This window comes from Serratia sp. LTN-2 (assembly GCF_059740205.1).
Map to the genome: position 1 here is coordinate 6323 of NZ_JCAXDO010000017.1, position 56569 is coordinate 62891.

The window sequence follows — 56569 nt, forward strand, 5'->3', positions numbered from 1 at the left end:
CAGCATGCTGAAGGCCCTGAGTCCGGGGCAGTAAACCCCTTCTGCATAAAGGCATCCTGTACTGTTCCGGATTGTCGTTTTACCTCAACGAAAAAATACGATCAGCAAAAATTTTTGATGGACAATTTTTCCGAAAGTGCCGGAATGTCCAGGCTGGATAGCATTTTTTGTGCGTCCCCGGGGGGCGTCAGTGGAAGGTTTATCATTGAGGAACGCGAGCTGGACAGAATTACTTAGATGTCCAATCTTGCTTTAATTCCCACTCGCTTCCGGCAGGGATTAGAACTGTTGGCGTTTTTTGGTGTTTGAGTTGAATGAGGTAAGCTCTTGCTTTTATTTCTTGTCTAAGGGATGAGCACACACGCGCACTAAGAAAAATACCACCTCTCTTATCTATATATTCTGTTGAGCCATAATAATCACATCCGTCATTACCTTTGAAAGCCACATTCTGACCAAGACGGTTTATAATGTCATTAATGCTTATCAAACGTAACTCAGTATTTGCGTAGTTAAATGAATCCGCACCCATCGCGGGAAAAGATAAAATAATAATCAAACATAAAACCTTTGTGATTTTCCTCACGATATTCCTTATAGACTTATGAACTATGTAGTGCGGCGACATAGCAAGTCCTCAATATGGCCTTTCCCCGATTATACCAGTCCAGATCCTGCACAGCCATCAGAACTGGACAGAATACCTTAATGTCCAACGTCGAAGGGATATCGTTATCTCTTTGCATACTTACCGCACAAGGCACTAAGTTTATCTTGTAGGTCTGACTGGGGTTCAGACGAAGCTTCTTGAGCTACAGTGGTCACAGCAGATTCTTGTGCAACAGGAGGCACATACGTTTTCATTGCAGCCTCAAGAGCCTTAAAATCACAACACATATTAACAATGCCCGTTGCAACCCCTTTTGATACTATCTTGTACAATTTCGAGGCTTTTTTCTGTAGTTCATCTTGGCTTTTACGTAGGAATTGCTGCTGCATATTTAAAAGATTTTGATACCTAGCGTCTAGGGTCGATAGATCTAATAGTTCAACCTCGGAACTTAAGATCGGAACCATGTTGTTTACCTGAACCATACCAAGCTTGTTTTCCTCATTTCCTAATTCATGCATTTTGAAAATAAGTGGGGAGCTATTTGGGATTTTATCTTGTTTTTCCTTGTAGGACGTTAACGGAGCTAGGAACTCCACACCATTAACCTCAAGGACAACACCAATATATGGCCTCGTGCCTTTATTTTTATAAACATGCTGGTCACATGCGACCAAATGATTGATGTATGAATCAGCAATAACATAAAATTTCACTGCATAACCCCTTTATAGCAAAAAGCCCCGCATGAGCGAGGCTTTTTAATTTTTTTAACTTCGCACTTAACGGTAGCGACTCTCCGATTGTTTTAACTTCGCACTTAACGGTAGCGACTCTCCGATTTTTTTAACTTCACACTTAACGGTAGTGACTCACCTTTTGTACACATTATAAGTTTCCTACCAGGTAAGTCAACTAGCTTTAGAAGTCTGGAATTGGATATCGCCGTCAAAATCAGGCTGTGGCGGCGCAGTAGCGCGTGCAATTGTCGATGCCGGGGGCAGAGGCGGTGGCGATCCTTAAAGGTCGGCGCTGAATGGCCGATAGGTGAAACAGGCAGGCCGGTCAAATGACCGGCCTATTTTTTCCCTGGTGTTTTCTGGCGTACTGCATGGTTGGTGTCTCAGATGTTTAGTAACTCTAAACAAATTTGATGTTAAGTGATGCTAAACATGTCGTCAATCCTTTATCTGACGACAGCCTATGGTTCCTCAACGACTGAAAGCCGCGCGCCGGCGAGCCGGACTCACCCAGGAAAAACTCGGTGTGCTGGCCGGTATCGATGAGTCCACCGCCCGCTCGCGGATCTCCCAGTACGAGAACGGTACTTACACGCCGGCGTTCACGACGATGTGCGCCCTGGCACGCGTGCTCAACGTGCCGGAGTGCTATTTCTATGTGCTGGACGAGGGGTTTGCGGAGAAAGTTTTGGGATTATATGAGTCTGAGATTGCATCATCACATGATGACAGGATTGTATAATCCTATAATTAAATAATTATAGGATTACATGATTATTCATTATCTTTCAGCCAATTAACAATCAACTCTACAGTGATCTCGGTCATTTCCTTATCTTGTTTCAGACAAGCTAGCTTAAATCTCTTATGCAGGTCTTCGTCGATATTCATCTGCAGTTTCTTCGTCAGCCCCTTAGGGGCCTGAATAGCCTGCAGAGCCGGGTTCAGCTGTTTATGTTGTCCCAGTTTCATCTTCATTGGATCAGCTCCAGGATTTCTTTGGTCATTACATCAATTTCTCCTTTCGCCTGGCTGTCTGTCGTGTCATAGACGGTGCCGCCATCCAGCATGGTTCTGATGTATGCCTGCCGCTGGCCTGTCCCGGTTTTCAATGCTGGGATGCCAGTATCGGCAATGGATTCTTTGAGGACTTCCAGCATTTTTGCAGACGACACTTTTTTGGTTATCAGGAACCTGGCTGTTATAGGTTGTAGATTTTGCCTCGCCTCTATAACTGCAATAATTGCGCTGCATGCTGCGAAATCTAGCGGGGAAGGTGTTACCGGGATTAAAACGAGATCGCTAACCATAACTGCAGCCGATGAGATTGCCGAGATTGCCGCGGCGCCATCGATGATGATGAAGTCATAACCTGTGAGCTGTTTCCGAACGGTGTAAACCTCCTTCTCAGAAGACGCTTCCGCCAGGTCAAACTTGCATTTATCTTCCTCATACCAGTTGCCAATACTTGCCTGTGGATCTGTATCGACAACAACTACGCGGAATCCTTGTCTCGCCAGGCAGGTTGCAACGTTGATAGACGTCGTTGTCTTCCCGACCCCCCCTTTACCATTCAAAAATGAAATAACGTTAGTTTTCATACATAACCTCACTGTAGAGCAATCCTGTAATCCTGTAATCCTGTAATCCTTGGCGGATCTCCGATTAGAATCACATAGTTATTTGATTATGTAAATATGTAATCACATGATTTTGTAATCCTGTAATCCTGTAATCCTGTAATCCCGTAATCCTATGATTATTAAATCCTGCCCTCCTGCCCTCCTGCCCTCCTGCCCTCCGCCTCTTCGTCATCTTGTAATCTTGTGATTCTGTAATCCTATGATTTTATGATTCTGTAATCTTTTAAGGCTATGGCCAAGAAACTCTGTGTTGCCGTTGTTTCCATTGCTGCGTCACCCATTAACTCGCCGCGCCTAACATAGCCTCGCCTTAGTCTGCGGCAAGTATTCGCTACCGCCGGCTGCTTTACCCGTTCGCACTCCCTCCACGTTGTTCCAGTCGCTTGCGCATGCGGCTTCAGCAGCCGTACCTGCCTCATCCCTTGCCGGCGTGGCTAGTTCTTGCGCTATGGCGAGAAATGGGTTCTCGCCTCCATAGGGAGACAACACCGTGAACAACCAACTTTCCTTCGATGCTTTGCTGACTACTGAAGCGCCAGTGAAAAATGAATCAAGAACCACGCCCAGTGAAGCCAGGAAACTATTTATCAAAACATTCTCGTGCGTTGCTACTTACCACCGACGCCTCGATGTTTTCCGCGACTTTATTCGGCTGGCTGCTAATGAACTTGACCTGGCACGCGTGCGATCGGAGGAGGGGAGGGAAGAGGCAATGCAGATTTGTAAACGGTATGAGGCTGCTGATTTAGAAAAGATGCAGCATTTGTTCTGTTTCTTGGTCGATGCGTTGGAAGCCGGAATGCATGACCTTTTGGGCGGTGTATTCATGGAACTGGAATTCGGCGCCGCATCAATGGGGCAGTTTTTCACGCCGCTTGAACTTTCGCGCTTGATGGCAAGGCTGACAATCGGAGAACACATTAACGAGCTGAAGCAGCGACCGTTTATTACGTTGGATGAGCCAGCCAGCGGATCGGGAGGAATGGTGATTGCTGCGGCTGAGCACTTGTTAACGCAAGGCTATAATCCTCAGCAGCAGTTGTATATTCGTTGTACGGATATCGATCCGATGGCCGCAGATATGTGTTTTGTACAGCTCGCATTATTGGGGTTACCTGCAACTGTTTATACCGGCAATACCTTATCCATGAGTATGACAAAGGTCCGTCATACGCCGATTTATTACATCAATGGATGGGGTGAGAAACTTCGTCTGGTTGATATCGCAATGAGATTCCGAAAGGTGCTGCAGGCGGTTTAGTTTTAGGGAAGGGGGGCAATCCCCCTTTTTGGCTTTTGGTTTCCGGCGACATTGGGTCGCCAAAAACCAACGTTCAGTCGCTTGCAGCCGGCGAAGCCGGCGCCGCTCTCACTGCCCGGCCGCTTATGCGGCCGTTCGCTAATGCAGCCAGGCTAAAGGCCTGGCTCTTTCTGGTGTATCCCTCAGCTCCGGCATCCGCGCAGAGAGACTGTCCCCGTGACAGACGCTGAGCCGGGGCGCCGCCGGCACAAGGGTACGCGTTGCCGGCGTCCTCACCCGTTCGCACTCCCTTCCTCCCTGCGGTCGTCAGGTCGCTTGCGCTGCGGCCTGCGGCGCCGCCCTTGTACCGTCAGCTGATACCCCGTCTCGGTCTTATTGTCACGGCGCCAGGCTCCCCGCGCCGGCGAAAGCCAAAAGGGGAATACACCAGAAAGAAGTCGAAACGGGAGGGTTTATGACGAAGTTACTGAAAGAGTTTTTGGCCGAGCTGGCCATCAGCCAGAAGGCTAACACGCTGCAGGACGAGCGTACCGAGGACAATTTGGCCCGCATTTCATTGGCTGCAGAGGTTGTTTTGGCTTTCTTAGAGAGAAGTCCGGGTGACGAACGCGACGTAGCGACGATTTTTGTAGATTTAATGGCCGATTTATTCCACTTGGGACACCGCCTGCACATGGCTGGCTTTTATGCCGATTTTCCATTATGGCGGCAGTCTGTATTACTCACCGCCATGGGCCATTTTGACGCTGAAACTACCGAGTTTTCAGAGGAGGTGACAAATCATCCTCATGCGGCCTTCGCACTGCTGTCGTTCCTAAACAGCCGCAAGCAACCTGATCAACACATCAGCGTATCGGCACGCTTACTTGCGAGTGAACTGGTCATGATGAATACCCGCCTTGAATCGTTACCGAAAGCTAATGCACTGGCCGCCGTCATCGCCGAAATCTACAAGTAATCATTCGGGCGGTGAGCATGCCGCCCTATTTAATTAGGGTATCAATATGAATAATAAGATTTATTTTAAGGGTGAAAAAACAATTGAGGTGATCACTCATGCGCGTCAACACGGATGTGATGTGCTGTTGATCAAGGATGAGGGGGTGTATTTGATGGCGGCATCGCATGCCAAAGGAAAGCGATTACTGGCCTATGCGGAAGGGTTGGATCCGACGACCCGTGACAGTAGCGATGTGTTTGATGACGCCTGCCGATTATGTGGCGGCGAAGACTTTATGGAGTGTATCCCGTCGGACGACCCGACCTTTGACCATATGCTGGAGAAACAAGGCCATCTTGAGTTTCTCATTACACAAACCGAGTTCTGTATGACGTCTGTGGGTTAAAAGCAATGCCCGGCTCACATTAATGATTGTGACGCGGTGAGGCAAAACCCCTCTTGATACTCAATATGGGTATCAAGAGGGCCAGCTGGAGCATTCTTCAAAAATAAAGCTACTCAGTTTGATACGTATCAAAATGAGTTGATGCGATAGATTCTCATATTGAGTGTATTAAGTTGCTCATTATGAGTAACTATAGCTTGATACGATCTCTGGTTTACTTATAATGGTACTCAAATTGAGTAACTAAAGGGTTGTGAAATGCATATTTGCTGTGATGATGGTTCTACCAATGTGAAGCTGGCCTGGTATGTGGCGGGGGATTTGCATACGACCCTATCGCCTAATTCTTTCCGTCCAGGATGGAAAGTCGACGGCATCGGCAGCCGTCGCACGTACAACTATTCCGTTGAGGGTTTGAAGTACACCTTTGACGATGTTAGCCAGCAGGCGATCAGCACGACCAATATTGAGTATCAGTACGGTGATACCAATCTGCTCGCGGTTCACCATGCCTTGCTAAACAGTGGCATTGAGCCACAATCGGTTAAGCTGACCGTCACATTGCCAATCAGCGAGTTCTATACCGATGACTGTCAGAAAAACACAGTCAATATTCAGCGAAAAATCGACAACCTGCTTCGACCTGTGACGTTGAATAAGGGAGAAGCTTTTACGGTGACAGCAGTTGAAGTGATGCCTGAATCCCTCCCGGCGGTGTTTTCTCTCTTGGTCCAGGAGAATGTTGGGGCGCTGGAAACGTCGCTGGTTATCGATTTGGGTGGAACAACGCTTGATGCCGGGGTGATCGTCGGCCAATTCGACGATGTGACGGCGATCCACGGCAATCCTACCCTGGGTGTTTCTATAGTGACGCAGGCAGCTCTAACTGCGCTGCGTATGGCGGACAGCGATACGAGCGCCTATGTGGCGGATACGGTGATCCAACGTCGTCACGATCGGGCCTTTTTGTCACAGCTGATTAATGATGCTTCCCGGGTTGATGACGTAATCGCCGCGATAGAGCACGGCATCACCCGGCTTGGCGATCGTGTGGTTAACGAACTGGCGCGATTCCGCCACGTTAACCGGGTTTGGCTGGTAGGTGGGGGCGCTCCGCTGATAGAATCCGCAGTCAGAAAAGCCTGGAAACTGCCGGCGGAACGTATAACGTTGGTCGAAAACCCGCAAATGGCGCTGGCGAGCGAAATGGCATTGTATAAACAAGAGGGATAACCGTGAGCGAAAACAGCAGTGATACCCGCCGAAAATTTACCAGCTATTTGCAGCTGGACTGCGAAGCAGATCGCCAGGCTCTGAATGTGGTTGAATCCATTTCGCAGCGAGTACGCGGGGATTTTCTGCGTAATGCCATCATCACAACGGCGGCATTACATCAGCTCGATTCACGATTACCTGTTTTGTTGGCCACGATGTACAACGGCCAGTTGACCAGTGAGCAACTGGTCAACCTGGTCAGTCAAACAACCGGCTGGAAACCCGAAATGGCCGCGATCCGCGACGTGGTTATGGCGTTGTCCGGTGATAATTGTCGATTGGTGGATCCGGTTGAACCTGTACAACAGCGTAACGAATCGGGGCCCCTGGATGAGGTTCGCAAGAAATTGGATAAATTGCTCTAAGGGGCAATTATTGCCGGTTTATCTGCTTTTTTGTCTCATTTAGGGTGCAAAAATTGCCTGTTTTTTTAAGGGGGGCAATGCATGGATGTTTTTGAGTTGAGATTATGGCGCGCCGGCCAATACTTTTCGCTGTCTGAGGTGCGTTCGCTACGCCTTGGAAGCCATTGGCGGCAAGAGGATGCCGCCAATGCTCTGGGGGTGTCAGAACGGACTTATCGGACCTATGAAAATAGTGGCGTGTCCCGAACAGCTCGCCTGGGGATCCAGACACTGATGCTGGTCCGCTTGTTTCCCGATTTGCGTCGAATGGAGCAACCGCAAATCGTTTTGCAACTGCAGGCGCTAACGCGCCATGATCAGACAACACCCCAGTCCAGGGGCGTGGTATCGCATATTATGCCTTCTGCAGGTATGAAGGCATGGCGAGGGGCGCTGGGTTGGACGCAAAAGCAGACCGCGGATTACCTTGGGGTTTCGCTTCGGACCGTCAAGAACTATGAGCAAGGGGTTTTGCCGCGTCGACTTATGTTGGCCGCACAGGCTGTTACGCTGGTAACGTTATTGCCGGTCTGGGCAACCTATCCGTCAGCCAGGTTACTGCAGGTTCTGGAGCAACTGGTTAATATTGAAGTGAAATAACACCCTGTTTATGGTGGCCAATTCTGGCCACTCAAAGGATCCCCGGCCTTGCCGGGGCCCCATCTTTGACTTCAACTTCTGCGGTTTGCATTTTTCCGCCCTACGGGCGGGGATCTAAATGGTATGTCGTCGCCTGGGCTTACGCCGTAGCCCGAACGTAGCCGTGCCGCTGCGCATGCAAGGGTACGCGTTGCCCATATCCTCACCCGTTCGCACTCACTCTCTCCCTGCTGTCGCTCGTTCGCTTGCGCATGCGGCTTGCGGTATGGCCCCTGCATTCTTCGCTTTCCGCACGTCTGTGTTTTGGCTACGGCGCAAGCCGATATCCGACAACCTGACTGGAGAAGAATTATGCCGAATTGGTGTGCAAACCGCCTTATCGTGACTGGGACGCCTGATCAACTTACCGCTGTGGCTGAATTTTCACGTAGCGAAGGAAGTGACAGTTTTTTCAGCGATGTTGATGTTGCATTTGTGGAGCTCGACGGTGAAATACAGCTGGATTTTCATACCCGGTGGGCTCCCCCTGAAGGTTCCGAGATCCGTAATCTGAGTAAGCGTTTCTCCTGCCATATTTGCCACACGTTTTGCGAGGAGGGGGAGGGTTTTTGCGGCTATCACGTCTATTCAAATGGCGAATACATAGATAGTGCCAGCGACGATATTGAATGGTCAGATTATTTGGACGAATACGGATATGCCGAGCTTGTAGGCCCGGAGTATGTCTTGGGCAATGTACCAGATTACGGTGGTTAACGAATTTATTGCGCTCCTGTCGGGGCGCTTAACTGAATAATACGGAATATTAGGATGTTTGAAAAAATGACTATCGCAGGGCTTATTGCCAGGCTAAACCGTTATCCCAATGATGCGCTGTGCGTGGCCAGTTTTTGGCTGGATGATGATTTTCTCGCGTTGGATGCAACGTTGACAGCTGATGATATTGAGCTGGCGATGGAGGTTGTCCATGACAATCATGATGCAAATATTGGCATCAACTGGGATGTGCTGCAGAGCGCGATTGATATTGTAAAAGTTCAAAAATGATAGCTTGCAGCCGGTCTACGACCGGCGCCGCATCCACTGGCCGCCATGGGCGGCCGTTAAGGAAAGCCGTTGTCAACGGCTTCATAGTGCACTTTTCCAGGCTTCTTGTGCCGCGGTGTTCACTTTTGCTGTGACGGACGCTGCCCCGTTCCGGTACGACAACAAGGGAAAGCTGACGCCCGCTGTCCTCACCCGTTCGCACTCCCTGCGGTCGTTTGCGCTGCGGCTTCCGACATCGCCCTTGCTGTCGTCCCTAATGGAACGTGGCGGTCTCGTGTCACAGCAACGTGCTCCCCGCTCTGTGCAAGAGCGAGAAAAAGGGCACCATAAGTGAAGCCGGAGAACGAAGTATGAATACTGCAGTAAACGCCGCCCAGTCAGTAACAGAGGTGAGCAGAATTGAAATTACCGATCCGCGTCGCCGTTTGGCTTTTGTACCTCAATTATTCGCCACGCCGGTAGGTGAACGCTTGGCTATCAACTTTTTAAGCAGGCACAGCAATTACGATGGGGGAATGTGGAATTTTTATGAGGTTCCTATCGGGCTCACCGGCCGAGTCGGGCCATGGGCTGACATGATGATTAACCACCCAACCGGTTACATCGCGCCAGCGGAAGGTGTTTATCGTTTAACTATTCCGGGTAATTACTTCGATGCTGAAGTGTCGGCGGACGCTGCCGGGATCATCGCAACGCTTTTTGTTTTGAATCACCTTTGCTGGAAAGCTTCAGAACTGGGGAAAGATTATGCTCTGACCTGTCAACGATTAATCGAGCGCCAAGATGCGCTTAAAGACTACATCAGTATCATTCAACACCCTGAAAAGTCGCTGATATTCCAAGCGATTGATTAATAATTTATCCGGGCAGTTCGCCCGGTTATCTCCTCCACGAGTGATGTATCGGTGCCGCGCGCGTTTGGTTTTTAGCGACGTTGAGTCGCCAAAAACCAACGTTCGGTCGCTTGCAGCCGGCGATGCCGGCGCCGCTCTCACTGCCCGGCCGCTAAGGCGGCCGTTCGCTAAGGCAGCCAGGCTAAAGGCCTGGCACTTTCTGGTGTATCCCCTCAGGCCCGGCATCCGCGCAGAGAGACTGTCCCCGTGACAGACGCTGAGCCGGGGCGCCGCCGGCACAAGGGTACGCGTTGCCGGCGTCCTCACCCGTTCGCACTCCCTTCCTCCCTGCGGTCGTCAGGTCGCTTGCGCTGCGGCCTGCGGCGCCGCCCTTGTACCGTCAGCTGATACCCCGTCTCGGTCTTGTTGTCACGGCGCCAGGCTCCCCGCGCCGGCAAAAGCCAAAAGGGGAATACACCAGAAAGAAGCCGGATTGGCTGACCGCTGGCTGAAATTCATTACTGATGGAGGAATTAACCATGCCAAAGACCATGACAAAACCAAAAACCAACAAAGCAGAGCCACAGAAAACCGCGGCGGCGAAGTTTGTTGCTGATGCGCTTGCAAATGCCACAGTTGAGATTCTGACGCTCAAACAATTGGTGGATACAAAGCTCAATGCCCGTAAAACAGCTCGCACCCAAGGACACATTGAAGGGATAGCCAACAGCATTGAAGGAACTGGCTTACTGCAAAACTTAGTCGTGTACCGTATGGCCAACGGGTTTTACGGGGTTGCAGCGGGCGAAACGCGTCGGTTAGCACTCAATCTATTGATGGAACAGGGTCGATCTGCAGCAGGTGTACCAGTTACACCGGACTTCCCGGTCTTCGTCAAAGTTGTAGATGAAGACAAAGCGCGCGCGATTTCTTATGCAGAAAACGGACAGCGCTCAAACCTGACACCTGCAGATCAGCTGGAAAACTTCCGTGATATGGCGAAAGACGGGACGTCTGTCGAACAAATTGCTGCCATTCTCGGTTACCGCACTGTGCATGTCAGAAAATGCCTCAAATTGACAACGGTTGCGCCATCGCTGCAAGAGTTATTGAAAACCGACCAGATTACCCTTGATCAACTCGCGGCTTTGGGAGCGAGTGATGATCACCAACGCCAGATTCAGGCGTGGGAAAATGGCCGTTACTACGAGCATCTTCGAAAACCAAAGGCGTTGCGAGACGCTGTGCTCAATGGCGAAATCTCAGCAGTAGGGAGCGAGCTGGTCGATTTTGTTGGTTTAGATGTTTACCAATCAGCGGGCGGAGAAATTCGTGAAGACCTTTTCGGTGAAAGCGTCATCCTGACCAATCCATTGCAGCTGGAATCTATGGCGATCGCCAAACTGCAGGAAGCTGCTGATGCGATCGTGAAAAAAGAAGGTTGGGCATGGGGGATAGGTCGTTGCCGCGAAGCGCGACGTTATACCGACGATGAGAAGACTTTCGAGATCCCTTGCGTAACCACGAGGCTGACCAGCGGGCAGCAGACTGAAATGGATCAGCTGATCGCCGAGCAAAAATCGCTGGATGATATGCTCGACGCGATTGGTCTTGATGCAGACGAAGAATGGGAACATGCGCCACGCCTTGAGCAGATTGAGGCGCGTATCAACGAAATAAACGCAGCTGCAGAACTCAACAATTGGCCGTTAGAAGTTCGTGCGACGGCGGGCATAATCGCTTACCTGAAAGATGGTCAGATCCAAATCCAACGCGGCTTGATGAAAGTAGAAGATATCAAGCAACAAGAAAAAGCCAACCGCGAAGAAATCAAGAAGAACACCCCGGCATCAGAAAAAGGGCTTTCCCAAGTTTTGGTGGCAAGTTTGTCCGCCGAACGTACTTTGGCAGTATCTGCGGCGCTGGCGCAGACTCCTGACGTAGCTATTGTACTTCTCACTTACTCGCTGACGCGTCGGGTATTCGGCACTGGCTATTTCTATGAGATGAACACCTCCATAGATAGCGTGCGCAGCGGCTGCCTGAGCCAATCAGCTGATGCAGGCAGCGCGAATGGCCTAGCCAATCAGAAACTTAATGATCTGCACGATAGTTGGTTGAGCAAGTTCCCTGATAATTGGGTGGAAAGCTTTGAGTGGTTGTTGGCATGGCAACAGCGCGATGTTCTGGGACTGTTAGCCTATTGTGTTTCCCACGGACTCGATGGGAGAGATAGCCAGTTGAACGATAAGCGAGTTGGCACAAGGTTGGACTCTGTAGAAAAAGCCCTTGGCTTCCAGATTGGTGACTGGTGGAAACCGACTGCCGAAAATTTCTTCTCGCGAATCGCTAAAGACCAGATCGTTGACGCTCTCAATAGCGCCGGTGAAAGCGGTAAGGCCAAAGACGCCGAGGGTATGAAACGCAAAGATGCCGCCGAGTTCGCCGCAGCGGTGCTGGGCGAAACCGATTGGTTGCCGAGCTGCATGGCACCGCAGTCGCAGGCCGAACCGGAAAACAGGGGGAGTGACGCTGCCAACTCCGATACTAATGATACTGACGCTGACGACTGCGCTGCCGCCTAACTGACAAAGGAGCTGCCGCCTTCGGGCGGCAGAACAAACATCATGAAAAACCAAGATTTGAACCTTGCGCAGTTAGCCGTGATGAGTGCCTTTGAACTGGAGCAGTATCGCGACCGGGGTAGGGAAGCGCGTTGTCAGCTGAACAACGTTGTTCTCGGCCAACTGGGGCTGCGAATGGGAGGGCTGTGCGTATGATCCCGAACAGTCACGCGCTGGTGCCGGTCAATGAATATCAGCATGCCGCCGTCCATGCTGTAGCGTTGGTCGAAAGTAAAAGAAAGAGGGGAAAGCGGCTCGCTGAATTCCCATATGCCAAAGAATTTTTCAAGGTATTGAACAACGGGCGGAGGCAGGTTCTATCAAACGACATTCGCCTGATTTCGTCCAACTATTTTCCTGATGAGCGGGGTGGAGCATCCATCGCACAGTATATTGCGGCACTGGACAGGCTGATCGAAAGCGAAGGCCAATACAGCCCACTGCCGCTGGCTGGTGATGTCGCTGCTAAGCTGTTCCCGGCTTACGGCGTTCTTTGCCGCGAGCGGCGAGAGCGGCAGCGGGATATGCAGTATGAGCGTGATGAGCGTAGACGTTCTCGGGAAAAACAGCACAAGCGCCGCCGTTACAAGAACCAACTTGCGCAGGCGGAAGTCGAGCTGGCGTTTTCAACGCCGAGCACTGTTGGGGGGTGGTATTCGCGTTGGAGCAAGCAGGACATAATCGAAGACGATCTGGTCGAAAGCGTTCTGACATGGATAGAACGATTCCCCTGTATGGCTGGCAAAGGGCTGCAGCATTACAAGAGCGATGCATTGTGGAGCCTGATGGATCGCTTGACGCGAGCTGAAGCCGAGTTCTCTGAGACAGAACGAGTATTTAACACTTTGCTCATCCCGAATAAGCTAAGGCTAGCCGCAGGTACTACGGTTTCCGATGCGGAATTGAGCCAGTCTTAAAAGAGGTATAACACGAAAAGGCGCCGTTCGGCGCCTTTTGTTGTTTACTGCTCTGGCTGACTTTTTACTCTTGAGCCAGCATCCGAGTGACTTACGTTGAAGATTATGGGGGCAATTGATGTGCTTGCTGGCCTGTTATGGATTTTTCCCTATGGAATAAGGAGCTTCCTCCGGTGGCCGGTCGCGCGCGACCGGCCATCAGCCCTACTCGACTAGCAGTCCGCATACGGCCAGCAAGTCTCGCCGAACCCCTGCGGGTTTCGGGCCAGTCGGCTAGGGTCTGAAAGCCAACATCACGGTCAACAACCTGCGCTTGCAGCCGGCGATGCCGGCGCCGCTTTCACTGTTCGCCCCCAGGGCGGCGATCGCTAAGGGCGACCCGACGTACCGCCGTGTCGAGGGGGTTCATCCTCATAAGTTCCCTGTGTCCATCACTCAACGAGTTTTTGCGAAGGGCTATTCGTAGCGCCATTCCGTTCAAAAAACAAGGTTCTGGCAAGCCACGCCGCAGGCGGCGCCCTTGTTTTTCTCCGGGCCTGTCTCAACTCGGCCCTATGCCGCAAAGAACTCGCTGAGAGATGGAATCACAAGAGGAGTAGACCAGAATGAACCCCTATAACGTCAACGTCAAAACCGCCGCTGCAGAATCTGCCGAGAGATGTGAAAAGGCGAAATGGTGCGAATCAGAAACCCCTGAGCCGTGGGAAAAGCCCGGCGTGCAATATCCTGCTGCCGTGCGAGCGTTGGAAATGGAGTTTATTTACTTAGACGACCTGAATGACCTGTATGCGCAAAGCAGCACCTCACCTGACGAGCTGGAGCAGGCTCTCTATGTGATTTTCGGCCGAATGACAGAGCTTGTCCAAAGCTGCGGTGCTGATTATAAGCAGCCTGACAAGCCGAGGGTTTCATACGAGATGGCCAAATACTGGATCAGGGGGCAACGGGTAGCGCAGCAATGCTTCGGGGAAATCGGTCAGCGCGCCTGGGAGCATGCACGTTACAGACTGGCGTTCGAGTTGGCGGTGGAGTATTCGTACAACTGACCTGCTGGACGATATTGTATCAAAAAGACCTGTTAATAGGTCTTTTTGGTGGTATAATAAGACCTGTTAAGCGGTCTTATTAAGTCGAGGATACCATGCCAAATATCATTCTGAGTGACACAAGCGCGAGCATCAGCGAGCTGAAGAAAAACCCTATGGAAACCGTTGGCGCCGGCGCCGGTTTTCCGGTGGCCATACTGAACCGCAATAAGCCAGAATTTTATTGCGTGCCGGCGGCGCTCTACGAGCAAATGCTCGATGCCCTCGATGATCAGGAGCTGGTCAAATTAGTTAATGAGCGCCGCAGCGAGGTACTGGTTGACTTCGATCTGGATCAGTTCGCATGACGTATACGGTCAAATTTCGTGAGTCGGCTCTGAAAGAGTGGGGCAAGCTCGACAAGGCGCTGCAGCAGCAGTTCGCCAAAAAGCTGAAAAAATGCTGCGAGAACCCGCATATACCCTCGGCAAAACTACGGGGGATGCCGGGGTGTTACAAAATCAAGCTGCGCGCCTCGGGTTTTCGTCTGGTTTATGAAGTGATCGACGATTGCCTGATTATCGCGGTGGTTGCCGTCGGAAAACGTGAGCGCGGCGATGTGTACCAATTGGCCAGCGAACGTCTGAAATGAAACAGGGCGCAGGCCGAAGGCTTGCGATAAATATAAAAGTCATTGGAATATAAGGATTTATTTGAATGATAGTCGTAAAACCGATCTCGAGCAAAGAACCAGACCTGTTGGTAGGAAATGAACACAAAACACTCATAATCAAGGATTTATCCGGCGTTGTACTGGCAAGCTTCAAGCCTGATGGCGCTGGCTGGACGCATGACCAATTGCTGGCCATTGATATCCACAGCATGGCGCCAGAGGGATGGGATGCCTACCTGGCTGATGATTGGATAGGCAGTTCAGAAATATAAACTTGCAACAAGTCGCTCTCGGAACACCTTTCTTGTAACTCTTGTGAGCTTCCTCCGGTGGCTGGCCGCACACGTCCAGCCATCAGCCCAACTCGACTAGCCGCCCGCCTGCGGTCGCCAAGTCTCGCCGAACCCGCGTTGCGGTTTCGGGCCAGTCGGCTATGGTCTGAAAGCCAACTGCAAGATCAAAGACTAGCGCTTGCAGCCGGCGATGCCGGCGCCGCTCTCACTGCCCGGCCGCTAAGGCGGCCGTTCGCTAAGGCAGCCAGGCTAAAGGCCTGGCACTTTCTGGTGTATCCCCTCAGGCCCGGCATCCGCGCAGAGAGACTGTCCCCGTGACAGACGCTGAGCCGGGGCGCCGCCGGCACAAGGGTACGCGTTGCCGGCGTCCTCACCCGTTCGCACTCCCTTCCTCCCTGCGGTCGTCAGGTCGCTTGCGCTGCGGCCTGCGGCGCCGCCCTTGTACCGTCAGCTGATACCCCGTCTCGGTCTTGTTGTCACGGCGCCAGGCTCCCCGCGCCGGCAAAAGCCAAAAGGGGAATACACCAGAAAGAAGCCGTTGCGGCTTCTGAGTTACTGACTAACGGGAGTGGTTATGTCAACGATCGAGCAACAGCAGCAACAACAAATGGTTTTTTATATTCCGGGAACAACGTGGCCACTGGATGTCGCAATCTGGCTGGAAGATCGCTTTGTCACGTCGTCAGGCAAAATGCTTGAACAGCTACAGCAGCGTAATCCTGCATGTATTCTGGTGTCGTATGAAGAAGCGAAGCGCGGTATGTATGAGGCCGCAAGTCTGCCTGTCCGTCGTATCAGCAAAGATGAGTACATGGACAAGTTGGAGATGTTGCCGCCGCTCGATTGGAAGTATTTTGATGGCCACGAATCTTTCAAGATGATGGAAATGTATTGCGGGAATATTACCGATATTTTCGCCCAACTTGGCAATAGTTATTTTGCGATGCGCGATCATGTTTCGTTACCACATGCTGAGATTATGCAGCGTGTGCGTACATTTATCGATGCCGAGTCAGCGGCCGTAGCAGCCTGAATAGTTTCCCTCGGTGTTGGCAACGCCGGGGGATCCTCGATAAGAAGGAAATCGACAATGATTATTGATGACTATATCGCGGCGATCGGTCGTAAAATTTTAGAGCAATGGCAAGAAAATAAACCGGTAATTATTCCAGCTCTTAAAGGTTTTGAGTGGGCACAGCTGCTCCGCTACTTAGAACTAAAACGGGGCTATGCGTGTTGATTCATGATATGAACTGAGCCACCCAATTGGGTGGCTTTTGATTCCGGCTGTCGCCTTTCAGCGGCGTCGAGCCGCTGAAAGGCGAACAAAACGCTTGCAGCGGGCTAAGCCCGCGCCGCTTTTGCAGTTTCCATCAAGATGAAAACTGTAAGGCTATCAGGCTCCGCCTGATGTTACGTTTTGGTGTTTCCATTTCCTCTTCGGTGCTTAGCGGCATGTCTTTTGCTGTGACAGACCTTGTGCCGGGGCACCTACATCGCAAGGGTTCGCTATCGCCGTCCATCCTCGCCCGTTCGCACTCACTCAACGCAGTTTCGTTCGCTTGCGCATGCGGCCTGCGGTGTCGCCCCTGCGTTGCAGGTTTATACCCCGTCACGGTCATTGCGTCACAGCACAAGACGCGCCACTCCGGCAAAACCGGAATAAATGGCAACACCGAAAACAGACTGAAGGGGATGAATATGAAACGACTGTATAGTGGATTTCGCCAGGCAAATGTGATCCGTAAAACTCGACCATTAACAAATGATGAGTTATTCCGTCACGTACCAAGTGTCTTCTCTGAAGAAAAACATGCATCACGTAGCGAGCGTTATACCTACATACCAACGATTAATTTGTTGGATAGACTCCGCGAAGAAGGTTTCCATCCATTTTATGCTTGCCAAACAAAAGTTCGCGATGATGATAAACGTGGTCACACGCGACACATGTTAAGGCTTCGTAGAGATGGTTTCGGTCAAAATGATGAAGTTCCTGAGATTATTTTACTCAATAGTCATGATGGGAGTAGCAGCTATCAAATGATTCCGGGCATATTTAGATTTGTTTGTAACAACGGTTTAGTGTGCGGCGACACGTTCGGGGAAGTCCGTGTTCCTCACAAAGGAGATGTTGTTGGACGCGTGATAGATGGTGCTTATGAAGTGCTAAGTTTCTTTGAAAAAGTAACGGATTCTCGTGATGAAATGAAGGGGGTCTTTCTTGATAAAGATGAACAACATGTTTTTGCTGAAGCTGCATTAGGTTACAAATATTTTGGAGAGCATCAACCAATTACCGCAGAACAGGTTCTGAGTCCGCGACGTTGGCAAGATAAGAAAGATGATTTGTGGACGACGTTTCAACGGGTTCAAGAAAACATTATAAAAGGCGAAATACCTGGAATCAGTGCCAACGGAAAACGAAACAGAACTCGGGCAGTCAATAGCATAACTGGTGATGTAAAGCTCAATAATGCGTTGTGGAAAATGGCTGAAACCATGAAAAATTTGAAATCTTAAGGGTAGGATTATGGCGGTGATGTTGCCGCCAGATATTAATAAATATGAAAAGACAAATTGAATTTAAACGATGCCTTGTTTGCAGTACAGATCACTTGACGTATGAAGATAATTTGATTTTAAGTAAAGCAAAAAGTGAGAACTGGATTCTTGGTTATGACTACGGATTTGTTATTGATTTATGGAAAAGGCATCATTTTATTTTGCATGCAAAACGATTCGGATTATCTAAAGATTTCAGAAAGTTTATTCTTAATCTTATAAAAAAACATGATATAGAAATGATACAATTCGATTGCGACGCTGATGTATTAGAGGGTGTTAAACTGCATAAATCTGATTACTGGTGACCCGGTTTTAGCCGGTATCGGTATCGAACCGATACCGGCTAATCTAACGACATTGTGCTAAATAAAATTAAATCACATTTTTTGTTGTTCTGTCGTGTTTTTTTCTTTCAATTGACCCTTTTTTTTTCTTCCTGATTTGATGGGAGTTGTGCTTTTTATAATTTCATTTATTGCTCTTTCACTAACTACGATTTCACAGCTTTCAAGTGCTGACTTGATATCCTTCGCTGTGTACCCTTTTTGAGTAGCTAGCAATATGATCTGTTCCTTGAGTTCATCCAAAACTTCCTTTCCACTTAACCTCTCTTTGCTCAAGTCTGGCAAGTCTGCCAGTGATACTTTTGCCAACTCAACTTGTTCTTGACTGTATTGGTTCTTCGTAGCCATTTCTCTTTCCTGTGCTAGTCATCAATCAACTTGTGTATCAATGATATACGTCAGTGTCATCATGACACAACAGGCAAATTTGTTCTCTCATGGTGTAATGACAATCCAGGCAAAGTAGGCCATAATACGTGAATCCGGTTTCAAACACGGGACAGGATATGTTTTGTAGCACCGCCTGCACGCAGTCGGCTCTACAAAACGTCCTGGTCAGGGCAGAGCCCCGACACCCCACGAGACTGTAAACTGACGAGACTGATAGGGATAACATCACCATGAGTAAAAGCGAGCGCCGGAACAGAACAGCCCTGCTGCCCAGCATTCGTTGCTTCCCAGAGGAAAAGTCAGTGATCCAGGAAAAGGCGACCGCGGCCGGTTTAAGTATCGGGGCGTACATGCTTAAGTGTGGCCTCGGTCGCCGAATCGATGCTCGTTGTGACGTTGAGCTCATCAATGAACTACGCCGTTTAGGCGGCCTTCAAAAACACCTTTTCAACGAGGGGAAGGGGAGTGTAAGTGATGCTTTCAGTAAGCAGTATTCGGATGTGCTTATTGCGATAAAGAAAGCCATCATCGCAATCGATATGGACATGACCAATGAAGGTGATAAGGCATGATCCCTATCGTTCCTGAGAAGCGCAGAGATGGGCGTTCCAGCTTCATTCAGTTGGTCAGTTATCTGACGCTGCGCGATGAGGATAAGCCTGATTTGCCTATCTCTCCTGAGAATCCCTATGTTCGTCCATCGCGTTCAAAAGCTGCAATCTTTGACCGCCTGGTGGGGTATCTTGATCGTAATGCTGGGGGAGATCAGCAGACCCTTTTGGCTATGTTTGCAGACGGTACGCAGCAGGTTAAATCAGGGGAAGTAGTGTGTGAAACGAACTGCTTCAGTCTGGAAACAGCATCGGCGGAGATGAATGCCGTGGCTATGCAGAACACTCGCTGCGTCGACCCGGTTTATCACTGCATTCTTTCGTGGCGTGAAGAGGACACTCCGACCGATCAGCAAATTTTCGAGAGTGCGCGTTATTGCATTAATCAGCTGGGAATGGCTGATCATCAGTACGTGTTTGCTGTCCATCGAGACACCGATAACGTCCATTGCCATATCGCGGTTAATCGTATCCATCCCGAGTCCTATCGTGCGGCCAACATGTATAAAGATGTCGACACACTTCACAGAGCCTGTCGTCATCTTGAGTTGAAGCATGGGTTTACACCTGATAACGGTGCATGGAAAGTAAATGAACAGCAGCAGGTTGTTCGTAGCCAAAATGAATTCAAATCTATCCCACGTAAGGCGCGGCAGCTGGAGTATTATGCTGATTCAGAAAGCCTCTTTAGTTATGCTGTAGGTGAATGCCGTCAAGCGATCGGCGACATCATGGCAGATCCTAAACGCCTATCCTGGCAGAACCTCCATGATGAATTGAATCGTGCAGGTCTTGTGATGAAACAAAAGGGAGAAGGATTAGCCATCTACTCGATTCAGGACTCGAGCTTGCCGCCTATTAAGGCAAGCAGCTTGCACCCTGATCTAACACGTACCTGCATGGAACCGTATTTGGGCGAGTTCACTTCCACGCTTGATGCTGTGGCATCTCCTAAGCAGCCAGAATACGTATATGACCCGCGTTTCCACGCACGCGATCTGATGGCACGGGTTGAACGTCGCCAGGCCAGGGCCGAAGCAAGAGAAGATCTTAAAGCCCGTTATCAGGCGTACAAATCGGCATGGGTTCGACCAAAATTGGATGCTGATGAAATCAAAGCCCGGTATAAAAACATGTCCAAACGTTTTGCCTGGCGTAAGGCTAAAGCGCGCGTCGAATTACGCGATCCGCTTCTGAGAAAACTGACGTATCACATTATCGAAGTTGAGCGAATGAAGGCTATGGCCGCATTGCGATTGGCCATCAAGGAAGAACGGCAGGCGTTCAAAGCTGCTCCGGAAAACCGACGTCTGTCATATAGAGGATGGGTTGAACAACAGGCGTTGATGCACGATCAGGCTGCAATTGCTCAATTGCGTGGATGGTCCTATAGATTGAAACGCTCATCCCTGACTTCGAGTGTTTCTTTGAATGGGATCCGTTTCGCGGTCTCGGATGACAGCAAACCATTAGCCATAGATGGTTACCAGACCCGAATCATGCGAGACGGTGTTGTTCAGTATGTTCAGAATGGGGTTGTTCAATTGCAGGATCGTGGTGAGCGCATTGAGGTTTCCGATCCACAGGTTGAGGATGGGCAGCACATTATTACCGGGCTGGTGATAGCGCAGAGTAAATCGGGTGAGGAGATGGTACTGGAGGGCGATCGTCAATATGTCCAACAATCTTGCGAACTTGTCTCTTGGTTTAATGAAGCGTCAGGAACCTCCCTGCCATTAACAGAAACCAGTCAAAGAACGCTTGCAGGATATGGATCACTGCCAACCGAAAATTCCCATGGAACGACTGATGCAAGTGTTAACGAGCGGCATGAACTGGATGGTTATATCCAGCGGCCAACTGGTCCTCGTCCTCACTAATTTTAAAAAAAAAAAACCGACTGCAGGCCTGATAACCTGAGTCGGCTTTTCATTAATGTAGGCGTGAGTATAACGTCTTCAGCATGGGTTGGTAGGCTTGCCAACCCTCGTCATCGTTCCCTTCAAGCTCTGTGAACATATCGATAAGGCGGTGAAAAACGCTATCGTGCTTTTCCTCTGTAAGGATATCTGGAGCTGGGAAATGGTTGAGTAGCCTGGCAGCTTCGTTATGCAACATTTCGATGTGAGTTTGTGATTTTTTATCTTCTGTATTCTTTAATTTCTTCTCTGCCAGGACAATCAACAGGGTGGCGCATAGTCGAACCATCTCAATGTACCCGCGTTGATAGTCCATGGTGTCTTCACTCATTTTAGTGCCTCAATATCCTGGGATTAACGGTTGGCTTTCTTGCCAAAGTCGTTCGAATTCTTTCTGGTATACGGCGACCAGATTGGGTTGATTGTGAATGACCAAAACGTTCTCAGCATTATCGCGATCGGCGGCAGTTGGATAGTTATAGCTGCACAGTATTATCATCGACCAACATCGGCTTATTGTGCATGATGGCGTATTGGCCATTGCTACGTACAGAGATACCTTTGTTGGTAAGGTAAGTGGCAACGGTATATTTTGCGTTAGCTTTGGCTTCTACCACAATGCGGAAGTTTACTCCTCGGCGTTTTGCTGCAACAAGGCGCTACTATTGCGGCAGCCGTTTAGCATTTACCCATATCGCTCCTCGCGATGGTGTTCGGACGTAGCGAGAGCCTTGGCTATGTCCTTTGACACTCTTATTGGTTTTGGAGCCATAGGTTGTTGTTTCCAGCGTCGCTTGTGCTGCTGCAATGCCACCCTGGCGGCTTCAAACAGCAAAATACCGCGTTGTGCTGGCGTATAACTGACGTCTGCCCGGTGGTTAAGATCCAGAGATAGCGCCACTACGCTTTGCAATACAGGGTCCATCAGGCCGTTGCAGGTTGTTTGAGATGGTGGCGATTCCAGGCGTGTTAGGATGGTTTCGACTTCTTGTGCGGACGGCGGCAGCTTTTTCTTGAGCGTGGGGTTCGCATCCAATAGTTCAGCTTCTGTTGGCATATCGAGGTTCACAAACCGGTTAATACGCATTGGCAGTGCTGAAGTCATCTTATCGTCATCTTGTATGTAGATGGCATTACTCGGGATCAACGCGCTTTTGAAAGAGATCATACCTTCGCCAGGGTTCATATCTTTCAAATCACCCAAATCGAGACGGTCCTTTTCCCTAATGACGTTACTGCCGGCATCCTCGAAATGTGGCGTGATCAGCCCGCCTTGCTGCTCTACGGCTCCGAGTTCAGAATAGTACCCTTTACCGCCGGTAATCCGTGCAAGTTCGAAGGTATCCTTCTCGTCCTGCAACGTCATGAACCACTTTGTCAGCAGGTTGGCGTTTACGGTCATGTACTCGCCCTTGTGCTCGGCGATGAAGCGTTGAATGTCCTGTGCAGATACGATGAGCATATAGCCCAGACTGCGCATCTGGCTTGCCAGATTATCCATGCCAGGACCGAAATAGGCGCCCAGCTCGTCCATGGCGATCGGGAACGGAAAATTTCCTTTGTATTTTTTGACTATCAACACATCGTTCATCATGCCCTCAAGTTCAAACCCCAAATCTCTGGCCATGGTCATGCGTATCGCCGAAATGTAGAGTTTGCCAATATTGGCAGCTTCGCCTTTAGATAACTCCAACGCAGGAATGGTAGTGCAGAGGATGCGGTCGTTATGCAGAATGTCCTCAATATCGACGTCGCCGGCGTCAGTAGAGAAAATATGGCCGTAGAGATCGTTAAACATGGTCAGCATGCGGTTGAATTGCTGAATGAGATAGCCATGCTGGTCGTAAACGCCTTGTTCCCACTCAGAGGGGCGGCTGATAAGTTCGATTCTAAAGCCTGCCAGCGTGTTGAAGTAGTTTTCCAGCGGGTTATATGCCTCCTGATGCCAACCATCCCTTTTGGCTTCCAGATAGAGCTCCGCCAATTTTCTCAGCGGCAGGTATTCCTGAATGACCCGTTGGGAGATCCGCCGCTTTTCGCGTTTGCACTTGTAGTAAACCGCATAGACCAGCGCGGCTAGCATTGACTTGGCCTTGTCTTGCCAGCCTTGATCGCCGCTGCCGGCAGGCGGCAACATGGATTCCATCAACTGAATGATGAACGTGGTATTGGCAGTGCCGAACAAATTTATGGTGTTCGAAGGCTGGCGCTTTTTGTCATTCAGTAGCAGCTGCAGCAGCTTATCGGAACCGCCAGTCATGAAGTTGAGGACGTAGAAATCATCCTCACGCCCAAATCGGCGTGCGAGTGACCACATGGCGAATGCCAAGGTATTCTGTCCCTTACCATCAGAATAACAAATCCCCCGGCCCCAACAGATAGCATTGAGGAAGACTGATAACAGCGCTTCCGTTTTCCCGGAACCTGTAGTTGCCAATAGCAACATGTGCCTCAGTGCATCATCGAGCGTCAACCACAACTCGCGTGCAAGGGCTTTGCCTCTGGCAAAACCCAGGCACATCACACCTGCCGCGCGCTGGTACTTACGGGTTCGCACCACATAACGGAAAAATCCGCCGATGCCGTTCCGATATTTTGGCATTTCACGTTCTGTGGTCAGATCCATGCCACCTATATCAGTAGGTAAGCGTAGCGGCATGCGAAATGGCTGATCGCCGAATAGCATTAACTGCAGTAGCGCCGCTGGAGTTGTGAGCAGCAACGAAGCCGGTGAGTGTATAGCAAGTCCAATGGCGCCAGCGAGAGAAAGCTGAACGCCTATCGGTGAAAGTAATGCATCTTGAATGATGGTTTGGCCAAGGGGGCGCCGAACCCGACGGGTATCGACTTCAACAGGCTGAGACATAGGTGTTCCTGGTGGTCTATCGGTGATGGGGCCCGGAGCAGAGTCCAGGCGATCGATTACGGGGTGACGATGTTTTGGCTGAGGAATGCATCTAGAGCTTCATCGCTTTTCAGGGATGGCAGCGGGATATAGCGCCCATCATCAGCGATTAGTGAGGGGGTGCCCGGCAAATTGTAGATGTCGAAGGCCTGATCGTTTTTGGCGATCGCCTGATTACCGGCATCACAGGTTATGTTTGATTTAGTGTTTTCACCAGGTGAAATGCCTGCATCAGCCTGGAAAAGTTGTTTCCATAATTGGCGCCGATATTGCGGTGCCTGGCAAAGCACAGGGCTCACTTGGTCGACGGTTTGCTGTTTTCCGACGAGTGTGACCGGGAAGATCTCAATATTGAATCTTTCGGAGAGCGCTTCCAGGGCCGGCTCAATAATTTGGCAGTTGTGACATAACGGATCGGCAAAAACGTAGAGGGTACGCTGATGCCCACTGGATAGGGGAATGGTGTACTGCCCTGTTTTTGCCGCATTACGTAGTGCCTTGGCAACGGCCTGGTACTGATCTGCTGTTACTTTCAATTCCGGCTGTGGGGTTGCGGTAACGGCATTCTCCAGCGTGTTTGGCGTAACGTGCTGCGTTAGTGGTGCTGACATATCCCCCGGTTGATTCGAATACCAGAAGCCTGCTATAGCCATGCTGAGGGCTATGGCGCTCATCATGTAACCTAATCGTTTCCAGCAGCGGCGATATGCTTGGCGTCGGTGTAGTAACGCTGCATTAATCGCGTGAAGCATCTCAGCAGCATCCTTCGTTCCACAGCCCTGTAGGATTGCCGCTGGGCCAAGGTCACGATTATCGTGCCAAATGGCGTCATCTTTTAGGTAGAAACGAGGATACGGACCGGGATCGAGTATGGCGACCACCTGGTCGTTTTCTTGTTTGTGATTAAATACGGACAAGGTTCTGCCCTGCAGTGAAGCAGTATAATTCGATTTCATTGTCATTGGCTCTATGGTGTGGGCTTATCTCGCCCGAGGGATGAAGTGGGCGCGGCCTGGTTTTTGGGGGGAGGTATTCGCTCCAGGGATAGTGGCTTTCGTCTGCAGTGGTGCTGTTTTGCTGGCAGTTTTCACCGTAGTGTCCGCTAGAGGCTGCAATATCACGATTGGAGCATCTTCATCTTCATCGAAGACCTGTTCACTGAGGACAGAGGTATTCGTCGTGCGATTATCGATGATCAACCCGACGCTGCGAAGTTCGTCCTCTAGGCCTTTAATGGCTTTATCCATCCTGTTTTCCGGCACGGGGATTGATGCATGAAGGCGTTCTCCCATTTGAGCTACCACGGTTTCCCAGTTAGCGGCTGCAATGACTCCTGCGCCTTCAATAAAGGCCTTCGGGCGTCCTGTTGAGGCCAGGGTGTACCAAAGCGGCCGATCGAGACCTTTGAGCCAACGAAACCGAGCGCATGGCAGGCGCATATCCCGGTTATGTAAGGCATAAAGTGCAGTACGTGTTGTTGAATGTTGGTGAAGCCATTCTTGAGCAGCTGGTGTTTGCGTTACTCTTTCGAATGCCTTGCTGGCGAGTTGGAGTACGGGATATCCCTTTTGTCCTTTGTCCCGCCTGCTTTTGATAAGGCATGAACGGTTCAGGCTATCGAGCAGAGCTTCAGCGGCTTTACGATCGTTCAGAAATGCGACTAGGCCAAATATGGCAACCAGAGCGCGCTCATGGGCGTTAAAGCTGGAAAAGTTTTCTAACGGAGTGCCAAGTTGACATTCGAACGCAGTTTGCGTTCTTTGGGTATCAAGGCGATCACCAATAATCAGCTTGTGTTCAACGGCAAATTCTTCCGGCCACTGGGCGCTGCGATGTTCTGGCGGATCAACGTTCAGCAACTGTGTCTTTTTATCGCCATAGCAGAGTGCTGGTATGATGCTTGGAGAAAAGCGCGCCATGATATGGGGCAGAGTATAGACATCAATATGGCGCCGGGTCTGGTTCCGCGGATGGTTGCGCACCATGAGCAGCCCACCCATAACAATCAGGACCATCGGCGCCAATAAGATCCCCGCAGTATGATTCATAACGTCGATAAACTGACTCCATGACAGTTGATTAACTTGACTGCCTGCCCAGGCAAGGAGGTTTAGCTTTTCTGCGACCTGGTTATGGACACGGGGAAAGTCGCATAATGACCACAGTTGGTAAAGTAGCCAACAGCATCCGTACATTACAGGGGGTTGATAGATCCAAAGCAGAAATGCTGCCAAAGCGGCAACGAGTAGCAACATAAGACCTTGCTCGTTACCGGCTCTGGGCTGCAGGTGACTTTTGGCATTCATGAATTACTCCAATATGTTTAAACCCAGTCATAAGGAAAATGACTGGGTTTAAACAAGAGGTTGCACCAAATAGGGAGGGTGGAAAAGAAAGAGCGCCTAGAAAGGCGCTCGATAATATGAACTGAGTTAAAAAATTAAAAATGAGTTAATAAGCCAAAGATTTTTGTTTCACGAACTTGTTGAAAGTGTTGCCTGAGTCTTTTTCTGGTCGATAAGATGATGACAGTAAAGCATCCAACTTGCGACCAAAGTTCATGCATTTACTTTCCGTTCCTGCACTGATACGGAAGTAGGGGAAATAAACGTCATTAAACTTCAGTGTTAGCATATTTCCATTGCACTCATACCCTGAAAGTTCGAGTGTCGTCTTTCCTTGGTAAATGGACTCAGTAGTTGACACCAACAGTATGGTTCCGCTTCTAACATCAATACCTAAGTATTTACCTGCATCCAGGATTTTGAGTTCATACTCTTTGGTTGGAGAAAACTCATTGCACTTGAAGGCTTCGATTGCGTTACGTGTTTTTAATTTTGATTTTTCTTGCACTTTCGCAAATGCATAAATGAACGTTACGCCAATTGCCAGGAAGATGTAAGGCCACGATGGGTTGCTTCTTGCGTCGGATACGAGAAAAAGAACCATTGAAAAGAGTAGGCAGCCTACACCAGAGGTTAATGTAAAAAGTAAAAAGAGTGTCCTTAAGTGATTTTGGTATTTCGTCATTTTATACCATCTCCATTTCCATTGTTGTTACTTCTCATATTAGATCTTACACCAGGAGATCTTTGTAGTCCATTTGAAAAGCCGGCAAAGATACTTTTTGTTGACTCAACCATACCACCAAGAATGCTTGCAGCTTCACGACCGCCGAGCCATGAGATGATGTAGTCAGGCATGGTCACTTGCAACCCGAATACACGGGTAACTGTAGTGGTACATATGCGAGCATAAAGAGTGAGAATACCAATTAAAGAGAATATTCCGGTAATAGAGTTTGCTTGAACGTTAGCAATGGCAGGCCCTAGCATGAGGTTGAGTAGTGTACCCATTACGATCAACGTTATGCTTGCAAAGATAAATCCGAAAACCATTAACATTGGCCTAATCATAACGTCAATGAGAAATATATAGCCATATGCAGAACGATGGCCTCTATCTCCTTCTGTGCCGATATGAGTTGCAGCCCATAATGTGCCACCAGTGACGCCAACAAACACACTGACTATCCAGTTAGCCGCCGCTGTTAGCCAATAGATGAATGGTATAAATGGCAGGTAGATTGACAAGCTAAAACCAATGCCAAACAACATGAACAGAATAAAGTATACAATCGGAGAGAGGGCATCTAGCCCAGCCGCGATACCTTGAGTAGCATTACCAGAAAAGGCGCTGGCTAATTGACCCCAAAAACCTTCAGTGGAAACTGCAGCAAGAATTTTCGCACCAGTGAATATGCCGAGTGCAGCTTCGGCTCCGCCTAACGTGATATCACCAACATATTTCATTTTCAGCATTGGGTTCATTTGGTTTCCAGTACCAAAGTCACTGCCTAACTCAGATGTCGCGATAGCGTTCGCTAAATTCTGCATGGGGGAGTTCAAGAAACCGACAAAAACTGCACTGGCCTCAGATGCATCTAAGGATTGCTGGGTATCTTTAGCGCTTTCTGTCCCGAGTGGAGGTACAAAAGAAGTATTTTGCTTTTGAGTTCGATATACGGTGAATACATTATTAAATAGATCGCTTACGCCAACTTCTCCAATTCCAGAGCGACCAGTAATCACGGGTTTTAGCTGTACGGCATCGTTAATTTTATTATTTGCAGTGGCAAATGTTTGATACCACGACCCGAGAGCAAGCCACCCGCTTTTCTTCAACTGAGCGGCCAATACATCAGCCAGTTCGCTGGTTTGGCCTTGAGCGTTTAGGGTTTGATTGATGCGATTTTCGTAGGCCTGTGCGGCCCTTTGGATGTCAGTTTCGGCGTCCGGGAGCGCGCCAGTCCCACTGTTCTGCTTGTTGACTAATGCCGTTACAAACTGAGCGGCGGCTGTCGACAGGTTGTTTTGCATTTCATTCATGGCGCTCCGTTGTGCGCTGATAATGCTTTCTGTGTTTACAGGGGCAGGGAACAACCAGCCAGTGGTTTTGTCGGCGAGGCTTTCCGGCAGCCGAGCTGCGCCACACAATGCACTCCCGTTGCCGATCTCAAAACCATCGGTCAGGGTCTTGATGCCCATTAGTGGTGTGCCAGCCTGGCCGTATTGCTGATACATGTCACGCAGTTCGGTGTTGATACTGTACATGCACAGGTTCATTTCATAGATGGCTCGCGCGGCACTGACAGTTTGCGGTGCCACGGGTTGTACGACTAGGCTGTAGCCGTCCTTGAGAAGATCGACCGTGCGGTCGGTTACCACGTTCGCGCTGCCAATGCCCATAACGGATGCCGCCCACAAAAATATCAGTTGAGCGATAGACCAGCCTGACACGGTTGGCACCAAGGTCATGAACCCTGCTGCTGTGCTGACGGGACCGACCATTGAGCTCCCTTGGCTGAATACTTTGCCGCGCTGGCCGGCCTTGACCAGGTGCGTGAGGGTGACCACCAGGAACCACACCACGGCGATCGCCATGACGATACCGTTAAAAACAAAGAACAGTTCACCGACCATACTGGTTTCGGTAGATAACGGATTGGTGACAACGTCACCAAAAATCATAACCAATGCCTGACGAGACAGATCATCGGTACGTTTAGCTGCCTGCTCGATCGTGCTGAAGCTGACTGCGGAATCCGCGTGCGCGCAAAGGCAGAACAGGCCCAACAACAGGCCTGCTGCAAGTTTTCGAAAGGCATTCATAAGATTTCACCAGTCGGAGTGCCTGACGTAAACAGGCAAGAGGAAGTTATTGGATCGGGCGTTCGTACCGTAGAAGAACTTGCCACCAGGTGTTTTCCCGCAGAAAGTCGGTCAGGCTGCCGGCTTCCTCCTTGGAAAGGCGTTGATTGCGTAATTGCCATAGCCGCCAGGTGGAAATAAACGCTTGCAGTAATGGTATCGCTGCCAAAGCGAACAATGTAAAACACAGTGTTGCGGTCCGGATCAGCAGAGTTGGGGTAAATACCTCGCTGGCCAGAACCAGCAGAACGACCGACAAAGCGATCAGTATTGGTACTGCACCCAGAACGAGACACAGATGCTTGCGGCGCCTGAATCTGTTTATCAAGGTGATCACAGACTCGCCGCTGGCGGCCACTGCCTCCTCAAACTGTAGCGCGGGGAGTGTCTGTTGATGTTCAATCCGGTAGCCGTAAGCAAGCATCAGACTGCGCTTCAAGTTATTGGCGAGTGAAGGGCCAATTTTAGTCGCCGCGTAACGCAGTTCCGATAACGGTAGGAACAGATTTGCAGTGAAATACAGTCCCTTGCTGGCGCGCCTCCAAGACGTTTTAGATTTCGGGGATTGGTCAGTCATTACGAGCCCCTCCGGCGCTGAGTTCGTGCAGCTTGGCCTGCAGTTGTGGACGATAAACCTCGTTGGCATTTAGGCCCAGTTGTTGGCCTTGCAAGACGTTGCCTTTTTGCAGCTGCTGCTTTATCCCCAACAGCAACCAGTTTTGTTGCGCTTGCACACGGATAGATTCGCGCGCCAGGTTGTCGCCGTCCATCGCCTGCAGGTCGGTTTGATAGTCGGTGTTGGCATAGCGCCGACCTACGTCGAACTGCTCAAATTCCCGCTCCGACATCATCCCGGTACGCCGGGCCTCATCAGATGCTGTCTGGTTGAAGTAGGCGGCAGCTGATGGGGTCTGCATCACTTCTTTCAGCACATCGCGTGTTGCTTCACTGGGTTGACTGGAGGCCACCATGGCCAACATGGGTTCGCGTGCCGCGGTGTTCACTGCTTCGTACTGCGTCATCAGGCCAATATATTGGCGGCCGGAGGCGCTTTTTACTTCGCCTTTACTGAGCTGTTTCCCGGCCGAGGCTGGAGCACTGTTAAGTGCGTAAGCCATTGCTGCGTCGGTCTGTTTCTGATCGAAGGTTAAATCAGGCGCTTTGCCTTCAGCGCCGGCACCATCGAGTAGAGACGTAAACCGCTTATCACCCCCCGGCAATTCAGATAGGCGAGTGCATACTCCCGTGCCGCCGTAAGCAGCCATATCGGTGGCATCGCAGTAATCGGCATGTACGCCTGCGGCCCGAAAGGCTGTCTGTTCTGGTGCTGGAGCCGGGGCGGTCCATCCCTGGCGGATCATGGCATTGTTGATTCCCTGGCCCCGCGACAGCGAACTTTGTCGCGCGCGAGCGCGACTTTGAACTTGTGTGACCATGCCGGAACCAGATTCAGTACACAGGCTATCCGGTATGGTATAGGTTCGGCGCGATCGCTCGAGGCGTTCGGTTTGACGAGCAAAAATATCTTGATCGCGTTGTGCTTGTGCTGCCTGTTCGATTTGCGTGGCGATCTTGCCGCCGTTTTGGTTGATGGCGGCACCGATCTGCTGCTGTGTAGCAGCCATCCCTGTCAATGTACCGCTCATCTGCCCAAGGACCGGAGCGACCTGTGTCTCAATGGGAACGCTAGAGGTTACGACAACGGAGACAGCGTGCGCTGGAGAAGCTAATGCGGAGAGTACCAGCACGACCAGAGGGGAAAGCCTCATGGCAGGAGGGTATGATTTCATTTCAAAGCGTCCTCAAGAAAATACCGGCAAATAGCGCGGCCCAAAAATAGTGTTGTAAGCGAGGATGTGGAGGTTAGGTCTGCGGAGGAAAGCACGGATATACCAGTGATAAAGGCGCATGGTTGCTCCTTATGCTGCATCCCCCTGTACATAGCCGAGGCTTGCCAGCATGTCGTTGGCCAGTTGACGAATGGCGCCGCTTTCATCGTCATTGCCGGCGCGCTTTTTCATCATCGCAATATGTTTTTCTGCTGAACCGCCTGGGAAGGTTTTGGCCAACAAACGTCGGGCCGTTTGGCCATCCAACGCGTCATACAGCATGTTGCGTAGAGCGCGGTTTACCGGGGTCGAGTTTAATGCCCAGAGCCGCAGTGGCCCTGCGGTGTTTTTGAGCAGCTGAGCCACGTTGCCATTGGTGGTTTGGAAAACGGCCAGAAACGTGACGCCACTTCCATCCGGCGCGGCGCCGCGGGTTGTGTTGAGCAACCTATTTAGTGTGGTACGCGGCACCTTGAAAGTTTCCTGCAGAATAGGGAAGTCCTTAGTCCTTACCCGCATCAGGTACAGGGAGTTGGCGGATTCCAGGATTGTCTGCGGGTAATCATCCAAATATTGCGAAGCGAACACCGTGCGGATACCGAATTTTCTTTTCTCGCGATCTTCGGTTTCGAGTGCGTCCCACAAAATGTCGATACCTCTGATGTTATGCAGCTCATCGATAAAGATGAGTTTGACCTCCTGATCCAGTTGTTCGATGCGTTTTCGATGCAGTGGTACATAACGTGGATCCAGATGATTGTAGAGTTCATCCTGGTACTGTGGCAGATAGAAGTCGTTAGCGCCGGCCAGATGGCGGGCGAACTGATACATGATACCTGTCTTGATTTTACCTTCCGGAGTTTGATTGCCGGCTACGTTGTTAACGTCGACGATACGAATGCGCGTATTTGGGTTGATGGAGTACCGCGTGCGCCCCGATATCAACGGGTAATCGAACAGCGCCTGTGTCAGACAGCGTGACACATAATGCAGTAATGACTCATCCGATCCGGGACGGTTGACGTTAGCGAAGACATTGCGCATTTCCTCGCTGTTTAGCGCCCCCTGCAGATCGTTGAGCTCAGGTACAGCTTGAGCCTGTGCTAACGCAGCCTCAGCAACGCAGCCGGCAGTGAACAGCATATCGCGGACTTCGTACCAGGTAGCGATCTCCCACCAAGCGGCATCATAGCGATTCAAACAGCCGCTTGTTTCCAGCGCGGCATCAACCTCCGGAACCAATGATGCTCCATAACGCACCGGTTCAATGTCGCTGTTCTTGCGGTACACCATCTCAATAGCGCGTGTCAGGATCTGTCTGCATGATGGGGCATCAGGTGCAGTGCCCAGCTGTGGATCGATACACAGGCTGGTCAACAGGCCGAGCAAGTAGTCACGTTCAGTGCTAATTGGGGCTTTAAGTCCAAGTTGGATATCGAACGGATTGCGGCAGAAATCTGCTGTATTACGCAGAATAATACTGGCAATTTTGTCCTTTTGTCCGTGGGGTAGGCTGTCATAGACCAGATCGTAAAAGCCCTGAGCGGTAAAGCCTTTGTCAATGAAAGCCATAAACGGCAGATCAGTATTACCGTTAGTGAGAGCATCGAGGTGAAGGCTGTTCGCTAACAGGGATTTGCCCGAACCTGGAGGCCCTGCGAGCAACTCGGTGTGCTTTTCCTGCAACGAACTGCCCAAGCCGATCGGATAAGGCTTGCCGTCGACGGTCTGGAAAATTGCGTTGCCTTCGTTACCCCAGGGGCTCGCTGGCCGTTGCAGCGGCATCAGTTTTAACGCTTCAGACAAAGGGGGGTACATTAGCGTTGGCGCGCTGAAACTAGACACCATAGGTAGAGTGTTGACCCAGGCACGAATGGGATCGCCGAAAGTACGGGTCACTGTTGTAACACCCCAGCTCTGGATTGCTTTTTGCAGTAACGTCAGATTGCGTTTCAAACGGCTTTTGTCTGCGTCCCAGGTACTGGCGGTGATACTCATCATACAAACAGGCTCTTTCTTGTGCTGCGCCATCAACCATGAAATGGAGTCGTAAATATCTCGTAGTTTAGGGACGAAGGCGGCAAACGACAGTAGCTGCTGCTTTTTTTCCAAAGCCTCACCGCCGCCGGGCATCAAGTCCAGACGCAAGCGCCAGGGTAGCTGCCGTGGTACTTTGGTGAACAGCTGGGCAAAGGATTCGGGGCGCTGAGGTGCCAGCGTCATGGCCAACTGACCGTGATAGAGTCCGTCGACCTCTATAAGACTGCCGTGGGTGTCGACCTCGGTGTCGCAGAACTGGAAATTCAAGTGCGGTGCCAGGGCTGCGCTGATATCGTCGCCGCGCAATTTTCCTTGAGGGATCACGCGATCGCCTGGCAGCAGGGGGCGCCACTCTTCATGGGTACTCAGCCGCTCTATTTCATCGCGGATCACATGGCCAGCTTCATGGGCGTCAAGCAATCGAACCATCACGCCGTCGTTGCCGTCGGCCAAATCAGTGGCCAGCTTATCGATAAATGCGTCGTGGCGCAGCTTAAGGCCTTCAAACTCGGCGTAAATCGGGTTTTGCCCGAAACGGGCTTCAGGAAGATTTTTGAATTGAGTATTCTGCCGCTGTATTTCTTCTCTACGTTCACTGAGCGGCAGAGCGCCAATGGCGGAATACACAGTAAGCCAGACTCGTTCGCGGGCGACATACGGCGTGAGTTTGACGATTTGCTCATCGACCAGGTCATCGAGAGCCAGACCAAGCTTACGGTAGGCGCGTCGTTGCGGTTCAACGAGACGAGTGATTTCTTCGGCGCTGCGCGTTGGATCGCGTTCGAAAACGATGCTGATTTTATGACCCAGGCTTTTGAAATCGCCGGTCAATGCATCGCGTAATTTCAGAACGAAGCGCAGGAAGCTGTCCGGCGTCGGTGTTTCATTTTCGTGCTGGGGAACTGCCTCACTGAACTCGCGAAAAGCTCCTAGGATCTCAAATGTGCTGGCATAGTCGTTAGTTTTAGTGACGTGTATGTAGGGAGCATCAAGTGAGGGGTGTCGGATTTTGTCGTCTGGTGTCAGGCCGATGACGGTACGCAGGTCACAATACTGTGCGAAATCGCGGCCTAGAACATAACGGGAGAAATAAGCAAAGAGATCTTCGATTTTATCGATAATCACAGTTAACTCCGGGACAGATAGTCGTGATAGAAAGCGCGCCACCAGGTTGTTCCCGCTTCAAGACCGTCAGTGGCCAGCCAGTCTTTTATACGTGCGGGATGTAACACTAACGCGAGATGTTGCCAGCGCTCCGCTGCAGTTTGTCGACCTTCCTCATCCAGTCTGCTCAGAGCCTGGGCGAACGCTTGCGGGTGTGTGGTGCCCCAAGCTTGTTTGACGGGACTGTCGTGGGTTGTCAGCCAGTCCAGTAACGCTTGTGCGTCGCTGCGATATTCATCGTCGGTGGAGGATAATGCCTGCACGATAGCCCGCTGCAGATGATTTGCATCTTCCGGAGCCAAAGCAGGCAGATAAACCATCACACCCGCTTCGGCAGAAACAGAGTCGAGTTTTTGCCAGGCTTCGCAAATTGGATCTGCGACCCCCAGGTTGTCCTGGGCAGTATTCAATGGATTGGTGTCCCTAAACACGGCCCTGTTGTGTGGTGATGAATAACCGCAATAGTCACAGCTATGACCGCCACGGCGAGCCTGATCGTCCAATGCATCGCGCTGCGCAGGTGTGAGAGCATGCCCGGTAATTCGCCGGGAGATGGAGAAAATAAGCATGAATATTTCCAGAGATCCTGGTAGCAGGAAGGCCATCCCGAACGGGATGGCCTGGAACAATTAACCAGCAGTTACGGGCTGCATTCCCATCTGTTTCTGACTGCGGTTTGCGACCTGGTCAAGTGCCAATAATGCAGCGCCGGCTACAATTGCAATCATGATATGAGAAACTTTAATCTGAGGATTATTCTTCTTAGAGATCATCATGATAATTCCTGCAGCTATACATAGCAGGCCGATCACACCGATAGATTTAACAAACGGGTCTTTCAGGGAGGTTACTCCGTTAAGCATGGCTTCGATTGATCCAGCAAGATCATCGTCCGCATGAGCCAGCGGGGCAACGACCATACTAATCACTGCTGCCAGAATACTGGCGATATGTCGACGAAGGGCATCGGCCACCATATAGATTTTGACTGCCGCGTGCAGGGGAGCATTTTTCAGGGATTTCAGAACGTTCATTTCTACCTCGTAGTTTTACCAATGGATATTAAGAGTGTTTTGCAGTGCATCGAGTACACGCGGATTGGCGGCGAGCATAGTGCCGATGATCAGACGCTTTGCGCCGCTAACAACGTCATCACCGGCACTGAGCCCGGTGTGGCCGTCTTTCTGTGAACGCCGCAGGCGCAAAAGCCCCTGTAGCGCGTAAATCACGCCGACCAGTTGTAACAAGGTCAGGGTTGCGTTGATGGCCGTGGCGGCCGGGCCGTATTTTCCTTCGGAGACATAGGCGATGGCGCCAAAGGTAACGCTACCGAGCGCCATCTGGTTTGATGTAGCGTTCATCACCTGGTGAAGGGCGATAGTGGCACCGCACATCACGACAACGGTGACAATTTTGCCGGCGCCGTCTTGTACCTGCCCGCGTCGAGCTTTGCCGGCGATGCTGCTCAAGTGCATGGCCATCATGACCAACCCACCAACTAAACCGATCGCCAGTACCAGGCGAATACCGACGTCTGTCACATTGTTGACTGCGTTGGCCAGCATCTGGACCAAATCCATAGCGTTCCTTACCGAATGGTTCCGGCGGAGGTGATCACCTCACGTTTTTCAGTATCGATACGCAGTACTGTTGCGCGCCCCAGGGAATCGCCTGGTCGTAATGCCCAACTGCTCCCCTGATAAGTCACCCAGGCCAGGTCCGGATACAGACTGGTTATCGAGGCTCCTTTGAGGCTGTGGTTCGCGTTTGGGCGACGTGAAGCAGTATTTCCGATTGGTTTAGCGGCAGGCATAACCGCAGCAGGTTGGGGCTGTCTTACAGCTTGAGCAGCAACTTGCTGCTCAAGAGCACGCAAGCGCTGATCCAGTGATTTGAGACCTTCTCGATTATCGCGAGCGTATACCCACACGTTGTCTAGAGCTTGTGCCGTTGCCTGCTGCGCATTGTCCTCGGCGTTAGTTAGCGATGCGGTTTCACCGAGAGGTTCAAGTTCGCGATCTGCTGATTCGATATGCACTCCTGCTGGGGGGGACTGGGGTGCTGCTGGCGCTGGAGTTGGCGTGGGCTGTATTGGTGTCTCTTGAGTCACGAATTGGGTGCTGCCGTTACTACCACTGGACTGTGGTGTGTTGCGTAGCACACCGTAGGTGACTATGGCTAACAGCGCGATTATTAGGGCGATCATCTGAAGACGTGTAACTTTTAAGCCCAAGGGCAATGTGATCAGCCGTGGTTCTGAAGGCTTACGAACGATCGGAGTCTCTGCCTCGATTGGTTCATCCAGTTGCTCGTCCGGGGGCGGGTTATTCAGGTCGAAATGAGACTTAGACATTAACGCTCTCCTGCGAGGGATGTGGTAATAGCATCCCGATTGATGCGATCGCTGGCGTATACGCCTTTCATGAAATGAATCGCGATGGTTTGGTTTTTGAAGACTTTCACCTGTTTGACCGGTAACCGTGCAGCGTCGGCCGCCATCACCTGTCCGGCTTGAGTACCGATACCGCCAGCGACGGTGCCCGCGAGGGCTGAACCTTTCACCTGTCCTGTACCGCCGCTGATGGTGCCGGCATTGGTGGCAAGGATTTGGGTATTTTGCTGTTCGTACAGCTGACCGGCTTTTCCTATGCCCATGGCCAAAGCAGGTAGCAAAATACGACTGACGTAGCGATTATTGACGTCGCTGGAGACGGTAGATTGCAGGGTGTCGTCCTGCAGCGCGTAGGCATCAACCTGGTAGTCGACGCCATTAAGCGTCATTCGAGTGAAGTGGATCACGACACCATCGCCGGCCAACTGTATGCCCTTAGCGGTGAATTCTGCACCGGCCAACTGGCCGGCTGGTATGTGGGCCAGCACCAGTGAATTAAGGTTGTCAGAATCGATGGCATTGTCGACCACCGCCGGGCGGCGAGTGTTTGGCGGCACAATGACGGCATCACCAGATGTACGAGCTGAGGGAGGGACTTCCGAGGCGACAGTTGCCTCTCTTCCAGGCAGACTCTGCGACCACTGACTGAAAGCGTTATTGCCGGCCCCGGCTTCGTGTTCTCCTGCAGCAGGTGTCTGCCCAAAGGTGCCAGCTAACTGCATGTTGCCCGGTCGCCAGCGATCGTTGAGCAGCTTCAGATAGCTTTTTAACGCTGCTTTTTGATCCTCTTGGATGGCTCCCCCAGACTGAGGAACTGAGGTGGTGTCGGTTTCCGCGGTTGTTTTAAGGGCTACCGGCGGAGGCGGCTCATTTGGTGTTTCGATTTGCACATCACTCATGCGCAATGAAGCGATAAAACTACCATCGCTGGCAGCTGCTGCTTCTGAACCAATACGGTTACCCGTTTTGATCAGCTGCTGATATTGCGCTGTTTCCTGAGAGGTAACCGGCGCGCTATTGGCTAGGTTGTTAATAGCGTATTGCGATGGGGTCGGTGCCGGCTGGTTCAAATAGCCCCAGCCCACAAATAACAGAGCGAGCAGGCCGATGCCTCCGGATAACAGCAGGAGCAGGCTTTTTTTGCCGTCGCTCGCCGCATCTTTTTCGATGGCCATAGGGTTACTCCAGATTGATGGTCAGTGGTGTATTGCGACCCTGTACAGAGAACACCACCTCCGGAGTGAGCGGCAGTTTCCACACATGGGTGCCGTCAGCCGCGGAAGAGGTTTCAACAAATGCATCGCGTAATTCGCTTCGTGAGCGGATATAGAGGTCGTCTCCCATCTGCCAAACGGCAGTCAACGGAACTCCGCCGCCAGTTTTGAGATGACGGGCGCCATCGGGCGGGACGCCGTCCAGAAACGCCTGCAGCGTAGGATTATCGAGGCTGATTTTCTCGCGTGCGATCGGCAGGGGTTTTGCCGATGGTCCGCGAAGAGGGAGCCTCAGGTTTAGGCTGCTGTCAGTGATCTGGGACCTGCCGGTGTTGTCCGGTTCGCCACTGGTCAGTGCTATGACGACGGGAACCGGTAATCCCTTCAGATAGACCGTTACGCTGCCGGTGTCGTAAGCGCGCCGGGCCTGAACGGACATGGCTGGGCTGTCGGGAATGTAATTCACCTCAAAACCAGCGTTGTTGCCATTAAGAGGTGGTGCGGCAATCGGCCACGGCGCGCCGGTTTCGTCTGTAAACGAAACAGAGCTCGGGAAATTCGGCAGGGCGCGGAGCATCGGCAATGAGGCACCTGGCGACAGGTTGACGGTCAGAGAGCTAACCCGCGGCACCGCTGTTACCGGTGAACGGCTTTCGCTGCGTTGAAGTTGGTCAAAAGTATTACGCAGGCTGTCCACCTCGCGTGGTGAGAGCGGCGCCATTTGTTTTTGGGCATAATCCAGCGCAGGCAAAGGCAGCGGTGGCGAGCCATCCTCCGGTAAGGGCGTTGTTGGCTCTGGTGTTGTTGTTACAGGGACATGTTGCGGGGCATTGACAGGTGTCACGCTCAGCGTTTGTGCCGGTTTCCAGGCGGGGGCAGGCGCTACTTCGGTTGTAGCCGCGCCTGCAGCTTGCGCCAGGGTCAACAGAAGCAAACCGGTCAGGGGGGTTTTCATGTTATTTAGCCTCGAAAGTAATGAGCTGGGACACTTCCATGCCGGTGTGTTTAAGACGGGGGTCGGTACGCTGGATAAGTAGTGACATCACAAATGACTGTTCGGGCAACGATGTCACTTGGCCGGTGAGCTTGAGTTTTATCGGATATTGGATCTTCCAGGCATAAATGCCGTTCTCGAGCGTTCCTTTGCTAACCACTACGCCGGGGGAGGTCATAATCGACATGTTCATCTTTTTGTCTTTCACCGCTGTCAAAACGTTGGAGGTGGTCAGGGCGGTGTAATAACTGCGGAACCCATCGTCTGAGAAACGAGCCTGTAGCGCATTCATTTGGCTGCGGTAATGTACAAAATCGAGCGTGAAAGCCTCTCGCAATACCTGTGCGCCAAAGTCGGTCACGTTGATATCGCTGTAGGCTGGTTGATCAGTGGGATAAAGCGGCGTGATCTGCCCATCCTGTGTGGCGAAATACTTCACTGGAGGATGCAAGGCGACATACGCCAGTAAAGCGATAATAAACGCGCATACGACGAGAGTGACGCTTTGCCACAAGTTAACCGCCAGAGAACGACGGGCAAAATCGGCATTGAGCTGACTGGCAATATGCTGCGCCACGGCAGCTGCGTAAGGCGTTTCACCTGCAGACGCAGGTGGAGTAACTGGCTTTTTCATGGTGACTGTCCACGGGTGAGCCCCGCCGCAGGGGAAAACTGGACGGGGGATCGCGTTTATGGCTGAACATCGCGCGAATGCGCGGTGGATTATCGGGAGAAAATGTACCCATCGGAATTGCCGCTGTTGCCGGTCGATGTTGGCGCGACGGTAGCAGGCTGGCTGTAGGTGGTTGGCGTGTAGGTTGGCGCCGCGTTCATCGAACGGGTTGTCACCAAACCGCCAGTTTGGGACGACAGGTCGCCCCATGGGTCTATTTTACTGGGTATATAAGATTGGATCTTGTCACGTACCGCGCGGCAAACTTTGTCCTTGATGCCATTGAGGATCCCACTGAGATCACCAAATGTCGGTACTGTTATGGCCGTGCTGATACTACCCAGGCATTGCTGCAAGCCACCGGATACTTGGTTTTCACGCTGCGACCAGGCCTCGGCAGCTTTACGATCTCGTTCATAGCCCGCTTGCGCACCCACCTGCGCGGCAGATACCGCCCGGCAGTTGGCGGCGTGCGCCGATAGAGAAACATTGCCAATTAATAATGCGACCAGGAAAAGTTGACGGATCATGAGAGCTCCTATGCCCCTGGGCGAGGGAATGCGGTTGCGGGTTTGACTGTATTCTCCGGCACGTCGTCCCGGCGCTGCGGGGTGTGCGCCGGAGGCGTGTACTCGCGCGTGAACCCCAGTTGTTTATGCAGCGCCGGCGGGCACTTTGCCGGCTCAACGAGAGGGGCATACAACCGCTCTTTTTCGCCTTTGAGATTGAACACAAAAGCGTTGCTAGCACCTTCCTCATTGTTGATGGCATTACCATGACCGATCGGTGTTAGGCCTTCAGGAGTGATAATGTTGAGCGTCAAATAGCGATGACCATTGGTATGAGTACAAAGTTTGCCGAGTACCGGGTGATATGCATCCTGATATTTCACCATTCCCTGTACATAGTCGCCGAGCCCTTTGATCAGAAGCAATTTGAGTTGTTTCTCCGCATCCAGTGTTTTAATTAGCGCGGTGCCTGCATCCTGGGTGTGGGCCGGTAGCGGTGTAACTGTAGGACGTGTTGACGGAGGTTCGGTACCTTCCCCATTAGGTTTTAACCAGACCAGCTCTTGTTGCAGTGTTGGCATTGGAGGAATAGGTAGTTTTGCCTCGGTTGCCAGCTGGATCACCTGTTGCTGCAGTGCGTGATAATGCGTCATATCATAAGCATGCAGCGCCGCCGGCGGCACCAACTGCTGTTCGTTCCGAACTAATAATGAGGGGTCGATAGCCGGCTTTATTTCCCAATGGTTGCGGTGCGTGGTGATCTGCTTCGTTTGTTCTACGCCGTGTTTGTCTACCACTACCTCCCCTTGTGGGTCTCGCATTTTTGCCTCTACAGTGACCTCTTTGCGGCCGAGCCAGGTTAGCTTGACGATATCGCCTTTGGCCAAGCCACTCTCCGGTACTACCCGAGACAGTTCTTTGCCCCAGACAAACTTCTCTCCGTCTGCTGTACGCAGTTTGATGTAGTAACTATTACTCTCAGAGTTATCGAAGTTGTACTTGGCCTGTCCATGATCGAGTAGTGTGCCGGTCAATCCCGCTTCGCCTTCAGCACGACTGGCATTTTGCGCCGCCTCTTGTGGCAGCGTTACCGGTTGAAGCTCTGGCGGCAAGGCGTTTGCTGATTGCATCGAAACGGAGGATTTATTGGGTTCCGCTGCATCAGGGACAATCGCGGATATCGGTGATCCCACCGGTGACGGTTTGTCAGCGGGGGCAGGTTCGTCGGTGAGGCGCTGCCTTGCCTCCTCAAGCATCACCTGCTGTTGGGCGTTCTTCATTTTGAGGTCGAGGTTGTATTCCGCAATCAATGTGATGGCTCGTTGTTTGAATTCGTCGCTGCCGGTGAGTTCAATACGACCACGGTACTGCTCTCGCGCAACCAACAGAGCACTCAGGATCATGGCGTCGTTCTGGCTGGCTTGGGCAGTCGCCATCAACAAGCGATCGCCGTGGTCAACAAACGCCGCTTCGCCGGCAAAAAGATATTTCACTGAACGACCGTCTGCTGCCATTTCATGAGTGATCTGTTGCATTAAGGCATCCAGATCTAATGGTTTCACCGCGCGCGTCTGGCTACCAATAGGCGTCTCAATGTGGATACCGTCGACTTCTTCAGAGGATGACGTTGGAGCCGCCTGTTCCTTTTCTACCGCAGGTCGCGGTGCCAGACGACTGGCAAAAGAAATGGGTTCCTCCGTTACGGAGTCTTCTGCCTCCGAGCTGGAGATTGTTGCAGTAGCTGCCTGTTTTACAGGTTCTTTGTGTTCTATAGATGCGGACTGCTCATCTACAGAAGGAGGAGATGGGATAACGGTAGGGGCAATTTCTGCCGTTTTTGATATTTCTATAAGAGCCTCATTCTCCATGACGGCGTCTGCTATATGGCTGTAGTCGGTGAACTCGTTTGGCACATTGGCAGTTACGTGATCGGGCAATGCCTGATCTGATACTGATTCAGCGACGTTAGGCGTTGGTTCAGAAGGTTCATCGGTAAGCACTGGCGGAATAGCTACGGTTTCTGTGTCGTTAGCCACATGATCTGGTTCCGGGTTGGTCATCTCTGGTACGACCGGAGTATTTGGCATGGTTGCCTCTTGTTGATGGGTAGGTTTTAGCATTGCCTGCACCGGGGATAGCTGTTCGCTCAGTGCCGCCAGTCCGTGAGCAATATGCAGATCATTGAAGTCCGTTAACTCCTGCTGGCGCTCCGCCGGGCTGAACGTTGGTAATAGAACCATGCCACCGGTTAGTGCCGCGGCTTCTTCTGCTTTTTCTTTACCTGGATTACCCGGACGTTTCGGCTTAGGCAAGTCGTCATCTGCTAAAAAAATCATGGGACTATCGGGGTATTTATTTTTCAGCGCGCCAGCGACTTTAACCAGATTGCCGGAGTCGACGGTCATTACCACTGGGTGATGCAGTGCCATTGCGCCGCTGGCTGCGGTGGCGTATCCCTCTGCCATTACAATGGGGGAGCCATTCTTAAGTGTACCTCCGACGACGAAGAAACATTCCTCTTTCTGACCGTTTTTGGTCAACATCTTGGCGCCGTCCGGCTTGATGGTTTGAAGAGAACGAATCTCACCGTCGACGTTGCTCAGGGGGATTTTCAGGTTACCTTGGCGATCGAGGCGCACTCCCGAAGATGCCTTGACCATTTTTCGTTGAAGATAAGGGTGATCATGGCTGGCCTGAGAGAGTTGTGCGTAAATGCGACTCTGGGTTTTAGCGACAACATTTTGTTCGTTTTTTATTTCTTCGTTACGTTTATAGCGTTCTTGAGCTGCCAGCGCTTTTTGATGCGCAAGAACGGCCGGATCGGGTTTTTCCGTAGCCAATGACCAAGTGTGCCTCATTCCTCCGTCTCTGTGGTCGGCGAACCATCCGTTAATAAAACCGTTGAGGTGACCAACATACACACCGGATTTTTTTCCCGGCTTGTCGTCCTGCATGGCAATTCGGTGTGTCTTGCCATCCATTTCCAGCATGTTTCGTCTATCAAAGACGCCGCCTAGAGACTCAATAAAATCTTGGAACTCCCTTTTTGCATCACCTTGCTTTTCCGTTTTGGCCAGTGTGGGATCGATGCGCCACTTAGCGAGTTTGCTGAGGTCAGCCCCAGGGTTGGCATACCAGGATTTAGCTTCGCCATCGAAGGTGAGGGCATTGCTTCCATCCGGAAGTTTTCCCGCTGCGCGAAACGCTTCTTTGCGTTGTTCAACGGGGATCACCAAATAGGTGGGTTCGGTAGCTATCATGAGGTTTCCTTATTTATTCGAAAAACTTGCGATACCACCAGGGACGGCCGGTAACTGAGGTTCCGCGGAGTAGGTGGTGGAGACGCTGAAACAACACCGTTGGGGTTAATCCGAACAGGGACAAAATTTTGTAAATGCCGAGTGCGAGCAGGCAGAACATGAAAGTCATCATGGATGGCCAAATAGCGCAAAGCAGAAACAGCAGGTACACCAGAACGGGAATGCCGAGGATCGTTGCCGGCCGACCGCTATCGAGCCAAGGTGAATAGTCTTTCCCACCGCTGTCGATCCAGGGGGAATTGTTTTTGCTCATAAACCCTCCTTGTTTTTCGCAGTAAACAGCGGATAGCCCATGACCTGTTTCGCGGTCTCTTCATCAACACTCCCGGCGGTAAACAGTCGCCATGTGTGGTCAACAATGCGATGTTCCCGTGCAGCAAGTTCACCGTTAATCATTTCTGGCCAGCGCGAGTAGTGAACTTCACCTAATTTTCGGCGCCATGCTTCATCAAGCAGAACGTATTCCCGAACCGCTTGGCGTTTACCGTCGGTGGTCGGCAGCAAACGCTGTACGATCAGGAAACGTAATGCATCGAGAAGGTCGAAGGCGACTTGCTCGCGAGCATCGGCCGGCGCCATGAGGATGCATCGAGAAAATGCATGGCCAGGAGAAAATGCGTGCAAAGTGCTGAGTGTCAGGTGACCGGACTGGGCGCACGCTACTGCTGCTTGCAAGGTCTCGAGGTCGCGAATTTCACCAACTCCGATGAGAGTCGGTGCCTGACGTAATGAGAGACGGAGCCCGTGGGCAAAACTTGGAACGTCGCGGCCGATTTCCGACTGCTGAGGTCGCAGCTGCCAGGTAGGCCCGCCGAAGAGGTATTCGACCGGATCCTCGTAGGTGACAAGCTTCCCGTGCGGATGCGTTTCTCCGTAGTGCTGATATATCGACGCCAACAGAGTGGATTTTCCGGAGCCGGTCACGCCACAAACCAAACCGAGGCCATCGAGGGGCAACAGGTTTTGGCGCAAGTCGTCTTCTAATCCTAGGCTGTCCAATGGGGGGATGGCGGTTGGAATGACGCGCAGCGTCACTGCCATAGCGGTATTAAGCGCGCCAATCGTAGCCTGAATGAAGTTGCTGCGAAAACGGACGCGCTCCCCGCGCTCCAGCCCGTACCGGCCAGTATTGTCACCTTCGAGCTGTAATGGCCGATCTGCGCCTTGGCCGCTTTGCACCATGGCCTTGATATCAGGTGTATAGATACTGTCGATCAGGTGTAACAGTTTGGCGTGATCTAGCGGGAACTGACTGGCGGTAACCTTACGGCCATGATGATCCACGACGATTTTGCTGCCGCTTTGCAGATGGATATCGGAAACTTTATGGCGGTAACAATGGATGAAAAATTCACGGAGTCTGTCGGGGGTAAGCCCCCCGCTGAAGTCAAAATCGGTGAGGGCTATCATCAATGCTCCTGTTTTATTGTCGGGTGTTAACCGTTGGCTTCCAGCGCTTTTTATCCAACTCGAATCCAGCGTGCTGTTTGAGCTCACGGGTACGATCACCGATCGTCACCTTGTCGCGGGAACCCGTGACTGTCTGCAGCTGTTCACTGACGACCGGCGGGGTAATGATCCCTTGCTGTAGCAGCGTGGTGTAACGCAACATGCCGGTGTAATCGCGAGTCAGGCGGTTGAAATTGCTCTCGAGCGTGCGATCAGCGCTCTCGCGCCCGTCCTGCCAACCTTTTTCTACCGCGGCGCGCCACACAGTTTCTTCATTTCCGTTCTTTGGGCGGATGTCAGTGGGAATATCAGTATTGATAGTCAACCCAGCCAGCAAATACTGCCGCCAGGTGGGCGGATTACTGACGAACCGTTCTGGTAGCAGGATGCTGTAAGTCTTATTTGCTGTGCGAATCTGCCTGTCAGTAATGTGTGCCAACGATTCTGAAGCAACTATGACCGGCGGTAACCAACCCTGACGGCTAATCAGTGGTGCGAAGGTGTACATTCTGTTCAGTGCGTCGTTTTGGGCGTTTAAAGCTTGCTGCAGCTCCCAGGCGCGCTGCGCTTTGCCGCCGCGGAAACCCACGGTTTGCCCAGCTTCGTTCATCAACTGCCAGAGAGTGTCGTTCAATCCATGTTTATCCGGCGCCTTTGGCGACAAGTAAGCCCCGATATCTGGGGGCGGCCCCCCATCCAGAACGGCCGCACCGGCCGCCGTGCTGAGCAACCCCAGCCCGAGGGCAAGAGCGATTTTTTTCATGCTGGCATTCCTTTTTTAAGGGGCAACATAAAGAACAGACGCAGCTCATGCGATTGCTGTTCAAGCCGTGCCCGCCAGTCTATTTGCGTTCGAACAAGGCGGAGTACTTGTTCGAAGGTGACGTCGCTGGCATGCAATGTAAGTGGCAACGGAAGTCGCACGCCGGTATAGGCGAATGACAAGCCGCGCATGTGAGCCAGTTGGCTGAGCAGTTCGATGGCATCACCATCCCAATCCACAGTAATGCGTTGTGAATTGGCGGTGATCTTGGGTGTGAATAAAACCGGGCGCACTTGGTTCAGCGCCTCAGATTGATAGAGCGTCGCTGTGATGTTCTGGATTGACTGCGCCGCGGGAGTGACGGCCGCTGTTGGAGTAACAACAGAATGCGGTGCCGGCGTACAGACGCACCCGCTTAAACCGAACAAGGCGGCGATCATAGATAAACGCTTCATGAGAGGATGTCCTGCGAGATAAGAATTATTGATAGCTGAGAACGTTAAACCGTCCAGGCCCGCAGCTATGAGCTGGTAAAGGGTTTGAGATCACGTTGTAGCTTGCACCCGCCGGAACGGCGAAGGTAATGGAAGTTTGTTTCGCCCATTGGACGTTATTGTTAATGCTGCTGGCAACATTCATGCCGTTTACAGTTGCCTCTAAAGCATAAGTGTTCATGCAACTGCCATCCTCAACATCCCATCGTTTGGGCGATTCACCTCCGCTCGCGATGATCCAAAGCGTCGATGCCCCTTGGTTCGAGCCAGAGAATATACCTTCGTGATAACCCAGGTTTTGATAGGCCCCGTTGCTTTTTCCTGTGCCGCGCCAGACACCGTTTTGACAGACAAGCAGGCCTCCGTCGGGCATGCGACCGACCAATCCATTCGGCCAACAACCAGTGTTCTCCTGTGCCTGTCCATCAAGCTGCAGATATTCGCCTACTGAGGCTCGTCCATCGGCTCGAACCGTTCCGCCTTTGAGCTGGCCACCGGTGTAGATCCCTTTATTGTTGACTGATCTGATCCAGTCATTGTCGTCCATATAAAGGCCACCGCCGTGGTCTTCGTTGAGCCAACCTTTTCCGTGTTTTGTGATAAGCCAACCCCCGTTAGAGCGGATATCCCCGTTGGCGCCAATCCAGCCGTCTGACCAGACGTTTTCCCGAGCTATCAGGCTCTTCCCGTTAACATTATTGGCATTGTTGAGGTCGTTGCCCCCCATATCTATAGCGGTGTGCATTTTATTTAGGTCTGGCCGTCCGTTGACCTGAAAGCGATAGAGACGGTCACTCTCTTCAGTACCTCCGTCTAATATATCCGACGTCAGATACGCAACCAGATGGCCACTTTGGCCATTCAGTCCCATATTAGACAGGTTGACCTGCCAGCCACCGCCGGCGCCGTTGGCAACATTGACGGGTTCGATATACCCACCCAAGCCAGATGTGTTCTGAGCGATATAGCGTTGGCCCTTGAACGTAATTTTTTGACCGCCGGCGGTCAAAACAAAGGCGACCAGCTTGTCGGTTTGCGAAGGATTACGTGTCACGGCAAGAATATAGGTTTGGCCGTTATTGTTGGTAAGGGAAAACCCCGCCGGCAAAAAACCTTTATCGCGCAGGGTCTGGCCGGTTACCGTTACGTTGCCGCCCCCTTTTACCTGATTCAGCAACGTATCGTAGTTATCTTTCACGTATCGACGGGCACCCTCGCTCACTGTGCTCAGGTGTGTCGCGGTCACGACCCATGTTTGTTCTTCTATATAGTTCGAATATCTTTCCAGCCCAATAGGAGCGGCAATCAACACGATCGCCAGAACGATGGCCATCGAAACCAACGTGCCCCCCCGGTTAATACGAGGAGTGGCATTTTCAGCAGTCATAGGGCACCTGAAGAGAGCAATTGAGGGGAGCTACCGGCTACAACTGCCAGTAACACGAATAGCCAGGGAGCATAAGGTTGAGTCTTTTTGTTCGTCAGTAATGCCCCTACGATAAACAGCAATAATGCACATCCGCTCAGCACGCTGGCGAGCTGCCAGGGAAACCAGGCGCTCAGCGCGGCGATCAAATGCACGTCGCCCATGCCGAACCCTTCTTCACCCCGCAGATGCTTGGCGCCATAGTGAAAGGCATAGAGGAACAAAAACATGCAGATACTGCCTGTGAGCGCCTCAGTCAGGGTAAGTGCACTTCCAGGCATCAAAGTAAACAGCAGACCAGTCAGCCAAAAACCTGAGGTATATCGCAGCGGTAGCCAGTAATTGCGTAAATCCAGCAGCACCATGGGAATACCCCAGGCCAGCAGCCCCAGAATTTTGACAGTACCAGCCCAGGGATGCCCCACAAGGGCTGTTGTTGCGATCAGTGCAGTACCGCTGCCGACGAAAACTATTGTGACGCCTCTGACCTGCCGCCGAGTGAGGGGGGGGCCATCATGTTCAAGCAAGAATTGTTTCGCTCGATGAACCAACGGCTGGGCGCCAATAAACAGAGTGGCGCCGGCGCATACCATCAGTAACGAGAACTTCAGGAGATACAAAGCCATCAGGCAGCACCTCCTTTCAGTTTCATGTACATCGCATACACTTTCCGCGCGTAAATCATACGCCTCGGACCGTTGTTATCTGCGAATCCGGCATTATAGGAGCCGAGGCATTGCCAATTTACCCCGCATTGTTTGAGGTGCTTTGCCAATATCCAGGCCCCGATCTGCACGTTGAGACAGCTGTTGGTCAGCAAATCCTGCTCACTGCGGATGAGGCCCAGCGCACGCAACTGGGGAATATGCCGGTCATTGATTTGCATCAGCCCGAAGTCACGGCTGGTAACTCGTCCGGCTTTATCGCGATTTTTGCCAATGGCTTGAGGATTTAGGCTGCTTTCGACAGTTGCCATTGAGCGCAGTAATAACGGGTCAACTTTATAGCGTGCACCCGCCTCGTTAAAACAGAACGCCTGTGCCGGCAGCGAAAATAATAATGTCCAGCCCAGCACCAGACAGGCCAGGGCTCGTTGAAAGGAAGACAACATGAGAATGCACTCCAGATGGAGGCCGGCAACAGAACGTTGCCGGCAGGATGGGCATCAGGTGTTGCTGGTAAAGGTAAGGGTGTTCTGACCAACAGATCCTTTATCGGCAGTACACTGCGCTCCCACGGCGCTGGCAGCGATCGCGCCATTCGTCGATGTGCCGTTGACCATGGTGGTAACAACACTCGGCGCCGCACTCAGTTTTGTGGCCAGAGTAATGCACGCCTCTTGAGGAACGGCCGCGTAAGTCAGAGAGAAGGAGGATTTCTGCCCACCGGCCGTTGCCACGGGTTGCACGGTGACAGCGCCCCCCCACAGGTTTTGCAACTTGGCGCTACCCGAGGATTTGGTACCGACAACTGACATGTTGGCCGGCGCCCCCCCGAACTGGATCAGCGCACCGGTCATGGCGTCAGCGGCGGCAAAATTATAGATGCCGGATGTTTTCAACATGGTGCGAGTATTGGTCATTAGCTCCGCAGCATTACTGTACTCTGTGTTGCCATCGTTACGATTAAACAGACCGCCACCTTGTGTGATAGCGACAGCCAATACAGCAAGGACAAGAACAAACCAGATCATTGCTTCAATCATAGTTATTGCCCCACGGTTGACAGTCGAGCGAATGTTTTGTGTGAGTTCCATTACTATTTCCTTTAGGTATCGTAGAGAGTGGACGGTCTAGCGTGTGCCCACGAGGTCGTTGAGGTTTTGTGTGGCCAGAAGGATCATGATCATGTAGCCAGCGTTGGTGCCTAATGCGATGTAAGAAAGCAAAGACGCCGTCCGCTTGATCCGGGCTACAGTTTGCACAAGCCAGGCCCGTGCAAAATTTTCAATAATGATTTCAGCGTTGTCGCCATCGGTCAGCAGGACCAGCTTGTCGATAGCACGCGGGGAGGGGAATCCGTAGCCGGCATTGCGCAACGCCAACCCGAGATGGTCACCTTGCCTAACCTGCCGCTGGGTAGCGGCCAATCGCTCATATAACCAGGGCGGTGCATAACGGCTCAGCATGTCGATGGCATCCTCCGTCTTCACCTGAGCACGCATCAACGCACTGAAATTAAGTAAAAAACCCACTCCCAGCACGTCGCGATACACACTCCACGGCAATAGACGGTCCAAAACATGCTGCCGCACCGTTCCCGTCAAGTTCGGCATCGACCAGACGACGAAGCCAATCAGCAGGAGTATCAACCCACCGAGAATAATTGCATGATTGACAAAGAATTCTGAGATGGCGCTGAGCCACCACAACGCCCCAGTCCAATTATCTCGGGCAGACAATGACTCCAGGCGGGGAAGGAAATAGACAGTGACCATCTTCATCATGGCAAACGAGATTGCCAGCAACAGCATCGGGTAAGCCAACGTGGACACCAATGCTGATTTCATATTCGCCATGCCCTGCACCACGGTGATCGCCCGGTATAAGGCAGCAGCCAGGTTGCCGTCCTGAACGCCGGAACTGAGGATGGCGGCCTCCTGCCGGGGTATCCAGGACGCCAATCCCTGGTCGACTGACCGCCCCTGACGCAGGGCACTGAGCATATCCTCCAGGCAATAGACCACCGGCGGGCGTTTCTTGCCGAAGCTCCCTATCATTGAATTGATGGCTTTCTCAACTTTGAGGTTGTTGTCGAGCAGGAAAGCCAGATCCTCGTAGAGCGTCAGGCGGTCAGCGGTGGAGAACGTCTTTTGCGCCAACCAGCGCCCTACCCCTTCATTCATTGTTTCCGATGACGGCATCCTGCCCCGTAGCGCCGTCAACCGTTCGCGCAAACGGGAAATCATGATGCAGCCTCCGGGGGTAACAATGTCAGGCTGTCCTCGTCCAGCGGGCTGATATAGTCCGCATCAATCGGGTCGACCAGTCCGTCATTGAGATAACGCATCAGGTGCTGGCCGCGAGTGATACCGCCCAGCTCGTTCACCCAATAACTGCGCGCAGCCAGTTTGCCCTCATGGCGAAACAGCTCCATGAATCTGGCATCGGGACGAATGACTTCAGCAATGACCCGCCGGCCGATTACGCCTTTGTAACAGTGCTCACATCCCTCAGGATGGCGAAATGCCAGCTTTTCGACCTGACAAAAGCGTTCAAGCAGCGCTCTTTTCTCCTCTCCCAGATTTGCTCTGACCGCCTCCCAGCGTTTCTTGCAGTGAGGGCACAACAGCTGCACCAGTCGCTGCGCGATTAAGCCAATCATGACTTGAGGATCGGCCACCTGGCCCATGGGGATACCCAGAGTATCGGTCAGGCGATCAAGAATGCCGACCGCATCATTCGCATGCAGCGTGGTTTCCACCAGGTGTCCTGACTTGGCCGCCGTCAAAGCAGACTTAACCGAGTTGGCATCACGAATTTCGCCGACAACCATGGCATCAGGGTCCAGCCGTAATGCGGCAGAAATAGACCTGACCCAGGCACGGCTAACAGCGTCCGGATCGTTTTTATCGGCAATGATGGGGGTTTGTACCGCGCCTAAAATCAATCCTTCTGGAGGGTCTTCCAGCGTCATCAGTCGTTTTCGATGCCCGGTAAAGGACAGATACATTTCGCTGAATGTGCGCAGGGAGGTACTTTTCCCAGAACCGGTAGGGCCGGACAGGGTGATGACGCCTTCAGGGCGCGCCAGCATACGGCGAATAAGCGTTTGCTGTTCCGGTAGAAAACCCAGTTCGTCGAGCGTAGGCGGCGTTTTACCCTCATCGGGCAAAATGCGCATGACCACATACAGACCAAATTCTGCCGGCGTATGCGCATAACGCGCGCCGAAGAGCTGAAGCCCTTGCAGAAACTCTTTACGCACCCGCCCATCCTGAGCGCGATTGGGGTTAAAACTCTTCTCGGCCACATCGCACATCGACATCACTATCGTTGACGCCAGCGTCATCCCTTCCGCGCAATCCAGCGTTGTCACCGTTTCAAGATCGCCATGCACACGAAACTGCACCACCGTCACATCATTCATCCCGATCAGCAGATGAATATCACTGGCGCCTTTCATCTTGGCATCCTTGAAGAAGCTAATAATCTTCGCCTGTTGAACGGAATATTCGTTAGCGTTGGGGTTCTCAGTGAGCTGGCTTTGCTGCATCTCTTTCAGCTTATCGAGCTGAACCCGCTTAACCTGCAGCCTGGGGTGTTTTTTAAACGCGCCGGCAATCTCTGACGTGACGGCCAGACTGTTATTGTGTGCGTCAGACACATACAGCGTCGGGGCATCAGTATTGGCCAGATCTAAATGGATATAGGTTGAACCACGTTTCTCATACATATGGGTTACCCCGCAAAGGAAAGAGAGACCAGTGTTTGGTTCTTCCCGGAGACCACGACTTCATTGATGTTTATCCGTTTAACAACGAACTCCGTACCCGGGATACGATTCCCCACCTGCACCGTAACCTGATTGCCGTTGCTGAGTGCCAGCACGGCCGTGAATCCTTTACCCGCGCCGGTGATCTCCACAATCTGCGGTGGAGCAGCATCTTGCACCGCGCCCTTGACCTCGGATTTGTTGTCCTGAGAAGGTGGCGCCGGGTTGAAAGGCTGATCCAGTGCACGGTCATACCCGTTCTTTTGCAGTTCATTCAGCGCCTTGGCCCTGGCCAGCTGAGCCTCGTAAAGCACAGTCTCTGCCTGGATGGCTTCCAGTTGACCAAGATTTAACGCTCGCCCAGCCTCCGCGCGCGCAAACGTGGTCGGCAGAGGAAGATCCGCTGGCGTGGGTGACTTCACCGACGGTGAAGCGGGCGGAGCCGCCGGTATGTCAGCGACCGGCGCGGCGAAGACACCAGGTGCAATCAGCACCAGGCACAACGCCCAGGGCGTTACTCTGGATTTAGCGGTTGGCATACAGAAGTCCCTCAATGGTGTATTCCAGACGGTTGTTTTTTAACGTGGTCGTGATGCTGGACGCCCTTATTCCACTGCTGTTGAAGCGCGTTGGCGCAAACAACCGATCGGGCGGAATATCGGTAATGAACGTGAAGCTGTAGGTACGCCACGGCAGATTTTGTACGTCGCCCTGCGTTAACTGCGTGCTTACGTCTATTTCGCTTAGGCGCAAGCGCGCATTGATACGCTGGGCATAACTGGTTAAGTGCTGAATTTGCTGGCTGCCCGGGAGAAGATCTTCGGGATGTTCTGGAGGAGAAAGTGGCACTGGTAATGCAAAAGAGGCGTCGTCGGCGCTACCGGGAATATTAAAAACGGGTTGAATATCTGAACCATAGAGCACGGGTAACCGCAAGGCAAAATCCCCTACGGTGCCACCGTTCGGCAAGGTGTAGTGCAGTATGATTTTTCCCTGCGCATCACACGTTGCTGTATTGAAAACCCAGCCTGCAATAGAGATCTGCGCATCTTTCCATACGCGACTGCAGGCACTGAGCATCGGTGGAAACCGCGGTTGTGTAGCCCAGGGTTTCAGGTTGTCGGCCGGCGCCTGTTGTGCCATCTGTTGCCTGGCCATCAGCGCGGCCTGAGCTGCTGCTATGCGCGCATCTTCCTGGTGTTTCTCCCAGACTGAATAACCCACATACCCGGCCCCCAGGGCCACCACTGCAATGCCCCAAAGCCACAACACCTTCGGATCATGAGTCTGACTCAGCCGGGCCCGGCGCAAACCGACCTTGCTATCGACCAAGTCGGTGAGGGATTTATCTTCCGTGTCTTCCTCGGGAAAGAAGCCGCCAGGAGCATATATTATCCACCCCGCAGCAGGTGCTGAGGTGATCGCCAGAAAATTGGTCACCGCAGTGCGTATAGCCGTTTCATCCCCCACGATATCACCGAACGGGGAAAGCATGCCGTCACTGACAGCGACGAACCAGTATTGCCCATTGGATAACGGAAAAACGCCATAACACGCCTCTGGCAATGCCGGCAGAACCGCCAACGCCATCGATGCCATCCCGCCTCCTTTTCGGACAGCCTTGCCGGCGAGGTTGACAGTGCCCAGCAAGGTGCCTTGTGCCTGGCCGTCACCGGTTGGCAATGCTGCCCAATGCGTGGCCCTGGCCTCCTTCGCACGCAAACGCATGCTGCGGTGCCCACGCAGCGGCAAATACTGCCAGTGCAACCCGGCCACAAGCCAGGCGTTCCCATTCTGCAGCGTGTAGGTAGTCTGTTGTTTCATGGCTTATCCCAAAATGACCGGAGTGATAAGAATGACCAGCATGGTTTTGTTATTTTCACCGTTGGCGCCGCCGCCGAGTCCAAAGAAGCGGAAACTGCCGACGCCCTGGCGATTTGCGGTGTTGTTGAGAGATTGGTAACCACTGAGCACCAACGTTTGTCCGGATTGCATAATGACGCGCTGGGTAAAGGTTTTGAGCCGTGTTTTCATCAACTCAACCGACGTTTTTTCGCTGGTGAACGTGCGCATGGTCGGGTCATCTGACATATTGATCGCAAACTGCAGCTGCATTTTTGGCGACTGGGGCATCAGGAACGGCAGCACGGTCATGTTGAAACCGGTGGTTATCGTGGATTTGGTGATGCTGCTCGATGAACCGACGTTGGCCGTGTTCTCCGTAGTGACGTTGGACGCATAGTCCTGCTGCAGCGCAACCTGGATCGGCACCGCTGACAGGTTAGTGGTCATGCTCGAGGCCTCTGTCATCACGCTGACATTCGCTTGTTCCGACAGGGCTTTGATAAAGGCTTTGGTGCCCGCCCCTTTGCCATCAAGGATAGAAACCCCACCGTTCAACGCATCTGAAGCCGCGCCGGTAAACGCGTTGGTCAGTGACAAGCCGACGCTGCCACTGTTGAATACGGCGTTCCAGTCGATGCCGTACTGATCCTGAGTGCGTTTTTCGACGCTGTAGACCTGCACGTTGAGTACGACCTGGCGGTTGAGTTCTTTATTGCGGTCTTCCAGATAACGGCCTATCTGCTCAAGAACGCGCGGTGTATCCGTCACCGTCAGGACGCCGGCGGACAAATTCATGCGACCGGTACCGGGTGTTAACATCGACTTAATGGTATTGGTGACGTCCTCGTACAGGCTTGATTTGATTTCCATCTCAGTCGCCTGAGAGGTATTGGAGTCGCCGCTGAGTCCACCGCCACTGCTGTCACCCGTTGCCCCCATCGATGAAGTGGTGCCGCTCACGGTTTTGGAGCCAAAACTCGCCTTACTGTCCATGAACATGACCGGGAACGTCCGGGTGTCGAGATAGAAAATGGCGATCCGGCCCTGCTCATAACGCCATGACAGCCCAAGACGCGTAGTGACATTATCAAGCAATCCCCCCAACTCGCCCTGCCAGAACACGCCCCTGAGTGCAGTGCCACCACTGACGACCGGCGCAGCACGGGCAGATGAACCGCCCAAGGCGGCTAACGGCACCAACCCATTCGGGTCTGGCGCCGGAACAGGGCCACTTATCTGCTCAGTTTTGGCACCAGTCGGTGCCAAGATAGCCTGTGCATCAGGCGTTACCACCACTGGCAAGCGACAGCGCTTACTGATGAAAGCACTGACTTCCGCCAGTGTGATGCTCCCAGGACGATTGATGGCCACAGCGCAAGGAGGCAGCAAACTATTGCCACCAGGCTGAGCATTTAACGGGTAAGGGTTGATCCACTGAGAGGTCAAATCCCGCACCACGGAACCCTGTTTAAGGGCATGCAGATGTTTATCTGCCTGATTTTCGTCCCGTGATACTCGATTATCGATCTTATCGATGCGCTCAAGCGGCGCACATGCGGAAAGCAGCAAACACAACGTCGCCGCCAACCCGGTCAAGGGGAGGTGTTTTTTCATTGTTAACCTTACGATGAGAGATTAGTTGAGGTACACCAGGCTGCCGTCAGTAATGCTCGCCGGCACATTGACCTGCATGTCAGTGCCAAAGCTGTCGATAAGGCGTCTTCCGACGACTTTGCCAATCAGCGCGGAATGTCGGCTCTGCACCAACAACGCCGCCATCAGCCCAGGTTGATCTGGCTGATAGACATACACTCGATCAGCGTGCAAAACATTGCGCAACCCTGCAACGGATGACCAGCCGAAGGCGCTATCGGGGATCACACCGTCTTTTTGTTCAGGATGGCTATAGCGCCAGTCGTTTATCGCATTAAGATATTGCACCGTGTTGCGCGCCTGCTGGGAAAGAGTCTGATCCTCTAGGGATACCGGAGGGACTTGCGGTGGAGGGTCAAGCCAGACAATCATTCCCATGAATATGGCAAAGAGCCAATAAATCATCAGTGCACCTCTTTATCATCTACGGAAATAACGCACTGAAGAGGGCGGATACCTGCATACAGCGGCACTTTAGCCGTTCCGTAAAGGGTAAATAGACTGTTTAGCGCATCGCGGAAGGATCCTTCGAAGTGCAATGGAGCATCAATGCGATAGTTAACTGGTGTTAGCCACGCAACTGTCCAGTGAGTGATCCCCGGTTGGTTACATACTTCGCTGGCTGCCCAGTTAAACAGGGTATCTTTGAGCGTGTTGCCAGCATCTATTCGCCAATGTTGCTTTTGTTGTACGACAGTCGCTTTCTTGGATGTTCTGGTTGTTGTGGCTGGTGCAACCGCTTGTTTTAAATCTGCTGATTTGCCGCCATTGAAAGGGTTGCGGCCGTGAGTTACAGATTGAGGTGATCCGCTTGGGGTTACTGCTTTTGACTCGATCTTGGTTGCAACTTTAAATGCTGCTGTTTTGTTTGCAATGGATACTCGGCGCACGGCCGAATCAATCAACCCTACTTTTCCTTGTTTTTCCAATAACTGATTCAATGCATCAACCCAGATGACGCCGCCACGCCATACCTGAGGTATTTGCTCATCAGGATGAAGATCCTGGGAAAAGCTCAGCGTCCAATCAGCCGGCACAATTTTACGTAATGCATCACGTAATGACGACGCACTTCCGGCCCCCGCCAGGGTCGAAGGTGGTGGTGCATTGCCTACGAAACGTAGTGCTGTCA

62 protein-coding genes and 1 pseudogene (1 of these 63 only partly in view) are annotated in these 56569 nt (G+C 52.0%); 24 read left to right on the top strand and 39 right to left on the bottom strand.

Translation table 11 applies throughout. The features are described from left to right. Positions 1–237 (top strand): hypothetical protein (locus AC6BYQ_RS23130; RefSeq protein ID WP_498057583.1); only part of this gene is annotated, 237 nt, incomplete at its 5' end. Here AC6BYQ_RS23130 and AC6BYQ_RS23135 read toward each other — a convergent pair. Together AC6BYQ_RS23135 and AC6BYQ_RS23140 are read right to left on the bottom strand one after the other, a co-directional pair. Then, on the bottom strand, positions 230–586 hold the full coding sequence (locus AC6BYQ_RS23135; RefSeq protein ID WP_306686668.1) for a hypothetical protein: 357 nt from the start codon (positions 584–586) through the stop codon (positions 230–232). The two genes, AC6BYQ_RS23130 and AC6BYQ_RS23135, sit on opposite strands and share 8 nt — an antisense overlap. Before the next feature lie 146 nt (positions 587–732). After that, complete coding sequence (locus tag AC6BYQ_RS23140; protein WP_306686669.1) at positions 733–1326, bottom strand: type III toxin-antitoxin system ToxN/AbiQ family toxin; 594 nt, start codon at positions 1324–1326, stop codon at positions 733–735. Positions 1327–1813: 487 nt separating this feature from the next. On the opposite strand from AC6BYQ_RS23140, the gene AC6BYQ_RS23145 reads away from it, so the two are divergent. Continuing rightward, the gene (locus AC6BYQ_RS23145; protein WP_306686671.1) at positions 1814–2092 is read left to right on the top strand and encodes a helix-turn-helix transcriptional regulator; all 279 of its coding nucleotides are present in this window, start codon (positions 1814–1816) and stop codon (positions 2090–2092) included. Positions 2093–2124: 32 nt separating this feature from the next. On the opposite strand, the gene AC6BYQ_RS23150 is transcribed toward AC6BYQ_RS23145, so the two are convergent. Both AC6BYQ_RS23150 and parA read right to left on the bottom strand, forming a co-directional pair. After that, entirely contained in the window at positions 2125–2328 is a 204-nt protein-coding gene (locus AC6BYQ_RS23150) for a plasmid partition protein ParG (protein WP_306686672.1), read from the bottom strand. Continuing rightward, the gene (gene parA / locus AC6BYQ_RS23155) at positions 2325–2951 is read right to left on the bottom strand and encodes a ParA family partition ATPase (protein WP_128885023.1); all 627 of its coding nucleotides are present in this window, start codon (positions 2949–2951) and stop codon (positions 2325–2327) included. The genes AC6BYQ_RS23150 and parA overlap by 4 nt, the downstream gene beginning before the upstream one ends. A gap of 532 nt (positions 2952–3483) precedes the next feature. Here parA and AC6BYQ_RS23160 point away from each other — a divergent pair. From AC6BYQ_RS23160 to AC6BYQ_RS23255, 20 genes are all read left to right on the top strand, one after another. Further along, on the top strand, positions 3484–4254 hold the full coding sequence (locus AC6BYQ_RS23160; protein ID WP_306686673.1) for an N-6 DNA methylase: 771 nt from the start codon (positions 3484–3486) through the stop codon (positions 4252–4254). Positions 4255–4708: 454 nt separating this feature from the next. Beyond that, on the top strand, positions 4709–5212 hold the full coding sequence (locus AC6BYQ_RS23165) for a hypothetical protein (protein ID WP_171404388.1): 504 nt from the start codon (positions 4709–4711) through the stop codon (positions 5210–5212). A gap of 46 nt (positions 5213–5258) precedes the next feature. Continuing rightward, positions 5259–5600 (top strand): DUF3085 domain-containing protein, encoded by a 342-nt coding sequence (locus AC6BYQ_RS23170; protein ID WP_306686674.1) that lies wholly within the window; start codon positions 5259–5261, stop codon positions 5598–5600. A gap of 258 nt (positions 5601–5858) precedes the next feature. Continuing rightward, positions 5859–6833 (top strand): plasmid segregation protein ParM domain-containing protein, encoded by a 975-nt coding sequence (gene parM, locus AC6BYQ_RS23175; RefSeq protein WP_129993888.1) that lies wholly within the window; start codon positions 5859–5861, stop codon positions 6831–6833. Positions 6834–6835: 2 nt separating this feature from the next. Next, the gene (locus tag AC6BYQ_RS23180) at positions 6836–7240 is read left to right on the top strand and encodes a plasmid partitioning/stability family protein (protein ID WP_129993887.1); all 405 of its coding nucleotides are present in this window, start codon (positions 6836–6838) and stop codon (positions 7238–7240) included. A gap of 81 nt (positions 7241–7321) precedes the next feature. Continuing rightward, on the top strand, positions 7322–7879 hold the full coding sequence (locus AC6BYQ_RS23185; RefSeq protein WP_216606211.1) for a helix-turn-helix domain-containing protein: 558 nt from the start codon (positions 7322–7324) through the stop codon (positions 7877–7879). Positions 7880–8230: 351 nt separating this feature from the next. Further along, positions 8231–8635 carry a DUF1281 family ferredoxin-like fold protein gene (locus AC6BYQ_RS23190; RefSeq protein WP_171404384.1) on the top strand — a complete coding sequence of 135 codons (405 nt, stop codon included), beginning with the start codon at positions 8231–8233 and terminating at the stop codon, positions 8633–8635. 54 nt (positions 8636–8689) lie between these two features. Further along, complete coding sequence (locus tag AC6BYQ_RS23195) at positions 8690–8926, top strand: hypothetical protein (protein ID WP_306686675.1); 237 nt, start codon at positions 8690–8692, stop codon at positions 8924–8926. Positions 8927–9276: 350 nt separating this feature from the next. Beyond that, positions 9277–9780, top strand: a complete 504-nt coding sequence (locus AC6BYQ_RS23200) for an antirestriction protein (RefSeq protein WP_306686610.1) — start codon at positions 9277–9279, stop codon at positions 9778–9780. Between the two features lie 518 nt (positions 9781–10298). Then, positions 10299–12344 carry a ParB/RepB/Spo0J family partition protein gene (locus AC6BYQ_RS23205; protein ID WP_306686611.1) on the top strand — a complete coding sequence of 682 codons (2046 nt, stop codon included), beginning with the start codon at positions 10299–10301 and terminating at the stop codon, positions 12342–12344. A 42-nt stretch (positions 12345–12386) separates the two neighbouring features. Further along, entirely contained in the window at positions 12387–12539 is a 153-nt protein-coding gene (locus AC6BYQ_RS23210; protein ID WP_306686612.1) for a conjugation system SOS inhibitor PsiB family protein, read from the top strand. Then, complete coding sequence (locus AC6BYQ_RS23215) at positions 12536–13300, top strand: plasmid SOS inhibition protein A (protein ID WP_306686613.1); 765 nt, start codon at positions 12536–12538, stop codon at positions 13298–13300. The genes AC6BYQ_RS23210 and AC6BYQ_RS23215 overlap by 4 nt, the downstream gene beginning before the upstream one ends. A 605-nt stretch (positions 13301–13905) precedes the next feature. Then, the gene (locus AC6BYQ_RS23220; protein ID WP_306686614.1) at positions 13906–14346 is read left to right on the top strand and encodes a dehydrogenase; all 441 of its coding nucleotides are present in this window, start codon (positions 13906–13908) and stop codon (positions 14344–14346) included. A 95-nt stretch (positions 14347–14441) separates the two neighbouring features. Continuing rightward, positions 14442–14693 (top strand): type II toxin-antitoxin system Phd/YefM family antitoxin, encoded by a 252-nt coding sequence (locus tag AC6BYQ_RS23225; RefSeq protein ID WP_129993886.1) that lies wholly within the window; start codon positions 14442–14444, stop codon positions 14691–14693. After that, positions 14690–14977 (top strand): type II toxin-antitoxin system RelE family toxin, encoded by a 288-nt coding sequence (locus tag AC6BYQ_RS23230; RefSeq protein ID WP_004929861.1) that lies wholly within the window; start codon positions 14690–14692, stop codon positions 14975–14977. Before AC6BYQ_RS23225 ends, AC6BYQ_RS23230 begins: the two co-directional genes overlap by 4 nt. A gap of 65 nt (positions 14978–15042) precedes the next feature. Beyond that, on the top strand, positions 15043–15270 hold the full coding sequence (locus tag AC6BYQ_RS23235) for a hypothetical protein (RefSeq protein ID WP_306686615.1): 228 nt from the start codon (positions 15043–15045) through the stop codon (positions 15268–15270). A 595-nt stretch (positions 15271–15865) separates the two neighbouring features. Beyond that, positions 15866–16324 (top strand): hypothetical protein, encoded by a 459-nt coding sequence (locus tag AC6BYQ_RS23240; RefSeq protein ID WP_498057584.1) that lies wholly within the window; start codon positions 15866–15868, stop codon positions 16322–16324. A gap of 57 nt (positions 16325–16381) precedes the next feature. Beyond that, positions 16382–16531 (top strand): hypothetical protein, encoded by a 150-nt coding sequence (locus AC6BYQ_RS23245; protein ID WP_157993249.1) that lies wholly within the window; start codon positions 16382–16384, stop codon positions 16529–16531. Between the two features lie 461 nt (positions 16532–16992). Then, positions 16993–17814, top strand: coding sequence for a DUF932 domain-containing protein (locus AC6BYQ_RS23250; protein WP_306686617.1), 822 nt, complete (start codon positions 16993–16995; stop codon positions 17812–17814). Between the two features lie 44 nt (positions 17815–17858). Further along, positions 17859–18164, top strand: a complete 306-nt coding sequence (locus AC6BYQ_RS23255) for a DUF5983 family protein (protein WP_372924914.1) — start codon at positions 17859–17861, stop codon at positions 18162–18164. Between the two features lie 72 nt (positions 18165–18236). On the opposite strand, the gene AC6BYQ_RS23260 is transcribed toward AC6BYQ_RS23255, so the two are convergent. Continuing rightward, complete coding sequence (locus AC6BYQ_RS23260) at positions 18237–18551, bottom strand: mobilization protein MobC (protein WP_306686618.1); 315 nt, start codon at positions 18549–18551, stop codon at positions 18237–18239. A gap of 272 nt (positions 18552–18823) precedes the next feature. Between AC6BYQ_RS23260 and mobA the strand changes: the two genes are divergently transcribed. Next, the gene (gene mobA / locus AC6BYQ_RS23265; protein ID WP_306686619.1) at positions 18824–19165 is read left to right on the top strand and encodes a plasmid mobilization protein MobA; all 342 of its coding nucleotides are present in this window, start codon (positions 18824–18826) and stop codon (positions 19163–19165) included. Next, entirely contained in the window at positions 19162–21084 is a 1923-nt protein-coding gene (gene traI / locus AC6BYQ_RS23270; RefSeq protein ID WP_306686620.1) for a TraI/MobA(P) family conjugative relaxase, read from the top strand. The genes mobA and traI overlap by 4 nt, the downstream gene beginning before the upstream one ends. A 52-nt stretch (positions 21085–21136) precedes the next feature. Here traI and AC6BYQ_RS23275 read toward each other — a convergent pair whose 3' ends face one another. From AC6BYQ_RS23275 to AC6BYQ_RS23440, 34 genes and pseudogenes are all read right to left on the bottom strand, one after another. Further along, the gene (locus tag AC6BYQ_RS23275; protein WP_306686621.1) at positions 21137–21454 is read right to left on the bottom strand and encodes a M14 family metallopeptidase; all 318 of its coding nucleotides are present in this window, start codon (positions 21452–21454) and stop codon (positions 21137–21139) included. A gap of 145 nt (positions 21455–21599) precedes the next feature. Next, a pseudogene (locus tag AC6BYQ_RS23280) lies at positions 21600–21767 on the bottom strand (phospholipase D-like domain-containing protein); the annotation flags it as partial. Positions 21768–21808: 41 nt separating this feature from the next. Beyond that, positions 21809–23989 (bottom strand): F-type conjugative transfer protein TrbC, encoded by a 2181-nt coding sequence (gene trbC / locus AC6BYQ_RS23285; protein ID WP_306686622.1) that lies wholly within the window; start codon positions 23987–23989, stop codon positions 21809–21811. Between the two features lie 56 nt (positions 23990–24045). Then, positions 24046–24984 carry a thioredoxin domain-containing protein gene (locus AC6BYQ_RS23290; RefSeq protein ID WP_306686623.1) on the bottom strand — a complete coding sequence of 313 codons (939 nt, stop codon included), beginning with the start codon at positions 24982–24984 and terminating at the stop codon, positions 24046–24048. Between the two features lie 24 nt (positions 24985–25008). Next, positions 25009–26334 carry a secretion/conjugation apparatus DotM-related subunit gene (locus tag AC6BYQ_RS23295; protein ID WP_306686624.1) on the bottom strand — a complete coding sequence of 442 codons (1326 nt, stop codon included), beginning with the start codon at positions 26332–26334 and terminating at the stop codon, positions 25009–25011. Positions 26335–26479: 145 nt separating this feature from the next. Next, positions 26480–27058, bottom strand: coding sequence for a hypothetical protein (locus AC6BYQ_RS23300; protein WP_306686625.1), 579 nt, complete (start codon positions 27056–27058; stop codon positions 26480–26482). Continuing rightward, the gene (locus AC6BYQ_RS23305) at positions 27055–29199 is read right to left on the bottom strand and encodes a DotA/TraY family protein (protein WP_498057585.1); all 2145 of its coding nucleotides are present in this window, start codon (positions 29197–29199) and stop codon (positions 27055–27057) included. The genes AC6BYQ_RS23300 and AC6BYQ_RS23305 overlap by 4 nt, the downstream gene beginning before the upstream one ends. Positions 29200–29245: 46 nt before the next feature. Continuing rightward, positions 29246–29815 carry a conjugal transfer protein TraX gene (gene traX / locus AC6BYQ_RS23310; RefSeq protein ID WP_306686627.1) on the bottom strand — a complete coding sequence of 190 codons (570 nt, stop codon included), beginning with the start codon at positions 29813–29815 and terminating at the stop codon, positions 29246–29248. After that, positions 29808–31028, bottom strand: a complete 1221-nt coding sequence (gene traW / locus AC6BYQ_RS23315) for a conjugal transfer protein TraW (protein WP_285142715.1) — start codon at positions 31026–31028, stop codon at positions 29808–29810. The genes traX and traW overlap by 8 nt, the downstream gene beginning before the upstream one ends. 129 nt (positions 31029–31157) lie before the next feature. After that, positions 31158–34232, bottom strand: coding sequence for a putative type IV secretion/conjugal transfer ATPase (locus AC6BYQ_RS23320; protein ID WP_306686628.1), 3075 nt, complete (start codon positions 34230–34232; stop codon positions 31158–31160). Positions 34233–34234: 2 nt separating this feature from the next. Further along, on the bottom strand, positions 34235–34840 hold the full coding sequence (locus AC6BYQ_RS23325; RefSeq protein WP_129993777.1) for a hypothetical protein: 606 nt from the start codon (positions 34838–34840) through the stop codon (positions 34235–34237). A 60-nt stretch (positions 34841–34900) separates the two neighbouring features. After that, positions 34901–35305, bottom strand: a complete 405-nt coding sequence (locus tag AC6BYQ_RS23330) for a DUF6750 family protein (RefSeq protein WP_129993776.1) — start codon at positions 35303–35305, stop codon at positions 34901–34903. Positions 35306–35320: 15 nt separating this feature from the next. Continuing rightward, entirely contained in the window at positions 35321–35851 is a 531-nt protein-coding gene (gene traQ, locus AC6BYQ_RS23335; RefSeq protein ID WP_128884978.1) for a conjugal transfer protein TraQ, read from the bottom strand. An 8-nt stretch (positions 35852–35859) separates the two neighbouring features. Further along, a complete protein-coding gene (locus AC6BYQ_RS23340; protein WP_306686629.1) occupies positions 35860–36624 on the bottom strand; it encodes a hypothetical protein in 765 nt (254 codons plus the stop codon). Continuing rightward, the gene (gene traO / locus AC6BYQ_RS23345) at positions 36624–37838 is read right to left on the bottom strand and encodes a conjugal transfer protein TraO (protein WP_129993774.1); all 1215 of its coding nucleotides are present in this window, start codon (positions 37836–37838) and stop codon (positions 36624–36626) included. The genes AC6BYQ_RS23340 and traO overlap by 1 nt, the downstream gene beginning before the upstream one ends. Before the next feature lie 4 nt (positions 37839–37842). After that, positions 37843–38832: a DotH/IcmK family type IV secretion protein gene (locus AC6BYQ_RS23350; RefSeq protein WP_306686630.1), complete on the bottom strand. Its 990-nt coding sequence runs from the start codon at positions 38830–38832 to the stop codon at positions 37843–37845. A gap of 1 nt (position 38833) precedes the next feature. Then, the gene (locus tag AC6BYQ_RS23355; RefSeq protein WP_129993772.1) at positions 38834–39505 is read right to left on the bottom strand and encodes a DotI/IcmL/TraM family protein; all 672 of its coding nucleotides are present in this window, start codon (positions 39503–39505) and stop codon (positions 38834–38836) included. Positions 39506–39594: 89 nt separating this feature from the next. Beyond that, positions 39595–40074 carry a hypothetical protein gene (locus AC6BYQ_RS23360; RefSeq protein WP_129993771.1) on the bottom strand — a complete coding sequence of 160 codons (480 nt, stop codon included), beginning with the start codon at positions 40072–40074 and terminating at the stop codon, positions 39595–39597. Between the two features lie 8 nt (positions 40075–40082). Next, on the bottom strand, positions 40083–43313 hold the full coding sequence (locus AC6BYQ_RS23365; protein ID WP_306686631.1) for an LPD7 domain-containing protein: 3231 nt from the start codon (positions 43311–43313) through the stop codon (positions 40083–40085). 13 nt (positions 43314–43326) lie between these two features. Continuing rightward, positions 43327–43626 carry an IcmT/TraK family protein gene (icmT, locus tag AC6BYQ_RS23370; RefSeq protein ID WP_128884984.1) on the bottom strand — a complete coding sequence of 100 codons (300 nt, stop codon included), beginning with the start codon at positions 43624–43626 and terminating at the stop codon, positions 43327–43329. Further along, positions 43623–44783 (bottom strand): plasmid transfer ATPase TraJ, encoded by a 1161-nt coding sequence (traJ, locus tag AC6BYQ_RS23375; protein WP_306686632.1) that lies wholly within the window; start codon positions 44781–44783, stop codon positions 43623–43625. Before traJ ends, icmT begins: the two co-directional genes overlap by 4 nt. A 13-nt stretch (positions 44784–44796) precedes the next feature. After that, positions 44797–45585 (bottom strand): type IV secretory system conjugative DNA transfer family protein, encoded by a 789-nt coding sequence (locus tag AC6BYQ_RS23380; RefSeq protein ID WP_285142727.1) that lies wholly within the window; start codon positions 45583–45585, stop codon positions 44797–44799. Continuing rightward, positions 45582–46040, bottom strand: coding sequence for a DotD/TraH family lipoprotein (locus AC6BYQ_RS23385; protein WP_285142728.1), 459 nt, complete (start codon positions 46038–46040; stop codon positions 45582–45584). Before AC6BYQ_RS23385 ends, AC6BYQ_RS23380 begins: the two co-directional genes overlap by 4 nt. 25 nt (positions 46041–46065) lie before the next feature. Beyond that, a complete protein-coding gene (gene pilV, locus AC6BYQ_RS23390) occupies positions 46066–47466 on the bottom strand; it encodes a shufflon system plasmid conjugative transfer pilus tip adhesin PilV (protein WP_306686634.1) in 1401 nt (466 codons plus the stop codon). Next, positions 47463–48131 (bottom strand): prepilin peptidase, encoded by a 669-nt coding sequence (locus tag AC6BYQ_RS23395; protein ID WP_306686635.1) that lies wholly within the window; start codon positions 48129–48131, stop codon positions 47463–47465. The genes pilV and AC6BYQ_RS23395 overlap by 4 nt, the downstream gene beginning before the upstream one ends. Beyond that, positions 48131–48616: a lytic transglycosylase domain-containing protein gene (locus tag AC6BYQ_RS23400; RefSeq protein WP_306686637.1), complete on the bottom strand. Its 486-nt coding sequence runs from the start codon at positions 48614–48616 to the stop codon at positions 48131–48133. Before AC6BYQ_RS23400 ends, AC6BYQ_RS23395 begins: the two co-directional genes overlap by 1 nt. Positions 48617–48670: 54 nt before the next feature. Beyond that, positions 48671–49261, bottom strand: a complete 591-nt coding sequence (locus AC6BYQ_RS23405) for a type 4 pilus major pilin (protein ID WP_285142732.1) — start codon at positions 49259–49261, stop codon at positions 48671–48673. Between the two features lie 36 nt (positions 49262–49297). Beyond that, positions 49298–50413, bottom strand: coding sequence for a type II secretion system F family protein (locus AC6BYQ_RS23410; protein WP_498057586.1), 1116 nt, complete (start codon positions 50411–50413; stop codon positions 49298–49300). Then, positions 50410–51900, bottom strand: coding sequence for a GspE/PulE family protein (locus tag AC6BYQ_RS23415; RefSeq protein ID WP_094887940.1), 1491 nt, complete (start codon positions 51898–51900; stop codon positions 50410–50412). The genes AC6BYQ_RS23410 and AC6BYQ_RS23415 overlap by 4 nt, the downstream gene beginning before the upstream one ends. A 5-nt stretch (positions 51901–51905) precedes the next feature. Further along, a complete protein-coding gene (gene pilP, locus AC6BYQ_RS23420) occupies positions 51906–52478 on the bottom strand; it encodes a type IV pilus biogenesis protein PilP (RefSeq protein WP_094887939.1) in 573 nt (190 codons plus the stop codon). Beyond that, the gene (gene pilO2 / locus AC6BYQ_RS23425; RefSeq protein WP_094887938.1) at positions 52465–53763 is read right to left on the bottom strand and encodes a type 4b pilus protein PilO2; all 1299 of its coding nucleotides are present in this window, start codon (positions 53761–53763) and stop codon (positions 52465–52467) included. The genes pilP and pilO2 overlap by 14 nt, the downstream gene beginning before the upstream one ends. Before the next feature lie 3 nt (positions 53764–53766). After that, positions 53767–55398, bottom strand: a complete 1632-nt coding sequence (gene pilN / locus AC6BYQ_RS23430) for a PilN family type IVB pilus formation outer membrane protein (protein WP_306686639.1) — start codon at positions 55396–55398, stop codon at positions 53767–53769. A 21-nt stretch (positions 55399–55419) separates the two neighbouring features. After that, positions 55420–55842 carry a type IV pilus biogenesis protein PilM gene (pilM, locus tag AC6BYQ_RS23435; RefSeq protein ID WP_285142738.1) on the bottom strand — a complete coding sequence of 141 codons (423 nt, stop codon included), beginning with the start codon at positions 55840–55842 and terminating at the stop codon, positions 55420–55422. Continuing rightward, positions 55842–56569 carry the 3' portion of a toxin co-regulated pilus biosynthesis Q family protein gene (locus AC6BYQ_RS23440; RefSeq protein WP_306686640.1) on the bottom strand. The gene runs 253 nt beyond the window's last position, so 728 of the gene's 981 nt are visible here — the last part of the coding sequence; the start codon falls outside the window, past its right edge; its stop codon occupies positions 55842–55844. The genes pilM and AC6BYQ_RS23440 overlap by 1 nt, the downstream gene beginning before the upstream one ends.

Bases quoted from the DNA above. Each gene is read 5' to 3' on its own strand.
- AC6BYQ_RS23240 (WP_498057584.1), top strand. From the start codon at position 15,866: ATGTCAACGATCGAGCAACAGCAGCAACAACAAATGGTTTTTTATATT.
- AC6BYQ_RS23295 (WP_306686624.1), bottom strand. From the start codon at position 26,334: ATGAATGCCAAAAGTCACCTGCAGCCCAGAGCCGGTAACGAGCAAGGT.
- AC6BYQ_RS23300 (WP_306686625.1), bottom strand. From the start codon at position 27,058: ATGACGAAATACCAAAATCACTTAAGGACACTCTTTTTACTTTTTACA.
- traI (WP_306686620.1), top strand. From the start codon at position 19,162: ATGATCCCTATCGTTCCTGAGAAGCGCAGAGATGGGCGTTCCAGCTTC.
- AC6BYQ_RS23395 (WP_306686635.1), bottom strand. From the start codon at position 48,131: ATGGCTTTGTATCTCCTGAAGTTCTCGTTACTGATGGTATGCGCCGGC.
- AC6BYQ_RS23185 (WP_216606211.1), top strand. From the start codon at position 7,322: ATGGATGTTTTTGAGTTGAGATTATGGCGCGCCGGCCAATACTTTTCG.
- AC6BYQ_RS23150 (WP_306686672.1), bottom strand. From the start codon at position 2,328: ATGAAGATGAAACTGGGACAACATAAACAGCTGAACCCGGCTCTGCAG.
- AC6BYQ_RS23225 (WP_129993886.1), top strand. From the start codon at position 14,442: ATGCCAAATATCATTCTGAGTGACACAAGCGCGAGCATCAGCGAGCTG.
- pilP (WP_094887939.1), bottom strand. From the start codon at position 52,478: ATGCCAACCGCTAAATCCAGAGTAACGCCCTGGGCGTTGTGCCTGGTG.
- AC6BYQ_RS23400 (WP_306686637.1), bottom strand. From the start codon at position 48,616: ATGTTGTCTTCCTTTCAACGAGCCCTGGCCTGTCTGGTGCTGGGCTGG.
- icmT (WP_128884984.1), bottom strand. From the start codon at position 43,626: ATGAGCAAAAACAATTCCCCCTGGATCGACAGCGGTGGGAAAGACTAT.
- AC6BYQ_RS23290 (WP_306686623.1), bottom strand. From the start codon at position 24,984: ATGAAATCGAATTATACTGCTTCACTGCAGGGCAGAACCTTGTCCGTA.
- AC6BYQ_RS23230 (WP_004929861.1), top strand. From the start codon at position 14,690: ATGACGTATACGGTCAAATTTCGTGAGTCGGCTCTGAAAGAGTGGGGC.
- parA (WP_128885023.1), bottom strand. From the start codon at position 2,951: ATGAAAACTAACGTTATTTCATTTTTGAATGGTAAAGGGGGGGTCGGG.
- traJ (WP_306686632.1), bottom strand. From the start codon at position 44,783: ATGATAGCCCTCACCGATTTTGACTTCAGCGGGGGGCTTACCCCCGAC.
- pilM (WP_285142738.1), bottom strand. From the start codon at position 55,842: ATGATTTATTGGCTCTTTGCCATATTCATGGGAATGATTGTCTGGCTT.
- AC6BYQ_RS23355 (WP_129993772.1), bottom strand. From the start codon at position 39,505: ATGAAAAAGCCAGTTACTCCACCTGCGTCTGCAGGTGAAACGCCTTAC.
- traO (WP_129993774.1), bottom strand. From the start codon at position 37,838: ATGGCCATCGAAAAAGATGCGGCGAGCGACGGCAAAAAAAGCCTGCTC.
- AC6BYQ_RS23330 (WP_129993776.1), bottom strand. From the start codon at position 35,305: ATGAACGTTCTGAAATCCCTGAAAAATGCTCCCCTGCACGCGGCAGTC.
- AC6BYQ_RS23215 (WP_306686613.1), top strand. From the start codon at position 12,536: ATGATCCCGAACAGTCACGCGCTGGTGCCGGTCAATGAATATCAGCAT.
- trbC (WP_306686622.1), bottom strand. From the start codon at position 23,989: ATGTCTCAGCCTGTTGAAGTCGATACCCGTCGGGTTCGGCGCCCCCTT.
- AC6BYQ_RS23195 (WP_306686675.1), top strand. From the start codon at position 8,690: ATGTTTGAAAAAATGACTATCGCAGGGCTTATTGCCAGGCTAAACCGT.
- AC6BYQ_RS23245 (WP_157993249.1), top strand. From the start codon at position 16,382: ATGATTATTGATGACTATATCGCGGCGATCGGTCGTAAAATTTTAGAG.
- traX (WP_306686627.1), bottom strand. From the start codon at position 29,815: ATGACTGACCAATCCCCGAAATCTAAAACGTCTTGGAGGCGCGCCAGC.
- traQ (WP_128884978.1), bottom strand. From the start codon at position 35,851: ATGGATTTGGTCCAGATGCTGGCCAACGCAGTCAACAATGTGACAGAC.
- AC6BYQ_RS23255 (WP_372924914.1), top strand. From the start codon at position 17,859: ATGAAAAGACAAATTGAATTTAAACGATGCCTTGTTTGCAGTACAGAT.
- AC6BYQ_RS23365 (WP_306686631.1), bottom strand. From the start codon at position 43,313: ATGATAGCTACCGAACCCACCTATTTGGTGATCCCCGTTGAACAACGC.
- AC6BYQ_RS23190 (WP_171404384.1), top strand. From the start codon at position 8,231: ATGCCGAATTGGTGTGCAAACCGCCTTATCGTGACTGGGACGCCTGAT.
- AC6BYQ_RS23260 (WP_306686618.1), bottom strand. From the start codon at position 18,551: ATGGCTACGAAGAACCAATACAGTCAAGAACAAGTTGAGTTGGCAAAA.
- pilO2 (WP_094887938.1), bottom strand. From the start codon at position 53,763: ATGAAACAACAGACTACCTACACGCTGCAGAATGGGAACGCCTGGCTT.
- AC6BYQ_RS23380 (WP_285142727.1), bottom strand. From the start codon at position 45,585: ATGAAAAAAATCGCTCTTGCCCTCGGGCTGGGGTTGCTCAGCACGGCG.
- traW (WP_285142715.1), bottom strand. From the start codon at position 31,028: ATGAAATCATACCCTCCTGCCATGAGGCTTTCCCCTCTGGTCGTGCTG.
- pilN (WP_306686639.1), bottom strand. From the start codon at position 55,398: ATGAAAAAACACCTCCCCTTGACCGGGTTGGCGGCGACGTTGTGTTTG.
- AC6BYQ_RS23200 (WP_306686610.1), top strand. From the start codon at position 9,277: ATGAATACTGCAGTAAACGCCGCCCAGTCAGTAACAGAGGTGAGCAGA.
- AC6BYQ_RS23350 (WP_306686630.1), bottom strand. From the start codon at position 38,832: ATGAAAACCCCCCTGACCGGTTTGCTTCTGTTGACCCTGGCGCAAGCT.
- AC6BYQ_RS23275 (WP_306686621.1), bottom strand. From the start codon at position 21,454: ATGAGTGAAGACACCATGGACTATCAACGCGGGTACATTGAGATGGTT.
- AC6BYQ_RS23305 (WP_498057585.1), bottom strand. From the start codon at position 29,199: ATGAATGCCTTTCGAAAACTTGCAGCAGGCCTGTTGTTGGGCCTGTTC.
- AC6BYQ_RS23220 (WP_306686614.1), top strand. From the start codon at position 13,906: ATGAACCCCTATAACGTCAACGTCAAAACCGCCGCTGCAGAATCTGCC.
- pilV (WP_306686634.1), bottom strand. From the start codon at position 47,466: ATGACTGCTGAAAATGCCACTCCTCGTATTAACCGGGGGGGCACGTTG.
- AC6BYQ_RS23415 (WP_094887940.1), bottom strand. From the start codon at position 51,900: ATGTATGAGAAACGTGGTTCAACCTATATCCATTTAGATCTGGCCAAT.
- mobA (WP_306686619.1), top strand. From the start codon at position 18,824: ATGAGTAAAAGCGAGCGCCGGAACAGAACAGCCCTGCTGCCCAGCATT.
- AC6BYQ_RS23165 (WP_171404388.1), top strand. From the start codon at position 4,709: ATGACGAAGTTACTGAAAGAGTTTTTGGCCGAGCTGGCCATCAGCCAG.
- AC6BYQ_RS23205 (WP_306686611.1), top strand. From the start codon at position 10,299: ATGCCAAAGACCATGACAAAACCAAAAACCAACAAAGCAGAGCCACAG.
- AC6BYQ_RS23340 (WP_306686629.1), bottom strand. From the start codon at position 36,624: ATGTCTAAGTCTCATTTCGACCTGAATAACCCGCCCCCGGACGAGCAA.
- AC6BYQ_RS23210 (WP_306686612.1), top strand. From the start codon at position 12,387: ATGAAAAACCAAGATTTGAACCTTGCGCAGTTAGCCGTGATGAGTGCC.
- parM (WP_129993888.1), top strand. From the start codon at position 5,859: ATGCATATTTGCTGTGATGATGGTTCTACCAATGTGAAGCTGGCCTGG.
- AC6BYQ_RS23145 (WP_306686671.1), top strand. From the start codon at position 1,814: ATGGTTCCTCAACGACTGAAAGCCGCGCGCCGGCGAGCCGGACTCACC.
- AC6BYQ_RS23250 (WP_306686617.1), top strand. From the start codon at position 16,993: ATGAAACGACTGTATAGTGGATTTCGCCAGGCAAATGTGATCCGTAAA.
- AC6BYQ_RS23325 (WP_129993777.1), bottom strand. From the start codon at position 34,840: ATGCTTATTTTCTCCATCTCCCGGCGAATTACCGGGCATGCTCTCACA.
- AC6BYQ_RS23385 (WP_285142728.1), bottom strand. From the start codon at position 46,040: ATGAAGCGTTTATCTATGATCGCCGCCTTGTTCGGTTTAAGCGGGTGC.
- AC6BYQ_RS23410 (WP_498057586.1), bottom strand. From the start codon at position 50,413: ATGATTTCCCGTTTGCGCGAACGGTTGACGGCGCTACGGGGCAGGATG.
- AC6BYQ_RS23360 (WP_129993771.1), bottom strand. From the start codon at position 40,074: ATGATCCGTCAACTTTTCCTGGTCGCATTATTAATTGGCAATGTTTCT.
- AC6BYQ_RS23235 (WP_306686615.1), top strand. From the start codon at position 15,043: ATGATAGTCGTAAAACCGATCTCGAGCAAAGAACCAGACCTGTTGGTA.
- AC6BYQ_RS23405 (WP_285142732.1), bottom strand. From the start codon at position 49,261: ATGGAACTCACACAAAACATTCGCTCGACTGTCAACCGTGGGGCAATA.
- AC6BYQ_RS23170 (WP_306686674.1), top strand. From the start codon at position 5,259: ATGAATAATAAGATTTATTTTAAGGGTGAAAAAACAATTGAGGTGATC.